Annotated in this window: 53 protein-coding genes, 4 tRNA genes and 1 pseudogene (2 of these 58 cut by a window edge); 34 read left to right on the top strand and 24 right to left on the bottom strand. The window is 60.8% G+C overall.

The genetic code is table 11. The features are described from left to right. The 7 genes in view from OZ428_RS11215 to OZ428_RS11185 are tightly spaced (at most 19 nt apart) and all read left to right on the top strand, a layout consistent with a single transcriptional unit that may run on beyond the window. On the top strand, positions 1-492 hold the 3' portion of the coding sequence (locus OZ428_RS11215) for a thiamine pyrophosphate-binding protein (protein ID WP_269133386.1). It extends 45 nt beyond the left edge of the window; only the last 492 of its 537 coding nucleotides appear in the window; its start codon lies beyond the left edge, outside the window; the stop codon is at positions 490-492. Then, positions 489-818, top strand: a complete 330-nt coding sequence (locus tag OZ428_RS11210) for a hypothetical protein (protein ID WP_033900312.1) — start codon at positions 489-491, stop codon at positions 816-818. The genes OZ428_RS11215 and OZ428_RS11210 overlap by 4 nt, the downstream gene beginning before the upstream one ends. Then, positions 815-1,375, top strand: a complete 561-nt coding sequence (locus OZ428_RS11205) for a DUF6162 family protein (protein ID WP_016980242.1) — start codon at positions 815-817, stop codon at positions 1,373-1,375. The genes OZ428_RS11210 and OZ428_RS11205 overlap by 4 nt, the downstream gene beginning before the upstream one ends. A 19-nt stretch (positions 1,376-1,394) precedes the next feature. Further along, positions 1,395-2,315 (top strand): metal ABC transporter substrate-binding protein, encoded by a 921-nt coding sequence (locus tag OZ428_RS11200; RefSeq protein WP_061435970.1) that lies wholly within the window; start codon positions 1,395-1,397, stop codon positions 2,313-2,315. Then, positions 2,312-3,058, top strand: a complete 747-nt coding sequence (locus OZ428_RS11195) for a metal ABC transporter ATP-binding protein (RefSeq protein ID WP_269133385.1) — start codon at positions 2,312-2,314, stop codon at positions 3,056-3,058. Before OZ428_RS11200 ends, OZ428_RS11195 begins: the two co-directional genes overlap by 4 nt. After that, positions 3,055-3,954 carry a metal ABC transporter permease gene (locus OZ428_RS11190; protein ID WP_033900316.1) on the top strand — a complete coding sequence of 300 codons (900 nt, stop codon included), beginning with the start codon at positions 3,055-3,057 and terminating at the stop codon, positions 3,952-3,954. The genes OZ428_RS11195 and OZ428_RS11190 overlap by 4 nt, the downstream gene beginning before the upstream one ends. Continuing rightward, positions 3,954-4,868 carry a metal ABC transporter solute-binding protein, Zn/Mn family gene (locus OZ428_RS11185; RefSeq protein ID WP_269133384.1) on the top strand — a complete coding sequence of 305 codons (915 nt, stop codon included), beginning with the start codon at positions 3,954-3,956 and terminating at the stop codon, positions 4,866-4,868. The genes OZ428_RS11190 and OZ428_RS11185 overlap by 1 nt, the downstream gene beginning before the upstream one ends. Here OZ428_RS11185 and OZ428_RS11180 read toward each other — a convergent pair. Then, positions 4,849-5,574 carry a UTRA domain-containing protein gene (locus tag OZ428_RS11180; protein WP_033900319.1) on the bottom strand — a complete coding sequence of 242 codons (726 nt, stop codon included), beginning with the start codon at positions 5,572-5,574 and terminating at the stop codon, positions 4,849-4,851. The two genes, OZ428_RS11185 and OZ428_RS11180, sit on opposite strands and share 20 nt — an antisense overlap. Positions 5,575-5,925: 351 nt before the next feature. Between OZ428_RS11180 and OZ428_RS11175 the strand changes: the two genes are divergently transcribed. The 7 genes from OZ428_RS11175 to OZ428_RS11145 all read left to right on the top strand — a co-directional run bounded on the left by OZ428_RS11175 (position 5,926) and on the right by OZ428_RS11145 (position 12,470). Next, the gene (locus OZ428_RS11175) at positions 5,926-7,002 is read left to right on the top strand and encodes an ABC transporter substrate-binding protein (protein WP_269133383.1); all 1,077 of its coding nucleotides are present in this window, start codon (positions 5,926-5,928) and stop codon (positions 7,000-7,002) included. Between the two features lie 92 nt (positions 7,003-7,094). Then, positions 7,095-7,901, top strand: coding sequence for an alkaline phosphatase family protein (locus tag OZ428_RS11170; RefSeq protein ID WP_269133382.1), 807 nt, complete (start codon positions 7,095-7,097; stop codon positions 7,899-7,901). Beyond that, positions 7,898-8,734: an ABC transporter permease gene (locus OZ428_RS11165; RefSeq protein ID WP_016980250.1), complete on the top strand. Its 837-nt coding sequence runs from the start codon at positions 7,898-7,900 to the stop codon at positions 8,732-8,734. The genes OZ428_RS11170 and OZ428_RS11165 overlap by 4 nt, the downstream gene beginning before the upstream one ends. Then, positions 8,721-9,521 (top strand): ABC transporter permease, encoded by an 801-nt coding sequence (locus OZ428_RS11160; protein ID WP_010211611.1) that lies wholly within the window; start codon positions 8,721-8,723, stop codon positions 9,519-9,521. The genes OZ428_RS11165 and OZ428_RS11160 overlap by 14 nt, the downstream gene beginning before the upstream one ends. Then, the gene (locus tag OZ428_RS11155; protein ID WP_033897698.1) at positions 9,518-10,507 is read left to right on the top strand and encodes an ABC transporter ATP-binding protein; all 990 of its coding nucleotides are present in this window, start codon (positions 9,518-9,520) and stop codon (positions 10,505-10,507) included. Before OZ428_RS11160 ends, OZ428_RS11155 begins: the two co-directional genes overlap by 4 nt. Positions 10,508-10,536: 29 nt before the next feature. Further along, the gene (locus OZ428_RS11150) at positions 10,537-11,190 is read left to right on the top strand and encodes an HAD family hydrolase (RefSeq protein WP_269133381.1); all 654 of its coding nucleotides are present in this window, start codon (positions 10,537-10,539) and stop codon (positions 11,188-11,190) included. A gap of 329 nt (positions 11,191-11,519) precedes the next feature. Further along, positions 11,520-12,470: a transposase gene (locus OZ428_RS11145; RefSeq protein WP_269131116.1), complete on the top strand. Its 951-nt coding sequence runs from the start codon at positions 11,520-11,522 to the stop codon at positions 12,468-12,470. A 149-nt stretch (positions 12,471-12,619) separates the two neighbouring features. Here the strand turns inward: OZ428_RS11145 and OZ428_RS11140 are convergent, their stop codons facing one another. After that, positions 12,620-13,582 carry a zinc-binding dehydrogenase gene (locus OZ428_RS11140; RefSeq protein ID WP_269133380.1) on the bottom strand — a complete coding sequence of 321 codons (963 nt, stop codon included), beginning with the start codon at positions 13,580-13,582 and terminating at the stop codon, positions 12,620-12,622. Positions 13,583-13,720: 138 nt separating this feature from the next. Between OZ428_RS11140 and OZ428_RS11135 the strand changes: the two genes are divergently transcribed. Further along, complete coding sequence (locus OZ428_RS11135; protein ID WP_191982998.1) at positions 13,721-15,802, top strand: carboxy terminal-processing peptidase; 2,082 nt, start codon at positions 13,721-13,723, stop codon at positions 15,800-15,802. 118 nt (positions 15,803-15,920) lie between these two features. Next, complete coding sequence (locus tag OZ428_RS11130) at positions 15,921-17,690, top strand: bifunctional diguanylate cyclase/phosphodiesterase (protein ID WP_028615784.1); 1,770 nt, start codon at positions 15,921-15,923, stop codon at positions 17,688-17,690. Here OZ428_RS11130 and OZ428_RS11125 read toward each other — a convergent pair. The 4 genes from OZ428_RS11125 to OZ428_RS11110 form a co-directional block, all read right to left on the bottom strand. Further along, positions 17,687-18,058 (bottom strand): hypothetical protein, encoded by a 372-nt coding sequence (locus tag OZ428_RS11125; RefSeq protein ID WP_005786715.1) that lies wholly within the window; start codon positions 18,056-18,058, stop codon positions 17,687-17,689. The two genes, OZ428_RS11130 and OZ428_RS11125, sit on opposite strands and share 4 nt — an antisense overlap. Beyond that, a complete protein-coding gene (locus OZ428_RS11120) occupies positions 18,055-18,396 on the bottom strand; it encodes a helix-turn-helix domain-containing protein (RefSeq protein WP_061449434.1) in 342 nt (113 codons plus the stop codon). The genes OZ428_RS11125 and OZ428_RS11120 overlap by 4 nt, the downstream gene beginning before the upstream one ends. 93 nt (positions 18,397-18,489) lie before the next feature. Then, on the bottom strand, positions 18,490-18,948 hold the full coding sequence (locus OZ428_RS11115) for a YkvA family protein (protein WP_033897693.1): 459 nt from the start codon (positions 18,946-18,948) through the stop codon (positions 18,490-18,492). Positions 18,949-19,261: 313 nt separating this feature from the next. Then, positions 19,262-19,993: an FKBP-type peptidyl-prolyl cis-trans isomerase gene (locus OZ428_RS11110; RefSeq protein ID WP_033897692.1), complete on the bottom strand. Its 732-nt coding sequence runs from the start codon at positions 19,991-19,993 to the stop codon at positions 19,262-19,264. Positions 19,994-20,251: 258 nt separating this feature from the next. Here OZ428_RS11110 and OZ428_RS11105 point away from each other — a divergent pair, with 258 nt between their 5' ends. From OZ428_RS11105 to OZ428_RS11095, 3 genes are all read left to right on the top strand, one after another. Then, on the top strand, positions 20,252-22,060 hold the full coding sequence (locus OZ428_RS11105; RefSeq protein WP_269133379.1) for a di-heme-cytochrome C peroxidase: 1,809 nt from the start codon (positions 20,252-20,254) through the stop codon (positions 22,058-22,060). Further along, on the top strand, positions 22,057-23,223 hold the full coding sequence (locus tag OZ428_RS11100; protein ID WP_269133378.1) for a catalase family protein: 1,167 nt from the start codon (positions 22,057-22,059) through the stop codon (positions 23,221-23,223). The genes OZ428_RS11105 and OZ428_RS11100 overlap by 4 nt, the downstream gene beginning before the upstream one ends. Positions 23,224-23,333: 110 nt before the next feature. Next, entirely contained in the window at positions 23,334-23,456 is a 123-nt protein-coding gene (locus OZ428_RS11095) for a hypothetical protein (RefSeq protein WP_256348291.1), read from the top strand. 3 nt (positions 23,457-23,459) lie between these two features. Here the strand turns inward: OZ428_RS11095 and OZ428_RS11090 are convergent, their stop codons facing one another. The 5 genes from OZ428_RS11090 to OZ428_RS11070 all read right to left on the bottom strand — a co-directional run bounded on the left by OZ428_RS11090 (position 23,460) and on the right by OZ428_RS11070 (position 28,574). Then, complete coding sequence (locus tag OZ428_RS11090) at positions 23,460-24,395, bottom strand: LysR substrate-binding domain-containing protein (RefSeq protein WP_038844831.1); 936 nt, start codon at positions 24,393-24,395, stop codon at positions 23,460-23,462. An 83-nt stretch (positions 24,396-24,478) separates the two neighbouring features. Next, positions 24,479-26,485, bottom strand: a complete 2,007-nt coding sequence (locus OZ428_RS11085; RefSeq protein ID WP_269133377.1) for a CocE/NonD family hydrolase — start codon at positions 26,483-26,485, stop codon at positions 24,479-24,481. 27 nt (positions 26,486-26,512) lie between these two features. Then, complete coding sequence (locus tag OZ428_RS11080; RefSeq protein WP_269133376.1) at positions 26,513-28,096, bottom strand: BCCT family transporter; 1,584 nt, start codon at positions 28,094-28,096, stop codon at positions 26,513-26,515. Between the two features lie 306 nt (positions 28,097-28,402). Further along, positions 28,403-28,479, bottom strand: a tRNA-Asp gene (locus OZ428_RS11075). A gap of 19 nt (positions 28,480-28,498) precedes the next feature. Next, positions 28,499-28,574: transfer RNA gene (locus OZ428_RS11070), tRNA-Val, on the bottom strand. 200 nt (positions 28,575-28,774) lie between these two features. On the opposite strand from OZ428_RS11070, the gene OZ428_RS11065 reads away from it, so the two are divergent. From OZ428_RS11065 to OZ428_RS11055, 3 genes are all read left to right on the top strand, one after another. Next, entirely contained in the window at positions 28,775-29,293 is a 519-nt protein-coding gene (locus tag OZ428_RS11065; RefSeq protein ID WP_061435950.1) for a sigma-70 family RNA polymerase sigma factor, read from the top strand. Positions 29,294-29,299: 6 nt separating this feature from the next. Next, positions 29,300-30,271: a FecR family protein gene (locus OZ428_RS11060; protein WP_269133375.1), complete on the top strand. Its 972-nt coding sequence runs from the start codon at positions 29,300-29,302 to the stop codon at positions 30,269-30,271. Positions 30,272-30,349: 78 nt separating this feature from the next. Continuing rightward, complete coding sequence (locus OZ428_RS11055; RefSeq protein WP_269133374.1) at positions 30,350-32,782, top strand: TonB-dependent siderophore receptor; 2,433 nt, start codon at positions 30,350-30,352, stop codon at positions 32,780-32,782. Between the two features lie 141 nt (positions 32,783-32,923). Here the strand turns inward: OZ428_RS11055 and OZ428_RS11050 are convergent. After that, positions 32,924-33,000 (bottom strand) — tRNA-Asp (locus OZ428_RS11050). Positions 33,001-33,019: 19 nt separating this feature from the next. Beyond that, positions 33,020-33,095 (bottom strand) — tRNA-Val (locus tag OZ428_RS11045). Between the two features lie 159 nt (positions 33,096-33,254). Between OZ428_RS11045 and rdgC the strand changes: the two genes are divergently transcribed. From rdgC to sugE, 3 genes are all read left to right on the top strand, one after another. Next, the gene (gene rdgC / locus OZ428_RS11040; protein WP_010211632.1) at positions 33,255-34,175 is read left to right on the top strand and encodes a recombination-associated protein RdgC; all 921 of its coding nucleotides are present in this window, start codon (positions 33,255-33,257) and stop codon (positions 34,173-34,175) included. A 159-nt stretch (positions 34,176-34,334) separates the two neighbouring features. Further along, entirely contained in the window at positions 34,335-35,300 is a 966-nt protein-coding gene (locus tag OZ428_RS11035; RefSeq protein ID WP_269133373.1) for a bile acid:sodium symporter family protein, read from the top strand. 105 nt (positions 35,301-35,405) lie between these two features. After that, on the top strand, positions 35,406-35,720 hold the full coding sequence (gene sugE / locus OZ428_RS11030; RefSeq protein WP_010211634.1) for a quaternary ammonium compound efflux SMR transporter SugE: 315 nt from the start codon (positions 35,406-35,408) through the stop codon (positions 35,718-35,720). Between the two features lie 52 nt (positions 35,721-35,772). On the opposite strand, the gene OZ428_RS11025 is transcribed toward sugE, so the two are convergent. From OZ428_RS11025 to OZ428_RS11010, 4 genes are all read right to left on the bottom strand, one after another. Then, the gene (locus OZ428_RS11025; RefSeq protein WP_177052514.1) at positions 35,773-37,647 is read right to left on the bottom strand and encodes an MFS transporter; all 1,875 of its coding nucleotides are present in this window, start codon (positions 37,645-37,647) and stop codon (positions 35,773-35,775) included. A gap of 67 nt (positions 37,648-37,714) precedes the next feature. After that, a complete protein-coding gene (locus OZ428_RS11020; protein WP_269133372.1) occupies positions 37,715-38,863 on the bottom strand; it encodes a TDT family transporter in 1,149 nt (382 codons plus the stop codon). Between the two features lie 107 nt (positions 38,864-38,970). Then, positions 38,971-39,282 carry a cupin domain-containing protein gene (locus OZ428_RS11015; RefSeq protein ID WP_269133371.1) on the bottom strand — a complete coding sequence of 104 codons (312 nt, stop codon included), beginning with the start codon at positions 39,280-39,282 and terminating at the stop codon, positions 38,971-38,973. 45 nt (positions 39,283-39,327) lie between these two features. Further along, positions 39,328-40,521 (bottom strand): MFS transporter, encoded by a 1,194-nt coding sequence (locus OZ428_RS11010; RefSeq protein WP_269133370.1) that lies wholly within the window; start codon positions 40,519-40,521, stop codon positions 39,328-39,330. 91 nt (positions 40,522-40,612) lie between these two features. Between OZ428_RS11010 and OZ428_RS11005 the strand changes: the two genes are divergently transcribed. Beyond that, positions 40,613-41,161 (top strand): TetR/AcrR family transcriptional regulator, encoded by a 549-nt coding sequence (locus tag OZ428_RS11005; RefSeq protein WP_269133369.1) that lies wholly within the window; start codon positions 40,613-40,615, stop codon positions 41,159-41,161. Between the two features lie 45 nt (positions 41,162-41,206). On the opposite strand, the gene OZ428_RS11000 is transcribed toward OZ428_RS11005, so the two are convergent. The 4 genes from OZ428_RS11000 to OZ428_RS10985 all read right to left on the bottom strand — a co-directional run bounded on the left by OZ428_RS11000 (position 41,207) and on the right by OZ428_RS10985 (position 44,384). Further along, positions 41,207-41,986: an ABC transporter permease gene (locus OZ428_RS11000; RefSeq protein ID WP_010211648.1), complete on the bottom strand. Its 780-nt coding sequence runs from the start codon at positions 41,984-41,986 to the stop codon at positions 41,207-41,209. After that, the gene (locus tag OZ428_RS10995; protein WP_010211649.1) at positions 41,983-42,915 is read right to left on the bottom strand and encodes an ABC transporter ATP-binding protein; all 933 of its coding nucleotides are present in this window, start codon (positions 42,913-42,915) and stop codon (positions 41,983-41,985) included. The genes OZ428_RS11000 and OZ428_RS10995 overlap by 4 nt, the downstream gene beginning before the upstream one ends. 134 nt (positions 42,916-43,049) lie before the next feature. Beyond that, on the bottom strand, positions 43,050-43,667 hold the full coding sequence (locus tag OZ428_RS10990) for a glutathione S-transferase family protein (protein WP_269133368.1): 618 nt from the start codon (positions 43,665-43,667) through the stop codon (positions 43,050-43,052). A 57-nt stretch (positions 43,668-43,724) separates the two neighbouring features. Continuing rightward, positions 43,725-44,384: a transglutaminase-like domain-containing protein gene (locus tag OZ428_RS10985; RefSeq protein ID WP_269133367.1), complete on the bottom strand. Its 660-nt coding sequence runs from the start codon at positions 44,382-44,384 to the stop codon at positions 43,725-43,727. Between the two features lie 158 nt (positions 44,385-44,542). On the opposite strand from OZ428_RS10985, the gene OZ428_RS10980 reads away from it, so the two are divergent. After that, positions 44,543-46,990, top strand: coding sequence for an acyl-CoA dehydrogenase (locus OZ428_RS10980; RefSeq protein ID WP_269133366.1), 2,448 nt, complete (start codon positions 44,543-44,545; stop codon positions 46,988-46,990). Between the two features lie 75 nt (positions 46,991-47,065). Continuing rightward, positions 47,066-47,473: a PA2817 family protein gene (locus OZ428_RS10975; protein WP_016979513.1), complete on the top strand. Its 408-nt coding sequence runs from the start codon at positions 47,066-47,068 to the stop codon at positions 47,471-47,473. Here OZ428_RS10975 and OZ428_RS10970 read toward each other — a convergent pair whose 3' ends face one another. Then, complete coding sequence (locus OZ428_RS10970) at positions 47,474-48,418, bottom strand: LysR family transcriptional regulator (protein WP_269133365.1); 945 nt, start codon at positions 48,416-48,418, stop codon at positions 47,474-47,476. 89 nt (positions 48,419-48,507) lie between these two features. Here OZ428_RS10970 and OZ428_RS10965 point away from each other — a divergent pair, with 89 nt between their 5' ends. Next, positions 48,508-49,134 (top strand): alanyl-tRNA editing protein, encoded by a 627-nt coding sequence (locus OZ428_RS10965; RefSeq protein ID WP_269133364.1) that lies wholly within the window; start codon positions 48,508-48,510, stop codon positions 49,132-49,134. On the opposite strand, the gene OZ428_RS10960 is transcribed toward OZ428_RS10965, so the two are convergent. Both OZ428_RS10960 and OZ428_RS10955 read right to left on the bottom strand, forming a co-directional pair. Continuing rightward, positions 49,131-50,705 carry an alkaline phosphatase D family protein gene (locus OZ428_RS10960; protein ID WP_269133363.1) on the bottom strand — a complete coding sequence of 525 codons (1,575 nt, stop codon included), beginning with the start codon at positions 50,703-50,705 and terminating at the stop codon, positions 49,131-49,133. The two genes, OZ428_RS10965 and OZ428_RS10960, sit on opposite strands and share 4 nt — an antisense overlap. Continuing rightward, positions 50,702-50,860 (bottom strand): hypothetical protein, encoded by a 159-nt coding sequence (locus OZ428_RS10955; RefSeq protein WP_269133362.1) that lies wholly within the window; start codon positions 50,858-50,860, stop codon positions 50,702-50,704. Before OZ428_RS10955 ends, OZ428_RS10960 begins: the two co-directional genes overlap by 4 nt. A gap of 190 nt (positions 50,861-51,050) precedes the next feature. Between OZ428_RS10955 and OZ428_RS10950 the strand changes: the two genes are divergently transcribed. From OZ428_RS10950 to OZ428_RS10930, 5 genes and pseudogenes are all read left to right on the top strand, one after another. Further along, positions 51,051-51,458: an ExbD/TolR family protein gene (locus tag OZ428_RS10950; RefSeq protein ID WP_061435935.1), complete on the top strand. Its 408-nt coding sequence runs from the start codon at positions 51,051-51,053 to the stop codon at positions 51,456-51,458. A gap of 2 nt (positions 51,459-51,460) precedes the next feature. Next, positions 51,461-52,187, top strand: a pseudogene (locus OZ428_RS10945) (energy transducer TonB family protein). Between the two features lie 24 nt (positions 52,188-52,211). After that, positions 52,212-54,494 carry a TonB-dependent receptor gene (locus OZ428_RS10940; RefSeq protein WP_033897668.1) on the top strand — a complete coding sequence of 761 codons (2,283 nt, stop codon included), beginning with the start codon at positions 52,212-52,214 and terminating at the stop codon, positions 54,492-54,494. A gap of 17 nt (positions 54,495-54,511) precedes the next feature. Further along, positions 54,512-55,159 (top strand): MotA/TolQ/ExbB proton channel family protein, encoded by a 648-nt coding sequence (locus OZ428_RS10935; protein ID WP_028615752.1) that lies wholly within the window; start codon positions 54,512-54,514, stop codon positions 55,157-55,159. Positions 55,160-55,389: 230 nt separating this feature from the next. Continuing rightward, positions 55,390-56,012, top strand: partial view of a phospholipase D-like domain-containing protein gene (locus OZ428_RS10930; RefSeq protein ID WP_269133361.1) — the 5' portion only. The gene runs 595 nt beyond the window's last position; 623 of the gene's 1,218 nt are visible here — the first part of the coding sequence; the start codon lies at positions 55,390-55,392; the stop codon falls past the right edge of the window.

The raw sequence follows: 56,012 nt of genomic DNA, 5'->3' as shown, positions 1-56,012 counted from the left end.
TGGCTGAAATGGCGCTTCCACATCAATGTGCTGCTGTTGCTGATCCCCCTGGGCTTCATGCCCAAGTATTTCGCCGACGCGGCGCTGTTTCGCGGCGACACCGGCATCGGCGAGCGGGTGGCCGGTGAAGTGCAGGTCGGCCCCTGGAGCCTGACCCTCGCGGAGTTCCGCAATGAAGGCCCGCGTCCCGACCCGGCCGGCCCGATGAAGTTTTTCAACGCTGCCCTGTGTGACACCTGCGCCGACCAGGTCAAGGCCACCTACCTGCGCATCGGCAAACCGCGCAGCCTGCGCGCCGCCGGGGTGATCTTCTTTGGCACGCCGTACCGCATGGGCGCCGGCCTGCCGATCCCGGAACGCACACCCGCCGACGCCGAACTGTGGGTCACCATGGAAGGCTGGGACGGCACGATGCACCAGGGATCCATCCCGTTGAGCCAGGCCTCGCCTGCCACTATTGCCTGGCTGAACAAGCAAGGAGTTAAACCATGACTTTGATGCGCATGACCCGCGCCTGTGGCGTCCTGTTGATGTGCGCCGGTTTCAGTACCGTCGCCCTGGCCCACAACCCGATGTGCGAGTGCAAGGAAATCCCCGGCGAGCAGATCCAGTGCAAGGGCGGCTTCTCCGACGGCAGCGGCGCGCCCGGCGTGACCCTCGATGTGATCGGCTACGACGAAACCATCCTGATGCCCGGCAAGCTGGGTGAGGACTCGACCCTGACCTTCAAGAAGCCGTCGGCCGAGTTCTACGTGTTATTTGATGCAGGCCCAGGCCATGTGGTGGAAATCGACCAAGCGGATATCCAGCCGCAATGACGACCACACAGGTTGTACGCCCCGCCGGTGCCGGTCACGAAACCCTCTACGTGCTGCTGTTGTGCCTGATCATCCTCGCGGTGGCCGGCTCAGTGATCGCATTGCACGGTGAATCCCAGGAAGTAGCGGCCGTGCCCAGCCATCAATTGGACGCGCGCCGCGACCTGAGCGCCGCCGAGCAAGGTATCTATGCCGACCTGCGCGTTACCCTGGATGAGATCCAGCTGTTGCAGCAGGAGCAAAGCGCGCTGCCCAGCCCGGCGCAGCTGGCCGAAGAAGGCTTTGCGCCCTTTGCCCAGGACGCCAGTTCGGTCAGCCGTGGCGATCACCGCTGGCAATTGCTGGAGCCTTCGGCCTACCTGGGCTTGAGCCAGGCACCGGCCACCGCCGGCTCACTGCTGATGCGTGTGCACGGTGCCGAACCGGATATCTGGCTCAATCGCCAGGCCAACCTCGCCGCCCCTTCCGACCTTACTGACCAGGCGCTGATCGCGGCCGGCTGGCAGCAAGTGGTCGCGCAATTCGATGCCGGCGTCACCCGCCAGCACCGTCACTGAACGAGAAGACCGATTGCCCATGTCTATTTCATCTCCCCTGTTGCGCCTGTTGCTGGTTGGCCTGCTCAGCCTGATGCTGGCTCCCCTGGCTAATGCTGAGGCGGCCAAGCGCCTGCGTATCGGCATCACCCTGCACCCTTATTACAGCTACGTAGCGAATATCGTCGGCGACAAGGCCGAAGTGGTGCCGCTGATTCCGGCCGGTTTCAACCCGCATGCCTACGAGCCGCGCGCCGAAGACATCAAGCGCATCGGCACCCTGGACGTGATCGTGCTCAACGGCGTCGGCCACGATGATTTCGCCGACCGCATGATCGCCACCAGCGAACGCCCGGACATCCCGGTGATCGAGGCCAACGCCAACGTACCGCTGCTGGCGGCCACCGGTAACGCCGCGCGCGGTGCGGGCAAGGTGGTCAACCCGCATACGTTCCTGTCGATCAGTGCGTCGATTGCCCAGGTCAACAATATCGCCCGCGAACTGGGCAAGCTCGACCCGGACAACGCCAAGACCTACACCCAGAACGCCCGTGCCTACGGCAAGCGTCTGCGCCAGATGCGCGCCGATGCGCTCGCCAAGCTGACCAGCGCGCCTAACCCGGACCTGCGCGTAGCCACCGTGCACGCGGCCTATGACTACCTGCTGCGCGAATTCGGCCTGGAAGTCACCGCCGTGGTCGAACCGGCCCACGGCATCGAGCCAAGCCCGAGCCAGTTGAAGAAGACCATCGATGAACTGCGCGCCCTGGATGTGAAGGTGATCTTCTCGGAGATGGATTTCCCGTCCACCTACGTCGACACCATCCAGCGTGAGTCCGGGGTCAAGCTGTACCCGCTGTCGCATATTTCCTACGGCGAATACAGCGCCGAGAAGTACGAAGTGGAGATGACCGGCAACCTCAATACGGTGGTGCGGGCGATTCAGGAGTCCGGATCATGACGGCGGCGGAACAGCTGAATGCCGTCAGCGTCGGCCCGACGCTTGAGTTCGATCAGGTTGCGCTAACGCTGGGACGCACGGTGATCCTGGATGACGTGAGCTTCCAGGTACAGCCGGGCAGTATCCATGCACTGGTCGGCCCCAACGGCGGCGGCAAAAGCTCGTTGATCAAAACGCTGCTCGGGCAAACCCCTCATCAGGGACGCTTGAGCCTGCACTGGCCAGCCGCGCCCGGCACCATCGGTTATGTGCCGCAGGCCCTGGAATTTGATCGGGGCTTGCCGATGACCGTGGATGATTTCATGGCCGCCATGTGCCAGCGGCGCCCGGCGTTTCTGGGCCTGTCCAAGCATTACGCCGGTGCGATTGGCGAAGCGCTGGAGCGCGTCGGCATGCAGGACAAACGCAAGCGACGCATGGGCGCGCTGTCCGGCGGGGAACGCCAGCGCGTGTTACTGGCCCAGGGACTGATCCCGGCGCCACAGCTGTTGGTGCTGGATGAACCGATGTCGGCGCTGGATGAAGCCGGTATCCAGGTGTTCGAACGCCTGCTCAATGACTGGCGCCTGGCCGGGATCACCGTGTTGTGGATCGAGCATGACCTGGAGGCCGTGGGCCGCCTGGCCGACCGCGTCACCGGCCTGAACCGCCGCGTGCTGTTCGACGCCACGCCTAAAGAGGCGTTGACCCCGGATCGCCTGCTGACCCTGTTCTCCACCCACCCTCGGAGCCCGGCGCAATGAGTTATGAAGCTTTTCGCTTGATGGTCCAGGGCTGGGCCTCTTCCGGTTATCTGCCGGAAGCGCTGGCCTACGGTTTTGTGGTCAACGCCCTGCTCGCCGGTCTGCTGATCGGCCCGGTACTGGGCGGTTTGGGCACGCTGGTGGTGGTCAAGCGCTTCGCGTTTTTCTCCGAAGCGGTCGGCCACGCCGCGCTGACCGGCGTGGCGGTGGGCATTCTACTCGGTGAACCCTACACCGGCCCGTATGGCGCGTTGTTCGGCTACTGCCTGCTGTTCGGCATCCTGCTCAATTACCTGCGCAACCGCACCGGCCTGGCGCCGGACACCTTGATCGGCGTGTTCCTGTCGGTGTCCCTGGCGCTGGGTGCGAGCCTGTTGCTGATTTTGGCGGGCAAGATCAACGTGCATATCCTTGAGAACGTGCTGTTCGGCTCGGTGTTGACGGTCAACGGCAACGACCTGCTGGTGCTGGCGGTGGTCGGCTCGCTGGTGATGGCCCTGGCGCTGCCGCTGTACAACCGCATCATGTTGGCCAGCTTCAATCCACAATTGGCAGCGGTGCGCGGCGTGGCGGTGAAGACCTTGGATTATCTGTTCGTGATCCTGGTGACGCTGATCACCGTCGCGGCGGTCAAGGTCATCGGCGCGATCCTGGTGGGGGCGCTGTTGGTCATTCCGGCCGCAGCGGCACGCCTGTTGAGCCAGTCGCTCAAGGGCTTCTTCTGGATCTCGGTCGCGATTGCCACCGTCAGCACCCTGTGCGGGATCTTGCTGCCGATCATCTTCGACCTGCCTGTGCCGTCCGGTGCCGCCATCATTCTGGTCGCCGGTATCGCCTTCGCCCTGGCCGCCATCGCGCGCGGCACAGTGCCCAGCCTTAAAGGGAATCTTGGATAATGCGCTCCGTTCTTTCTCCCCTGGCCCTGGCCATCGCTTGTTTATTCACCACGCCATTGATGGCGGCTGAAGCGGCCAAACCGGCGGCCCACGCGGCAAAACCGGTCAAAGTGCTGGCCTCGCTGCCGATCACCTATGGCCTGGCTGAAGTACTGCTCAAAGGCACCGACGTGCAGCTCGAACGCGCCGCCCCGGCCAACCTGCCGGGTTCGCGGCAAGTGTCCTACTTCACCGGCCGAGGCGCGCCAGCTCTGAGCAAATTGGCACTGGACGCCGACGCTGCCATCGGCCTGCGCTCGCTGTGGGCCGATGACCCGCTCTACCCGGTGGCGCGGCGCAGCAACATCCGCATCGTTGAAGTCGACGCTGCACGTCCGGTGGACGGCGGTCTGCCGGGCATCGCGGTGCAGCCGGGCGTCACCGATGGCCTGAACAGCCAGCCGTGGCAGTCGAGCAACAACATGGGACGCATGGCCGATGTGCTGGCCGCCGACCTGGGCCGCCTGGCGCCCACTGCCAAACCGAAGATCGACGCCAACCTCGCCCTCCTCAAGCAGCGCCTGCTCAAGCTCACCGCCGACAGCGAGGCGCGACTGGCCAAGGTGGATAACCTGAGCGTGGTCAGCCTGAGTGATCACTTCGCGTATCTGGTCAGCAGTTTGAACCTGGAAGTGCTCAGCACCGATGCGCGACCCGACGCGGAGTGGACGCCTGAGGCCTTGCAGAAACTGAGTGCCGAGCTGAAGGACAACGAGGTGGCAGTGGTGCTGCATCATCGGCAGCCGAGTGACGCGGTGAAGGCGGCTATCACGGCCGGTGATTCAAAACTGTTGGTGTTGAATGTGGACGGTGCCGAGCCGGTGACAGAGCTGGAAACCAATGTGGATCAGGTGATCAAGGCGCTGACCCCATAACATCCACACCCACATGAATGGCATCATGCCGCCAGAACTCCAGGTCGCAGTCGATCAACCGCTGGTGCTGATCATAATTGACCCGGGCGATCCGCAAGCCCGGGCTGCCCACCGACACGCGCAACGCGGCGGCGGCTTCCACCGGCAGTGAGGTCGGCACGATTTCAAAGCGCACGCGCCCGTAGTGCAGGTCGTACTTGCGCGCGTACAACTCAGTCATCGACTGATTCAAATCACACGCCAGGATCCCCGGAAAATACTGCGGGTTCAGGTAGTGCTCCACATACAGTACCAAGCGCCCATCAATCCGCCGTCCCCGGCAAATCTGGATCACACTGGACAGCGCCGGCAACTGCAACCACGCACACACCGCCGCCGAGGCCGGTTGCAGGCGTGCAGAGATGACTTCCGTAGAAGCAACCCGCCCCTGGTCGCTGACCATGGCGTGAAAGTGGCTGCGTTGCATCAGGTTGTACGCCAGCCGTGGCGGTGAGACAAACCAACCACGCCGCTCCTCGCGATAGATCTGGCCCTGCGCCTCAAGTTGTAACAAGGCTTCCCGCACCGTAATCCGGGTGGTACCAAACAACTCGCTGAGCTTGCGCTCGGCAGGCAGTTTGCTGGCAGGCGGCAACAAACCGTGGTCGATCTGCTCTTGCAGCGCCAGGCCAATGGATGTCACCGCCTTGATTGCCTCATCACGCATCAACGTTACCTATCTGGACTAGACCAGCACCGATCCGGTGCACAAACCGCTGCGTAAACCGGCCAACACTCATGCTTGCCAGCCTAGGCATTACAGATGACCGACAGATGACAGTCCGTATCCATCGCCCTTAGCACACCCTGCAATACATCGGCCAAGTCCAATCAATGCGGGCACTTGGGCATGGTCTACGCTAACTCTGCGACAAGCGACATCAGCGATTTAAAAACGACATCGACATGAAACTGTCATCCATCGAGCCTAGATTGGCTCAGGTATTGCTGACCTAGACCAACACCACCGCAAACGTCGATAAAAACGCAGCGTTGAAAACGCCCAAAGGAGCTTCGGATGAAACAGCTTTTCCTGGCATCACTGTTAGGCTCGACCATTGCCATGTGCACCGCCGCCATGGCCGCTGATACCGATCTAAAAACCCTGGAAGCTGCCGCAAAGGCAGAAGGCGCCGTCAACAGCGTCGGCATGCCCGATGACTGGGCCAACTGGAAAGGCACCTGGGAAGACCTGGCCAAGACCTACGGCCTCAAGCACATCGACACCGACATGAGCTCGGCCCAGGAAATCGCCAAGTTCAAGGCTGAGAAAGACAACGCCAGCGCCGACATCGGTGACGTGGGCGCAGCGTTCGGTCCGATTGCGGTGAAGCAGGAAGTGACACAGCCGTACAAACCGTCCACCTGGGCCCAGGTGCCGGATTGGGCGAAAGACAAAGACGGTCACTGGGCCCTCGCCTATACCGGCACCATTGCCTTTATCGTTAACAAAAAGCTGCTGCACGGATCCGAGGTGCCGACCAGCTGGGCTGAGCTGCAAAACGGCAAGTACAAGGTCTCCATCGGTGACGTGAGCACCGCAGCGCAAGCGGCCAACGGTGTACTGGCAGCCGCCATCGCCAATAAAGGCGACGAAAAGAACATCGCCCCCGGCCTGCAATTTTTCACCAAGATCGCCCAGCAAGGCCGTCTGTCGCTGTCCAACCCGACCATCGCCACCATGGAAAAAGGCGAAGTCGAAGTGGGCGTGGTCTGGGACTTCAACGGCCTGAGCTACAAGGCCAAGATGGCCAACCCGGATGACTACGTGGTGCTGATCCCATCGGACGGCTCGGTGAAATCCGGCTACACCACCATCATCAACAAATACGCCAAGCACCCGAACGCTGCCAAGCTGACCCGCGAATACATCTTCAGCGACGCCGGCCAACTCAACCTGGCGAAAGGCAATGCGCGTCCGATCCGCGCTGAAACCGACCTGAAACTGCCAGCCGATATCGCCAAGAACCTGATCCCGGGCGAGCAGTACACCAAGGCCAACCCGCAGCCGATCAAGGATGCGGATGCTTGGGAAGCGACTTCCAAAAAGCTACCTCAGCTGTGGAACGAGCAGGTCATCGTAGAGATGAAGTAATCAAAGCAAACCTCTGTAGGAGCCGGCTTGCCGGCTCCTACCGATCTGATACCACCTGATCCAAGCCCATCTGTTGCGGAGCCCCAGCCCCCATGAAGCACACTGTCATCCTTGTCGTGCTCGACGGCCTGAACTTCGAGGTTGCGAGGCACGCCATGGGGCACTTGCAGGCCTATGTCGGCGCAGGACGCGCAGCCCTCTACAAACTGGAATGTGAACTGCCCGCCCTATCCCGCCCGCTGTATGAATGCATCCTCACCGGCGTGCCTCCGATCCAGAGCGGCATCGTGCACAACAACGTCTCGCGCCTGTCCAACCAGCGCAGCATTTTCCATTACGCCACCGACGCCGGCTTGACCACGGCAGCGGCGGCTTACCATTGGGTCAGCGAGTTGTACAACCGCACGCCCTTCCTCGCCGCTCGCGACCGTCATACCGACGACAAGTCACTGGCTATCCAGCACGGGCATTTTTACTGGAATGACCACTACCCGGATTCCCACCTGTTTGCCGACGCCGAGAGCCTGCGCCTCAAACACGCGCCGAACTTCCTGGTGGTGCACCCGATGAACATCGACGACGCCGGCCACAAGCACGGCCTCGACACCCCGCAATACCGCAACAGCGCACGCTCGGCCGACATTATCCTGGCCGATTACCTGCAAGCCTGGCTCGACGCCGGATACCAAGTGCTGGTGACCGCCGACCACGGCATGAACAACGACCGTTCCCACAACGGCCTCTTGCCGGAAGAGCGCGAAGTGCCGCTGTTTGTCCTCGGCAATGCCTTCAGCCTGAACCCCAACGCCATGCCGAAACAGACCGACCTGTGCGGCACCGTCTGCGAGTTGCTCGGCGTGCCCCACGACAAACCTGTCTGCCGGGAGCTGTTGAAATGATCCGTGGCAAATGGCTGGCACTGTTGTGCCTGGTGCCCTTCGCACTGTTCTTTATCGTGTTCGAAATCGCCCCGCTGGTCTGGGTGCTGATCAACAGCCTGCAGACCGAAGAAGCCGGTTGGGGTGTGGAAAACTTCGTACGTATCTTCAGCTCGAAGTTCTACCTGCAAGCCATCCAGTTCAGTTTGGAAATCAGCTTCTACTCAAGCATTTTCGGCATCATCATCGCCACGCTGGGCAGCTACTCGTTACGTCGGGTGGATTCGCCGCTGCGTAACTTCGTCACCGCTTTCGCCAACATGACCAGCAACTTTGCCGGCGTGCCCTTGGCCTTCGCGTTCATCATTCTGCTGGGTTTCAACGGCAGCATCACGATCATGCTCAAGCAGGCGGGGATCATTCAGGACTTCAACCTGTATTCGAAGACCGGCTTGATCATCCTCTATACCTACTTCCAGATTCCCCTGGGCGTGTTGCTGCTGTACCCGGCCTTCGATGCGTTGCGCGAAGACTGGCGTGAGTCGGCTGCACTGCTCGGCGCGAATGGCTGGCAGTTCTGGCGGCATATCGGCCTGCCCGTGCTCACCCCGGCCCTGCTTGGTACGTTCGTGATCCTGCTGGCCAACGCCCTGGGCGCCTATGCCACGGTGTACGCCTTGACCACCGGTAACTTCAACGTGCTGCCGATCCGTATCGCCGGGCTGGTTTCCGGTGATGTGTCCCTCGACCCGAACATGGCCAGCGCCCTGGCCGTGGTGCTGGTGGCGCTGATGACCGTGGTCACCGTGGTCCATCAACTGCTGCTCAAGAGGAGCTACCATGTCTCGCGCTGAAGCCGGCCCGGCCTCCCTCTACCATCGGGTGGTGGTGTGGCTGTTGTTTGCAATCCTGGTGCTGCCGTTGGTGGGCACCTTCGTCTACTCCATTGCCAGCAGTTGGTCAGCGACCATCCTGCCTGCCGGCTTCACGGTGAAGTGGTACGTGCAGCTGTGGAGCGACCCGCGCTTTTTGATGGCCTTCGGGCAGTCGTTGCTGGTGTGTGTCGGCGCGCTGATCCTGTCGGTGGTGCTGATTTTGCCGCTGCTGTTCGTGGTGCATTACCACTTCCCCAAGCTCGATGCATTGATGAACATCCTGATCCTGCTGCCCTTCGCGGTGCCACCGGTGGTGTCGTCGGTGGGTTTGCTGCAGTTGTATGGCTCCGGGCCGATGGCGATGGTCGGCACGCCGTGGATTTTGATCGGTTGCTACTTCACCGTCGCGCTGCCGTTCATGTACCGGGCAATCACCAACAACCTGCAAGCCATCAACCTGCGCGACCTGATGGACGCCTCGCAACTGCTCGGCGCCAGCACCTGGCAGGCGGCGATCCTGGTGGTGCTGCCGAACCTGCGCAAAGGCTTGATGGTGGCGTTGCTGCTGTCGTTCTCGTTCCTGTTCGGTGAGTTCGTATTCGCCAACATCCTGGTGGGCACCCGCTACGAGACCCTGCAGGTGTACCTGAACAACATGCGCAACAGCAGCGGCCATTTCACCAGTGCCGTCGTGATCTCCTATTTCTTCTTTGTGCTGGTGCTGACCTGGGCCGCCAACATCTTGAACAAGGACAAAAGCCAATGAGCTTCGTCAGCGTCCAACACCTGCAAAAAGGCTACGCCGGCACCCCGGTGTTTAGTGACATCAACTGCGAGATCGCCAAGGGCGAGTTCGTCACCCTGCTCGGCCCGTCCGGTTGCGGCAAATCCACACTGCTGCGGTGCATTGCCGGCCTGACCTCGGTGGACAGTGGGAAAATCCTGCTGGATGGGCAGGACATCGTCCCATTGAGCCCGCAGAAACGTCACATCGGCATGGTGTTCCAGAGCTATGCACTGTTCCCCAACATGACCGTGGAGCAGAACGTCGCGTTCGGCCTGCGCATGCAAAAGGTCAATGCTGACGACAGCCACAAGCGCGTGCAGGAAGTGCTGCAACTGGTAGAGCTCAAGGACCTCGCCGGTCGTTACCCGCACCAGATGTCCGGCGGCCAGTGCCAGCGCGTGGCCCTCGCCCGCTCCCTGGTCACCCGTCCACGTTTGTTGTTGCTGGATGAGCCGCTGTCGGCGCTGGATGCACGGATTCGCAAGCACCTGCGCGAGCAGATCCGCCAGATCCAGCGCGAACTGGGGCTGACCACGATCTTCGTGACCCATGACCAGGAAGAAGCCCTGACGATGTCCGACCGGATCTTCCTGATGAACCAGGGCAAGATCGTGCAGAGCGGCGATGCCGAGACCCTCTACACCGCGCCGGTCGACGTGTTCGCCGCTGGCTTTATCGGCAACTACAATCTGTTGGACGCCGACAAGGCCAGCCAATTGCTGCAACGCCCGATCAATAGCCGCATTGCCATTCGCCCGGAGGCCATCGAACTGAGCCGCGATGGCGACCTGGACGCCCTGGTGCGCAGCCACAGCCTGTTGGGCAACGTGATTCGCTACCGCATCGAAGCGCGCGGCGTGGAGTTGGTGGTGGATGTGCTCAACCGTTCGGCTGACGATCTGTACCCCGAGGGGCAACGCCTGGCACTTTCCATCGACCCCAGCGCCCTGTGTGAAGTAGCCTGATGCAACGATTGATTGAGAGAGCGTGACCGATGGCATTGGTAATTTTTGATCTGGACGACACCCTCATCCACGGTGACTGCGCCACCCTGTGGAGCGAGCAGATGGGTCGCCTGGGCTGGGTCGACCCTGAGTCGTTCATGCGCAAGAACCACGAACTGATGGACGCCTACAGCCAGGGCAAGCTGAAAATGGAAGACTTCATGGACTTCAGCCTGGAGCCGATGATCGGCCGCACGCCGGAGGAAATCGAGCATCTGGTGGAGCCCTGGGTCGAGGACGTGATCGAGCCGCTGATCTACAGCGAAGCCACCAAGACCATCGCCCGTCATCGGGCCAATGGCGACCGGATCCTGGTGATCTCGGCGTCGGGCACGCACTTGGTCACGCCGATTGCGGCGCGGATCGGGATTGATGAAGTGCTGGGGATCAACCTTGAAGTCAGCCATGGTGTGTACAGCGGGCGTACCGTGGGGGTACTGACCTATCGCGAAGGCAAGATCACGCGGCTGGTGGAATGGCTGGAGCAGGAAGGCGAGTCGCTGGAGGGCGCGTATTTCTATTCGGATTCGCGTAATGACTTGCCGTTGTTGCTGAAGGTGGATCATCCGCAGGTGGTGAATCCGGATCCCGTGTTGCGCGAGCATGCCGAAAAGGCTGGCTGGCCGATCCATCACTGGATCTGACACGCCTTTTTTTGAACTGGAAACCCAATCACCTGTGGGAGCTGGCTTGCCTGCGATGGCGGTGTTTCAGATGAAATATTCTTCACTGATACACCGCCATCGCAGGTAAGCCAGCTTGTGTCTTCAAGATCTCTTAAACTCAGAAGGGTGAGAGCAGTGGATGGCAGACTGAAAGCCAGCGGTGCTTAAAGCACGAGTGGGAGCCAAGTCGCCATCCACCTCTCACTCTGACCAGAAGCCCGAACAGTTGGATGAGCGGCAAAACTCGAAATCACAAGCTAGGGATAGGTCAGAGTGCTCTCACTTCTTGAGTGTAAGAGGGTTTGGCGATGATTTCCTACTATGTTGGTCTCGATGTTTCGAAAGCGACTGTGGATGTGGGGTTTCTTCCTGCGAATTACACGCAGTTTCAGGTCAGTAATGACCTTGAGGGCTTCACTCGGCTGATCACATGCCTGAACGAGCTTGAGGTGGGAAGGGTCTTGCTTGAAGCCACCGGCGGCTATGAAAGGGCATTGCTCAGAGCCTTGCGGTTGGAGGGTTTGAATGTCTTTCGCGTCAATCCAAAACGCGCTCGCGACTATGCGAGAGCAATGGGCAAGATAGCTAAAACCGATAAGATCGATGCTCAGATGCTGGCGAAATTTGCGAGAGATTTCGAGGACTTGCCGCATGTTGAACCGAATAAGGATCGGGATGAGCTGGGCGAATTGCTCAAGCTGCGAGGCAGCTTGGTCAAGAGCCGGGACAGCGACAAGCGCCGGATGAAGCAAACCACATGCGCTAAAGCCATATCCACTTACACCGATCACATCGCTTACCTGGAGGGCCAGATCAAGTCATTGGGTAAGGAGATTGAGGATGCCTCGACCGTGCTGGATCAGGAGAAAGCCAGACGACTGAGGTCGGTGAAAGGGATCGGAGCCATCACCTGCGGAACGCTCTTGGCATTTCTTCCTGAGCTTGGAACCGTGTCGGGACGCAAGATTGCGGCTTTGGCAGGGTTAGCGCCCTACAACAACGATAGCGGCAAGAAGAGCGGCCCTAGATCAATCGAGGGCGGGCGCTATACGGTGCGTGGCGCAACCTATATGTCGACCTGGTCAATGGTTCAGCACGATCCGCAAGTCAAAGCCGAATATGAGGCTCTGCGAGCGCGAGGCAAGCTTGCGAAGGTCGCTGTTGTGGCATGCATGCGAAAGCTCTTGATTCGTCTAAACGCAATGCTGCGAGATGGCACGGGTTGGAGAGAGCAGAAATCTCAGGTCCCCGCAGCCTGATAACAAATGAGGGGCACTTTACTGAAGCGCGGGCTTCGCCAGTAATACCGCTACGCGGTATTACTGGCGAAGCCATGTCCGAAAGGATTATTTTTAAAATAAATCCTCAAAGACAGTTGCTCCCACATTGATTGTATTTCAAGCTGAGATCAGCTCAGCTTCTCATCAATCACCAACACCAACTTCCCGGAAATCTGGTTACTCGCCAACTCGGCAAACGCCGCCTCGGCATCCTCTATCGCAAAGGTCTTGGCCAGTTGCGGGCTAAGGCGCCCTTCAACAAACAACGGCCAAACATGCTGGCTCAAGTCGCTGAACAGGTCGGCCTTGAACTGATCACTGCGGCTGCGCAAAGTCGAGCCCAATAGCTGAATACGCTTGCCCAGCACCTGCGCCAGGTCCAACTTGGCCTCGCGACCGCCCATCAAACCGATCAACACCCAACGGCCATCCAGGGCGAGCAGCTTGAGATCCAGCGCCGCATAGTCGCCACCCACCGGGTCGAGGATCACATCAAACGGCCCGAAATCCCGCAGCCCTTCGAGGCCATCGGTGCGTACCACGCCGCCCTGGGCGCCTAGCGCCTCGCAATAGGCCAGGCGCTCCGCCGAGCCGACGCTGACCCAGCACGGGCTGCCGAACGCCTTGCACAACTGGATCGCTGCCGAGCCCACGCCACTGGCGCCAGCATGCAGCAGCACTTTCTCACCGGGTTTGAGGCCGGCCAGTTGGAACAGGTTGAGCCACGCGGTGCTGTACACCTCAGGCAACGCCGCCGCTTCGATCAGCGACAATCCTTCCGGCACCGGCAGAACGTGACGCGCATCCACCACCACTTCCTCGGCCATGCCACCCCCGGCCAACAGCGCGCAGACACGGTCACCGACTTGCCAGGATGAGCCCGCCCCCACTTCGCTGATCACCCCGGAACACTCCAGGCCCAGCACCTGGCTGGCGCCTGGCGGCGGTGGATAAAGCCCCGCGCGCTGTAATAAATCGGCGCGATTGAGGCCCGCTGCCGCCACACGAATGCGAACTTGCCCTACATCGCACGTAGGAACGGGTTCTTCCAACCACGCCACATGACCGTCAACGCCTTGCAATGCTTTCACACTGCCTCCATAGTGAGTCTGGACTGAGCCCGTAGCTGTATCGCCGGGCTTTTTGCATTATGCGACCGGACCATATGGAACCGGCTCCCTCAAAGACGGCCTAATATGCGTTATCAATTGCCCCCGCGTCGAATCAGCATGAAGCATTTGTTCCCCAGCACCGCCCTCGCTCTTTTCATTGGTCTCGGCTTTGCGTCGATGTCGACCAATACGTTCGCAGCCAACAGCTGGGACAACCTTCAGCCGGATCGCGATGAGGTGATTGCCAGCCTTAACGTCGTCGAGTTGCTCAAGCGCCATCACTACAGCAAGCCGCCGCTGGACGACGCGCGCTCGGTGATCATCTATGACAGCTACCTCAAGCTGCTGGATCCGTCGCGCAGCTACTTCCTGGCCAGCGACATCGCCGAGTTCGACAAGTGGAAAACCCAGTTCGACGACTTCCTCAAGAGCGGCGACCTGCAACCCGGCTTCACCATCTACAAGCGCTACCTGGACCGCGTCAAAGCGCGTCTGGACTTCGCCTTGGGTGAGCTGGACAAAGGCGTCGACAAGCTCGACTTCACCCAGAAGGAAACCCTTCTGGTGGACCGCAAGGACGCGCCTTGGCTGACTAGCACCGCCGCCCTCGACGACCTGTGGCGCAAACGCGTCAAGGACGAGGTGCTGCGCCTGAAGATCGCCGGCAAAGAGCCTAAGGCCATCCAGGAGCTGCTGACCAAGCGCTACAAGAATCAGCTCGCGCGTCTGGACCAGACCCGCGCCGAAGATATCTTCCAGGCCTACATCAATACCTTCGCGATGTCCTACGATCCGCACACCAATTATCTGTCGCCAGATAACGCGGAAAACTTCGATATCAACATGAGTCTGTCGCTGGAAGGCATCGGTGCCGTCCTGCAAAGCGACAACGACCAGGTCAAGATCGTGCGTCTGGTGCCAGCAGGCCCGGCAGATAAAACCAAGCAAGTGGCTCCGGCCGACAAGATCATCGGTGTTGCCCAGGGTGACAAAGAGATGGTCGACGTGGTCGGCTGGCGCCTGGACGAAGTGGTCAAGCTGATCCGTGGGCCGAAAGGCAGCGTGGTGCGCCTGGAAGTGATTCCGCACACCAATGCGCCGAACGACCAGACCAGCAAAATCGTGTCCATCACCCGTGAAGCGGTGAAGCTCGAAGACCAGGCCGTGCAGAAGAAAGTCCTCAACCTCAAGCAGGATGGCAAGGACTACAAGCTGGGCGTCATCGAAATCCCGGCCTTCTACCTGGACTTCAAGGCCTTCCGCGCGGGCGATCCGGACTACAAGTCCACCACCCGTGACGTCAAGAAAATCCTGACAGAACTGCAGAAGGAAAAAGTCGACGGCGTGGTCATCGACCTGCGCAACAACGGCGGCGGTTCCCTGCAGGAAGCCACTGAGCTGACCAGCCTGTTTATCGACAAGGGTCCGACCGTGTTGGTGCGCAACGCTGACGGCCGTGTGGATGTGCTGGAAGACGAGAACCCAGGTGCCTTCTACAAAGGCCCGATGGCGTTGCTGGTCAACCGCCTCTCGGCTTCGGCTTCGGAGATTTTCGCCGGCGCCATGCAGGACTATCACCGCGCCCTGATCATCGGCGGCCAGACCTTCGGCAAAGGCACCGTGCAGACCATCCAGCCGCTTAACCATGGCGAGCTGAAACTGACGCTGGCCAAGTTCTACCGGGTTTCCGGGCAGAGCACCCAGCACCAGGGCGTACTGCCGGACATCGATTTCCCGTCGATCATCGACACCAAGGAAATCGGCGAAAGCGCCCTGCCGGAAGCCATGCCGTGGGACACCATCCGCCCAGCCATCAAGCCCGCTTCGGATCCGTTCAAGCCATTTCTGGCGCAGTTGAAGGCTGACCACGATACCCGCTCCGCCAAGGATGCCGAGTTCGTGTTTATCCGCGACAAGCTGGCCCTGGCGAAGAAGCTGATGGAAGAAAAAACCGTCAGCCTCAATGAAGTGGATCGCCGCGCGCAGCACTCCGACATCGAAAACAAGCAGCTTGTCCTGGAAAACATCCGCCGCAAGGCCAAGGGTGAAGATCCACTCAAGGAGCTGAAGAAAGAAGACGAAGACGCGCTGCCGGCCGAAGCCGACAAGACCAAGCCGGAAGACGACGCCTACCTGGCCGAGACGGGCCGGATCCTGCTGGACTACCTGAAGGTCAGCAAACAGGTGGCCAAGCAGTAAATGATGGCGATTTAATGTGATCGCTCCGCGGAGTGTCATCATATAGACATCATTCTGTCGTGAAATGAAGGACCGCAGGTTTCCAGCCTGCGGTCCTTTTTTTTCGATCGAGATCGCCATGACCATGACCGAACAGCTGAATGCATTGGGCGTTATCCTGGCTCAAGGCAGTTTGCACAGCCTGTTCCAACCGATCATCAGCCTGTCTGAACGGCGCATTCTCGGCTATGAAGCCCTCAGTCGTGGGCCTTCCAACAGCCCGCTGCACTCCCCCATCGCCCTGTTCTCGGTGGCCAGCCAGGCCGGGCGACTCAGTGAGTTGGAGATCGCCTGCCGCGAAAGCGCGTGCCGACGCTTCAGTGAACAGAAGCTACCGGGCAAGCTGTTCCTCAATGTCTCGCCACAATCGTTGATGGAAACTGCACATCAACCAGGGCGCACCCTGCAATTGCTGCGTGACTTCGGTATTCCACCGAGCCAAGTGGTAATCGAGCTCACCGAGCAAACCCCCACCAACGATATCGATTTACTGCAAACCGCCCTGCACCACTACCGCAACATGGGGTTCTCGATTGCCCTGGACGACCTGGGCGCCGGTTATTCCAGCCTGCGCCTATGGTCGGAGCTGCGCCCGGACTATGTGAAGATCGACCGCCACTTCATCGACGGCATCCATCAGGATGCGCTCAAGCGGGAATTTGTCGGCTCCATCCTGCAAATTGCCAAGGCGTCTCGGGCCCAAGTGATTGCCGAAGGGATCGAGTTGCCTGAAGAGTTGGCGGTACTGACGGAGATGGGCGTGGACCTGGTCCAAGGCTACCTGCTCTGCCGTCCCCAGGAGCAACCGCCGCAGGAAGCGCGCCTGATGCTGCCCAAGCCCGACAGCGCCAACGTGGCACTGAACGACGAAGGCAGCGACCTCAGCGCCTTGCTCAGCGAACAGCCGGCGGTGGATCAGGACACCGCCACCGCCCAGGTGCTGGAAGCGTTCCGGCGCCAGGCCAACCTCAATTCCCTGGCGGTGCTGGATGGGCGCGGGCACCCAATCGGTATCGTCCACCGGCATTCACTCTCGGATGCACTGCTGAAACCCTTCGCCACCGACCTGTTTGCGCGCAAGCCCATCAGCCGCTTGATGAGCACCGACTTTCTGGCGGTGGAGCTGAGTCAGTCCCTGCAGCAAGTCAGCCGTTTGCTTACCAGTCGCGCGCGGCAACGCATCGAAGAAGACTTCATCATCACGCTCAATGGCGATTACCTGGGCCTGGGTCGGGTGATCGATGTGCTCAAGCTGATCACCGAGCTGAAGATCCAACAAGCGCGCTACGCCAACCCGCTGACCCTGCTGCCGGGCAACGTGCCGATCCAGCAGTGCCTGACGCGATTGCTGCAGCAACAGCGCGAATCGGTGATCTGCTACGTGGATATCGACAGCTTCAAGCCATTCAACGATATCTACGGCTATGGGCGTGGGGATGAGGTGTTGTTGTGCCTGGCGCAGTGCCTGAACGACCGTGTCGACCCCAGCCGCGACTTTGTCGGGCATATCGGCGGTGATGACTTTTTGCTGGTACTGGGCCCGCAGGATTGGCGCAAACGCCTTAATCAGCTGCTGGATGACTTCCACACCCAATGCCGACGTTTCTACCGCGCCGAACACCTTGAAGCGGGCTGCTTCGTGGCGCTCAACCGCCAGGGCGTGCGCCAGGAGTTTGCGCTGCTGTCACTGTCTATCGGCGTGGTGCATTTGTATCCACAGGCCTGCGGACAACTCGATGCCAGCCAGTTGGCGGAGCTGGCCTCGCAGGCCAAGCACCATGCCAAGGATATGGCCGGCTATAGCATCCATGTGATCGACAGCATGGACGCGCTGCCCCAGGCGCTTTAGGCCTCGGCAGACTCCGGGTACTCGTATTCGAACACCCGCACCACTTCCGATGCGTGCCAAGAGGCAGCGGCCACGCCATCGGACGGCCCGCTGAAACGGCCCAGGCGCTCGACACATTCAAAGAAACCGGTACGCGGCAGGCGACTGGCGCCCTGGCTTATCACCAGCGAGCTACGCAGCGGCTGCTCGGCCTTGGCGTCCAACGCCGCCAGGTGCTCCAGAGCGGCAGCCAGGGTCTGCATGGCCGGCGTGGGGAATTGCAAGCGCTCCAGCAGCGCGCGGTAGGTCAGCAAATGGCGCTGGCGGCGCGCCTGGTCCAGTTCGTTGAGTAACCCATCCCAGTGTTGACGGCTGATACGTAGGCTCAAGATTCATCCCTCCAACCTGCAACGCCCAATTCCCAGGCCAGGCTGCGGCGGATTGCGGCATCCGGCTGGCGTTCACCACTTTCAATCAATCCAAGATATGAGGGGCTGATCCCCACGGTGCGGGCCAGGGTTTCGATCGCCAGGCCTTTGCCCTCACGCAAGCCGCGCAGGTCTGCGAGCGGGCGCAGGTCCTGTACAGGGGCGGCTTGGGCAGGCGATGAAAGAGGAGGAAGCGTCGGTTGTTGCTGACCGGCAGCTTTTAGCAGCGCCTGGTACTGATCCCATGGCAACACCGCGTACTCGGGTTCGCCATTGCGTGAAATTATCTGAATATCCATGACTGCCCCGTAGGATAACTGCACTTACTTAGTAAGCTCTTTCCTTAGGAGTGTAATCCTAACAGCCCTAAAGGTCGCAGGGGGATAGTCACGTCATGCGTTTTTTTGCGGGTTTTCCTTGGCCAGCAGCGCGGGCGTCGCAGGCAGACGCTCAACCACGGCAAGCTTTTCCGGACGCTGGGCGTCGCGCCAGGCGCGAAAAGCGCTCAGTTCGCCGTCCAGGGTCTTCATGACCCATGCCAGCACGGCAATGTCGTCGAGCATGCCGAACATAGGGATGAAGTCCGGGATCGCATCGATCGGGCTCAGGAAGTACATCAAGCCCGCTACCACCGAGATCAGCGCCTTGGGGCTGATGGCCCGGTACTCGCCGCGCCAGTAAGCCAGGCACAGGGCCTGGAGCAATTTGAAGTCATCCTTGAGCTTGCCCAGGCGATTACCCTGGCTGGAGCCCTTGGCGGCGACCGCGAACAGCAGCGTCGGCAAGCGCCCACGGCCCAGGAGGCGTGCGGCCATGGGCAGGAAACGGGTGAAATTGAAGGGTGGTTTCATCGGTCACTCCAGTTCCAGGCGACATAAAAGGTTATCCACACAAATTGTGGATAACCTTGTGAACAGAGCCTATTTTCTGCGCTGAAAGCCACGTAGTTCAAGGCTTGCAGTCAGATCGGGCGTTTTTTGCGCACTGAAAAAAAACCCAAGATTTCATTGACTTGGCGTTGATGTGCGGCTACCCGTACTCGAGTCTTATATCAGACTGTTGCAGGTTGCAGGCGTTCGATCGGATGTGTGCGGGTGCGGGCTCTGCAACCCCCAGAAACAACAACGCCCCGTCGAGACGGGGCGTTGTGTGTTCAGGCGCCTGTTACTTCTTGGCAGCCGGTGCAGCAGGAGCGTCAGCCTTGGCTGGGTCCTTGATGGCCAGCAGCTCCAGGTCGAATACCAGCACGGAGTTGGCTGGGATCGCTGGGCTTGGGCTTTGTGCGCCGTAGGCCAGGTCCGAAGGAATGTACAGCTCGACCTTCTCGCCCACGTGCATCAGTTGCAGGCCTTCGACCCAACCTGGGATCACGCCGCTGACCGGCAGGTCAATCGGGCTACCGCGATCCACGGAGCTGTCAAAGGTGGTGCCGTTGGTGAGTTTGCCGGTGTAGTGCACAGTCACCACGTCAGTCGGCTTAGGCTGGGCGCCGTCGGCTTTCTTGGTGATCTTGTACTGCAGACCGGAAGCGGTGGTGACGACGCCGTCTTTCTTGGCGTTGTCTTCGAGGAATTTCTTGCCGGCGGCTGCCGACTCTTCGCTCATCTTGGTCATGCGTTCTTCAGCACGCTTCTGCAGTGCGGCAAACGCTTCAACCAGCTCGTCGTCTTTGAGCTTCTGCTCTTTTTTGCCGACGGCATCTTCGATGCCTTGGGCTACTGCTTTGGAATCCAGGTCATCCATGCCTTCTTGGGCAAGGCTCTTGCCCATGTTCAGGCCGATGCCGTAGGAAGCTTTTTGCGCCGGGGTTTTCAGCTCTACGCTGGTCTGCGAATCACAACCCGCAAGTACCAGGCTAACCAGGGCCACCGCCGCCGCCAACCGATGCTGTTTCATGCTATTTCCTTGTTCATGCGCCAATAGGGCATTCGAATAAAGTCGCGAGCTTATCAGGCGGCCACGACCAATGGCTACCGGCATGTGAGCAGGAAACTTCTGATAAGTTCACGTGTTTAAAAGCATTTTCATTCATGATGGAGGCCCGCGAAGGATCGCGGGACCGCCCACTACCGGGCTCATGGCCACTTGCCGCACCTGTGGCGTAGTGGCATAACATCGCGACAACTCGACAAGACCGAGACAAGGATAGCCATCTTGCGCATTTTTTCCCGTGTTTTACTCCTGATATTCACCCTGCTGGGCATCGCCCTGGCCGTGGTGCTCTATTACACCGTCAACCCCAAGCTGCCGGACTACGTGCCCGTGGAGCAGGTGCACTACCAGGACCAATGGAGTGCCGCCGACCGCCAGACCTATTACTTCACGCCCCAGGGCACCCAGGTAAAAGGCCTGCACTACGATTGGTTCACCGCTCTGGAGTTGCCGTTTTCCGAACAGCGTTTCGCAACGCCCGAGTATCTGGCACGTTTCGGCTTCCTGGTGGACCCCAAGCAAGTGCCCACTGCGCAAAACCCCGGCAACCTGCCGGTGGGTTTCGCCCGGCATAAAAACGCCGGCAGCAACGCCCAATACCTGGATATCACCTGCGCCGCCTGCCACACCGGCGAATTGCATTACAAAAACCAGGCCCTGCGTATCGACGGCGGTTCCGCCCAGCACGTGCTGCCCTCCAGCGTGCCAACCTTGCGCGGCGGCAGTTTCGGTCAGGCCCTGGTCGCCAGCCTGGCGGCCACCTATTACAACCCGTGGAAGTTCGAACGTTTTGCCCGCCAGGTGCTGGGGGATCGCTATGACGCCGAGCACAAGCAACTGCGTAAGGACTTCAAGCAATCACTGAACCAGTTCCTCAAAGTGGCCTGGAACGATACTCACCGTGGCCTCTACCCCACTGAAGAAGGTCCTGGCCGTACGGACGCGTTTGGCCGTATCGCCAACGCCAGCTTTGGCGATGCCATTTCCTCGGACAACTATCGCGTCGCCAATGCGCCGGTGGACTACCCGCAGTTGTGGGACATCTGGACCTTCGACTGGGTGCAGTGGAACGGTTCGGCCCAGCAGCCCATGGCGCGCAATATCGGCGAGGCCCTAGGGGTCGGCGCGACCCTGGCGTTTTTCGACGACGCCGGCCAGCCACTCCAAGGCGACGCGCGCTACCCGTCCAGCGTGCGGGTACGCGACCTCAACCTGATCGAAGAAACCCTGCAACGCCTCAAGCCACCGACCTGGCCCGAGGATCTGTTCGGCAGCATCGACAAGCCGCTCGCCGCCCAAGGCCGCGCACTCTTCGCCGAAAACTGCGCCGGCTGCCATGTACCCAGCGTCAGCCAGGAAGGCGGACGCCCGGTGCAACAGCTGAAAATGCTGCCCGTGGACTACATCGGCACCGACCCCGGCACTGCCAGCAACATCGCCGACCAGCGCTACGACCTCAGCGCGTTGCAATGGGACCTGGCGGAATTGGCCAAGCTCAACGTCGAACTGCACCCCACGCCGACCGAGCCGCTGGACCTGAAAAAGCTGTCCGTGGCCAAGGGCCTTGCCTACGTCACCGCGTTCGTCGAAGAACATGCCTACCGCGCCGCTGGCGTGACCCCGGCCGAACGCCCGCGCCTGGACGGCTACGGCCTGCCCATCGGCGTGCGTGAGCTGCGCGCCTACAAGGCACGGCCATTGGCGGGCGTGTGGGCGACGCCGCCGTTCCTGCATAACGGTTCGGTGCCGACGATCTACCAGTTGCTCTCGCCCCAGGACGAGCGCAGCACCACCTTCTATAAAGGCACGTTCAACTACGACCCGCGCCACCTCGGCTTCGAGACCGGTGCGTTCAAGAATGCCTTTTTGTTCGATACCAAAATCACCGGCAACCACAACAGCGGTCACGAATTCCGTGCCGGCAGTCGTGGCAACGGCGTAATCGGCCGTGGCCTGCTGCCGCAGGAACGCTGGGCGCTGCTGGAATACCTCAAAGTGCTGGGCGGCCCGCTGGAGCAACAACTGCCATGATGATTCGATCCCCCTACGACCGACCTTCCCTGCTCGCCCGCCTGTGGCTGCGCATCGGCGCGTTTCTGGGCAAGACCCTGCTGTGGCTGGTGGGCCTCGGCCTGCTCGGCTGGCTGGGCGCCAGTGCCTGGTACGCCTGGCAACACAGCGGCCCTGTGTCGCCGAATGAGCAGATTCCGTCCGGTGAGGCGGCGATGACCCAAGGCATCATCCAGACGGCGGTGCGCATCGTCGACCAGCACCGCGAAGGCACCCGCTACCTGCGCGATGCCCATGCCAAGGCCCATGGGTGCGTGAAGGCCGAGGTCAGCGTGGTACCTGATCTTGATCCAGCATTGCGCCAAGGCGTGTTCGCCGAACCGGGCAAGACCTGGCAGGCGATGATGCGGCTGTCCAACGGCAACGCCTACCCGCAGTTCGACAGCATCCGTGATGCGCGGGGCATGGCCCTCAAGCTGCTGGACGTGCCGGGCAAGCAACTGCTGGCCGACCAACAGGCGCGCACGGAACAGGACTTCGTGATGTTCAGCCACCCGAACTTCTTTGTCAGCGATGTGGCGGAGTACGCGCAGAACATCGGCGCGCAAGCGGATGGCAAGAAGGTCCTGGCGTTCTTCCCCAAAGCCGACCCACGGACCTGGCAGGTGCGCCACCTGTTTATCGCCCTGGCGACCCTGGCGCCCGCCCCGGCCAGCCCGACGCAGGCCACGTACTTTTCGGTGTCGCCCTACAAGTTCGGCGCGGCCAACGCCAAGTTCCGCGTCGCGCCCGACCCGCAGAGCTGCCCGGAATATCAACTGCCCAAGCAGAACCAGGACCTGCCGAACTTCCTGCGCAGCGCCTTGAGCCAGCAGTTGTCCACTGACCGCGTGCCTGCGTGTTTCGTGCTGCAGATCCAGCGGCAGAACCCGCAGAAATTCATGCCGATCGAAGACACCAGCATCGAATGGAAGGAGAGCGATGCGCCCTATGAAACCGTGGCCAAGGTGCGTATACCGGCGCAGGATTTCGACACACCCGAGCAGAACCTGGCGTGCGACAACCAGTCGTTCAACCCCTGGTTTGGTGTAGCGGAACACCGCCCAATCGGCGGCATCAACCGCTTGCGCAAGGCGGTGTACGAAGCGGTCAGCGATTACCGCCACAGCCGCAACGCTCCGTAAAGAATGCGTAACAATGGACCCGACGGCGTAAGGATTGCGTCGGGTCTATTGAGCCGTTTTCACCCCGCCTCTACCGTGAGTACCTACCCCATCACCCGTAGGAAATCACCGTGGAAAGCTCAACCCTCGGCATGATCGTACTGACCCTGATCGCCGTGTTCGGCACCGCGTCTTTTTGCTTCGAACACCTGGCGACACGCCAGACCAAAAAGAAAAAAACCGGCCAGCACTGACCCTCAGCCAGCCTGTTCTGCCTCTGCCGTCCGAGCCTGCAACCATTGACGAAAACTGCGCACCGCCGCCGGCGGGTTGCGGTGGTGCGGCTGCATCAGGTGCAGGCGGCCGCGACTGTGCATGCTGTGGGGCAAGGCCATTTGCAGGCGCCCGGAATCGAGATCGCTGTCCAGCAAGCGCTTCCAGCCGAGGGCGACACCGTGCCCCATCACCGCCGACTGCATCAACAGTTGATAGCTGTTGGTGCGCAAGGCGTGACGCGGCGAGTAGTAATCGGCGCCCGCATCGGCGAACCAGTCGGCCCAGGTGAGCCAGTCGTGATGGTGGTCCTCCACAATCAGCAAAGTGTGAGCGTGCAACAAGTGATGCAGGTCGCGAATCGGGCCGTGACGCTCAAGGTAATCGGGGCTGCACACGGTGATGACCTGTTCGCTGTCAAACACCGGCGACAGCTCAAGGCCGTGGGGCGCCGCCAGTTCATCCAAGTGATAGAACAAACCCAGGTCGTATTCGCTGACATCCAGGTGGCTGGGACTTTCGCTGCACAGGATACGGATATCCAGGTCCGGGTGGTCGCGCTGGAACTGCGGCAACAGACCGGCCAGCCAGATAGAGCTGATGGTGGGCGTGCTGGCCAGCGTCAACTGGCGATCGGCACCGCGCCTGCGCAACTCGGCGGACTCGCGGTCAAGCTCGCGCAACAGGCGTTGGACGGTACGGAAATAGCGTACCCCGGCGGGGGTCAGACTCAGGCCCTGGGCCAACCGATAAAACAGTGGGCGGGCCAGGTCTTCTTCGAGGCGCTTGACCTGGCGGCTGACTGCACTTTGGGTCAAGTTCAGTTCATGGGCCGCCTGGGTAAAGCTCAAATGGCGGGCCGCCGCTTCGAAGGTCTGCAAGCAGTTGAGGGGAGGAAGATCGACGTTTCGGCGCGACATGAGCAAGTCCATTGGCAATGACGGGCCCAGGTTACCCCAGGCCCGCAGAGATCACGTTGGCGTGCATCCTGCCAGTTGCCTGCTCAGAGCGCGACCCTGGCCACGCGTTTACTCCATTGCCGACGGTGTTCCAACTGGCCGTTTTCCCAGGCGGTCTGCTCCGCTTCGATGTAGAACCACTCGGCATCGGCGTGCACGCTCAAGTGGCTTTCCACCTCTACGGCCCACTGATCACGGCCGACACGGTAGTGCCATTCGATATCGGCGCGCGTCGACAGCGGGTCCCAAGGCAAAGTGCGGTATTGCTCGGTGCAGCGCTGGTCCACCGACAAGCCGTGGTCGGTAAAACGCACCGAACCCAGGTCATCTTCGATTTTCACGCAGACTTCACCACTGCCCACGTCTTCGATCAACGTACGTTTCGGCGCAGCAGCACGTAGGACTTCCATCGCCACCGGCGTCGCCGACTGCGGTGCTTCGAACGGGCAGTCCACCGCCTCGCCGCTGAATATCGGTAGCTGCAGGCTTTGCAGGCTCGGCAACAACGTCAGGGTGGTCAGCTCGCGGCTCGGCCACAGCAACGGGAAACTCGCGGTGCTGAGGGCCAGGCGCAAACGGTAGCCGGCGTGCAGGCGCATGCCGATGTGGTCGAGGTTTAGCTGCACATCCATCGGTTCACCAGGGACTACAGGTGTTACCTGGGAAAAGTCCTCACGCAGGGTGAGATTAAGTACACCGTAGCTGATCTGCGTGACTTGCCCGTCCGGCGCTATCGCATTCAGCCGGGCGACCAATTGGCCACAGGCGGTGTCACTGGCCAGGCGCAACTTAAGACGTGCATCGCCGAGCAGCGCCAGCGACTCGGTCAGCGGCTGGGAGTCGAAGCACAACGAGTGGGCGTCATCACGGCGTTGATCCGTCGGCCCGTCGGGGCCAAACCAGATGGCGCAGTATTCGCCCTGATGCAGGCCGGTGGTCAGTGGCGAGCAGAGACTGCGCGGCGCCGCCAAAGGCTCTGATCCTGCACTCAGCCCCTGTTCACCGAGACTGAAATCGGTCCATTGCACCTGCGGATCCGGCCAACCTGCCGTTTGCACCCAGATACCCGGCCGCTCGGCATAACTGCCCTTCGGCGGCAGAATATCCTGTAGGTAGAAGGTGCAGGCTGCGTCATCCATTACCCCGTTATCGATACCCTTAAGCCAGTGATCCCACCAGCGTTTAGCCTCTTGCAGGAAGCCGATGGCTGGGTTTGGCACGGCAAAATGCGGGTACTTGTGGATCCACGGCCCGATCATGGCCTTCTTCGGGCCCGGCAGGTTTTGCATCAGGCGCGAAACGGTGTTGCGATAGGCATCGCCCCAGCCGCCCACCGCATACACGGCGGCCTGGATCTTCGAATAGTCCTCGCACACCGAGCCGTGGCGCCAGTAATCATCGCGGGTCTGGTGTTGCAGCCAGGTTTCTGCCAGCAACGGCATGGCGTCCAGGCGTTGGTGCCAGAGGCTTTTCCAGTCGTCGACCAACAGCGGGTCAGGCACCGCCGCGCTGAAGTTGAGCATGGTGGCGGCCCAGCCGAAGTTCTCCATCAACAGGTTGCCGCCCTTGTAATGGATGTCGTCGGCAAAGCGGTCATCGGTGGAGCACAGGGTAATGATCGCTTTCAACGCTTCGGGCTGGCGCGCCGCGACTTGCAGGCCGTTGAAGCCGCCCCAGGAAATGCCCATCATGCCGACATTGCCGTCGCACCAGGGTTGCTGGCACAGCCAGTCGATCACTTCGAGGGCATCTTCCTGTTCCTGCAACAGGTATTCATCGGCCATCAAGCCCTGGGATTCACCGTTGCCTCGCATGTCCACCCGTACACACACGTAGCCCTGCCCCGCCATCCACGGGTGGGTCAGCGCATCGCGTACGGCGGTGCCATCGCGTTTGCGGTACGGCAGGTATTCGAGGATTGCCGGGAAGGTCTGCAAACCGGCGACTTCCGGCAACCAGATGCGCGCGGCCAGTTGAGTGCCGTCCTTCAAGGGGATCAGGCAGTGCTCGATTTCGCGCACGGTGTAAGCAAATTCAGTGACGATGTCCATCAGTAACTCCTACAGCGGTTCAATCGATCAGCGGGCGAAATCCGGCACCGGGCTGGCGCCGCGCAGTTCCGTCTCGGGGGTCCGCTGAAGGCGTTTCACGTCCAGCAATGCGGGGTTTTTCAACCAGAAGATCAGCGAGGTACTGGCCAGCAACACCAGGATCATGCCCGGCAGGCCGCCGAGGTTGGAGAGCATCTTCACGCCGTCAATGCCGACGAATGAGACCATCACCCACGACACCGAGCCGATGATCACGCCCCAGACGATCTTCAACAGCGGATTGCCGTCCAGGTCGGAATCGGCGGTCACGCCTTTGCTGCACAGGTTAGCGATCACATCGGTGCTGGAGTCGGCGGCGGTGACAAAGGAGATGAACGCCACGAACAGCAGGAACGCAATCATCAGGCCGCTCGCCGGCAGTTGCTGGAACATCTGGTACAGCACGTGTTCCACGCCCTGCTCGTTCAGCACACGGTTGAGGCTGCCGTCGCCCAGCGCATCGAAGTACAGGCTGGTGCCGGAGAAGATGCAGATCCACACCGCCGTGAACAACGCCGGGTAGAGCATGTTGATATGGATGAATTCACGCACCGTGTAGCCACGGCCGATCTTGCCGAGGAACAACGCGCTGACCGGCGCCCAGGCAAACCACACCGACCAGTAGAACACCGTCCAGCTGTGCGGCCAGGTGTCGCCACTGGCGGCGCCGGTGAACAGGCTGCGGCTGAAGAAGGTGTCGAGGTACACGCCAAGCGACTCGACGCCGAGGCTGAACATGTACAGGGTCGGCCCGCACAACAGCACGAACAGCCCCAGGGCCAGCATGATCCAGGTGTTGAACGAAGACAGCATCACAATGCCTTTCTGCAGGCCGCTGGCGGCCGAGGCGACAAAGGTGATGACGATGATTGCAATGATGATGGCCAGTCGGAACGGCGTGGTTTCACCGCCGATGTACTGGGCCAGGCCACCGGCCAGGGTCAATGCGCCGGTACCCAGGGACGAGGCCATGCCGGCCACCAGGGCGAACATCGCCAGGGTGTCGATCAGCCCGGCATAGCGCCGGACCCGCGCTTCGCCCAGCAACGGTTCAAGCATGGCGCCGATGGAAAAGTTGCTGCGACGGTTGTAAAACACCAACGCAAACACCAGGGAGGGCACCAGGTAGATGGCGTAGGGCGTGATGGTCCAGTGCAGGAACATCGTCGACATGGCAAAACTCTTCGCCGCCGAACTGCCCGCCCCGATCGGCAGGCTGGTGGGCGGGCCGTACAGGTGATAAAGCGGTTCGGCGGTGGTCCAGAACAGCACGCCCACCGCCAGCGTGGTGCACAGCGCCACCATGAACCAGCGCCATTTGCTCAGCAACGGCTGGGCATCTTCGCCGCCGATACGCACCTTGCCCAGCGCGGAAAAGTAGACGATCGCAGTCAGCACCACCATGGCAAACGAGCCGGCACTGAACAGCCATGAGAAGTTTTTCAGGATCAGGTTGTTGAGCTGTTTGCTGACCGCAAGGAATGCATTCAGGTCAACGTAGCTGGCGATCACTGCCGCCAGCAGGATCAGGAACGTTGGCCAGAACACCAACGGACGCAGTGGATATTTCATAGAGAGCCATTCCCCTTGCAGACTATTTTTATGTTGGAGAGCGAGCACCCCGCAGCATCCTGCTGCCGGTAACCCGCCTGGAAGTCTTCGCGTGGCTATAGATAAACGTTTAAGCGACCGAGGGCGCAATCAACCAATGTGCATGGGGGTATTCCCCCACGTCATGGCGCACCCGTACAGTTCAGGACGAATAGGCAGTGCACACTGGCAGGGCATAAGAAGAGGAAATCGCAGACGAAAAAAAGCCCGCTCAATGAGCGGGCTTCTTGGGGTGACCTGGCGTTCAGTGTTCCAGGTGACCGAATATGGCGCAGCGGACGGGACTCGAACCCGCGACCCCCGGCGTGACAGGCCGGTATTCTAACCGACTGAACTACCGCTGCGCGTAACACGTAAAACGAATGGTGGGTGATGACGGGATCGAACCGCCGACATTCTGCTTGTAAGGCAGACGCTCTCCCAGCTGAGCTAATCACCCTTCGTTTCGGTGTGGGCGGCATCATACACCAAAAATTCGCAATGTCTTGATTTAAATGCAATTTATTTGAAATATTTTCTCAGGCACGACAAAACCCAGCAAAAACGGGCCTCTACGCCTTCAAACGCGAGTCTATTGCGTTTACCCGGCCCTTGGCTGCACAATTAAAAACCATTCTCAATAACACTTGAGCCACGCCTATGTCTGTGGGTGAACCGCCCTTCCAACGGGAAATTACCCAGCTCTACAGCGAGCATCATGGCTGGCTGCTCACCTGGCTAAGACGCAAGCTAGGCTGCCGACAGAATGCCGCCGACCTGGCGCAGGACACGTTTGCACGCATCTTGAACGCACGTGAGTCCGTCGCTGGCATTCGCGAACCCCGCGCGTATTTGAGCACCACCGCCCGGCGGCTGCTCATCGACCAGGCGCGGCGCAGGCAGATTGAACAGGCTTACCTGCAAGAATTGGCATTGACGGTGGACGCGCTCGAAGGGTTCCAATCCCCGGAGCAAATCCACACCACCCTCGAAGCCCTCGAACAGATCGCCTTTATCCTGGAAGGCATGCACACGTACTCGCGCCAGGCGTTCGTGCTGTATTACCTCGAAGACCTGACCCAGCAACAGATTGCCCGGCAGCTCAAGTTGTCGGAACGCACCGTGCGCAAGTACCTGATCCAGGCGCTTATGCATTGCAGCCACAGCATGGACACCTGATCGAGCATGTCGGACGTCGAAGAACAAGCCGCCGAATGGCTGCTGCGCCTGCACGACGGCGAATGGGACGAGGCCCAGCTACAGGCGTTCGAGCACTGGAAACAACAAGGCCCGCATCACGCTGCAGCCGCCGCACGCATGGAAACCGTGGTTTCGCGCATGCAGGCCCTGCGCGATAAAAAAGCCCCTGCCCGCGCCGCATTGAATGCGGCCTTTGCGCAGCCGAAACCGCGTCGCAGCAAGCACGCCGTGCGCGCACTGGTATTGGCGTGCAGCCTGGTGATTCCGGCAGCGGCATTGTGGGTCAGCCCCTATCCGCGGCAGTGGATGGCCGATGTGCGTAATGGCCCGAGCCAATGGCAAACCCTGCAACTGGCGGACGGGTCGACACTGACCCTCAATGGCATCAGCACGGCGAACCTGCATTTCGATGGCCAGCAGCGTCGTATCGAACTGTTACAAGGCGAAATCCTGGTGGAAGTCGCCCACGACAGCACCCGGCCATTTGTCGTGCAGACGCCGCAAGGCACGTTGCGTGCGCTGGGCACGCGGTTCGTGGTCAAGCGCGAAGGTGATGTCACGGTGCTGAGCATGCTCCAGTCGCGCGTGGCGGCACAAAGCGCGAACGGCCAGCAGACGCTGGAAGTCGATGCAGGTTCGCGGGCCCTGATGCATACGAACGAAGTCCGCTTGGCGGGCACTGTCGACCCGAACAGCATCAGCGAAGCCTGGCGCCGCCATCAATTGGTCGTGGAGAACCAGCCCTTGCCCCAGGTGCTGGATGAAATCGCCCGGCATCGCAGCGGCCGTGTGCAGTTCGATCGCGCCGCACTGCAAAGCCTGCGCGTGTCTGCCGTAATCCCGTTGGATAACAGCGACCGCGCCTTGCAATTACTCGCGCAAACGTTGCCGATACGGGTGCAGTCCTTCACGCCCTGGCTGATCGTGGTTGGCCCCGCGCCAGCATCCAATAAATAATTATTCGCATTTGCTTCCGGTTTTTTCGAGGTTGCCCGTCAAGGAAGGTAATTCGACACATAAAGGACTGCCTTCACCATGCACACCCCTTCCTACCCACGCGGACGCTTTCGGCTACTGAAAGGTGCGCCATTGTCCTTGGCCCTAATCACTACCGGCACCTTGAACATCGGTCTGGCCCAGGCGGACGCCGTCAGCGTCGCCGCCCAGTCCTATGACATCCCCGCTGGGCCGCTGGGCAGTTCGCTCAACCGCTTCGCCCAGCAGGCCGGTGTGGCCATCGTGTTCCAGTCCCGCGAACTGGAAGGCCTCAAAGGCCCTGGGCTGAAAGGCAACTTCGGGATTCAGGACGGGTTCGACCGGCTGCTGGAAGGCAGCGGCTACCGCGCGGTAAAAGGCGATCAGGGATATGCACTGCAACCCGCGCCCATCGCCGGCAACGGCACCATGGAGCTGAGCCCGACCGCCGTCACCGCCAACCAGTTGGGCAACGTCACCGAAGGCACCGGTTCCTACACACCCGGCACTATCGCGACCTCCACGCGCCTGGTGCTGACGCCCAAGGAAACCCCGCAGTCCGTGAGCGTTGTCACCCGTCAGCACATGGATGACTTTGGCCTGAACAACGTCGACGACGTGATGCGCCACACCCCGGGCATCACCGTTTCGGCCTTCGACACCGAGCGTACCAACTACTACGCCCGGGGCTTTTCGATCAATAACTTCCAGTACGACGGCATCCCCTCGACCGCACGCAACGTCGCTTACTCGGCGGGCAACACCCTGAGCGACATGGCGATCTACGACCGTGTCGAAGTGCTCAAGGGCGCCACCGGCCTGCTCACGGGCGCAGGCTCATTGGGCGCGACGATCAACCTGGTGCGCAAGAAACCCACCGCAGACTTTCAGGGCCACGCAACCCTCGGCGCCGGCTCGTGGGACAATTACCGCAGCGAGCTGGATGTCAGCGGCCCCATGACCGAAAGCGGCAACGTGCGTGGCCGCGCCGTGGCGGCCTATCAGGACAAGCATTCGTTCATGGACCACTACTCGCGCAAGAGCCCGACGTACTACGGCATCATGGAGTTCGACCTGTCACCCGATACCCTGCTGACCGTCGGCGGCGATTACCAGGACACCTTGCCGAAGGGCTCGTCGTGGTCGGGCAGTTTCCCGCTGATCAACTCCAAGGGCGACCGCAACAGCGTCAAGCGCTCGTTCAACAACGCCGCGGACTGGAGCAGTTGGGAGCAATACACTCGAACCGTCTTTGCCATGCTCGAACACGACCTGGGCAATGGCTGGGTCACCAAGCTGCAACTGGATCACAAGATCAACGGCTATCACGCGCTCATGGGCTCGATCCAGGGCGACCAACCGCAGCCGGATGGCACCGCGCAACTCACCTCGGGTAAATACACCGGGGAAACCGTCAGCGACTCGGCCGACTTGTACGTCAGCGGCCCCTTCAACCTCGGCGGGCGCGAACATGAGCTGGTGCTGGGTGGCTCCATCAGCGCGTCGGAGTGGAAAGGCAAAGGCTACTGGAACCTCTCCCCCAATATCGTCGACTTCAATAACTGGCACGGCCACGCCACGATACCGGACTGGGGCAAGGCACAATCGCTTACCGATGACACGGTGCGCCAGACCGGTGCCTACGTGACCACGCGACTGAACCTCGCCGATGACCTCAAGCTGCTGCTGGGTGGGCGCGTAGTCAACTATCAGGTCACGGGCTACAACCCCAACTACCGCGAGTCGGGGCGCTTCGTCCCGTACATCGGAGCCGTGTACAACCTCAACGACACCTATGCCGTCTACGCCAGTTACACCGACATCTTCATGCCACAGGAAAACTACAACCGCGACCGCGACAACAAGCTGCTGGAACCGGATGAAGGCCAGAACTGGGAACTGGGCGTGAAAGCCGACTTCCTCGACGGCCGGGTGAACGCCAGTGCCGCGTACTTTGAAATCCGCGAGTCCAATCGCGCACTCTCCGACGACGAATACAACAACCAGACACCGATCCCGAACAACTACGCCTATAAAAGTAGCAAGGCAGTGACCAAGGGTTATGAACTGGAGATGTCCGGCGAGATTGCCCCCGGCTGGCAACTGCAGGCCGGCTACACCCACAAGGTGGTACGCGACGACAAGGACGTGAAGATCTCAACCTTCGAACCCGAAGACCAGGTCAAACTGTTCACTACCTACAAACTCAAGGGCAACCTCGACAAACTGACCGTCGGCGGTGGTGTGCGCTGGCAAAGCGTGGGTTGGCAGGACATCTACAACTCACCGAAGGGTGGGTATGAAGAGTTTTCCCAGGATGCTTATTGGCTGGTGGACTTGATGACCAAGTATCAGCTCAGCAAAAACCTGTCGGCGACGCTGAACGTCAACAATATCTTCGACAAGCACTACTACACCAACATCGGCTTCTATAACTCCGCCGCCTACGGTGAGCCGCGCAACTTCATGGTCACTACACGCTGGGATTTCTGATCGCCCAATAAAAAACGCCGCCAATCATCGGAAATGATCGGCGGCGTTTTTGGGTTTTGCAAACCCCGGACAGCAAAAAGCCCGCTCATTGAGCGGGCTTCCTGTGGTGACCTGGCGTTCAGTGTTCCAGGTTACCGAATATGGCGCAGCGGACGGGACTCGAACCCGCGACCCCCGGCGTGACAGGCCGGTATTCTAACCGACTGAACTACCGCTGCGCGTAACACGTAAAACGAATGGTGGGTGATGACGGGATCGAACCGCCGACATTCTGCTTGTAAGGCAGACGCTCTCCCAGCTGAGCTAATCACCCTTCGTTTCGGTGTGGCGCGCATTCTACGGAGCGACCTTGAGTCTGGCAAGCACTTTCTTAAATCTTTTTTTTGATAGCTTCCAATGGCTTAGGCAGGGTTGGCCTGGGACGTTATCAAGAGAATAATGCCCCCCTTTGTATAAAGGAGAGACTCACCCCATGTGGTTCAAGAACCTGCTTATCTATCGCCTGACCCAAGATCTGCCTGTTGATGCCGAGGCGTTGGAAGCGGCCATGGCCACCAAACTGGCGCGCCCTTGCGCAAGCCAGGAATTGACCACTTATGGTTTCGTCGCGCCTTTTGGTAAAGGTGAAGACGCTCCTCTGGTTCACGTCAGCGGTGATTTCCTGCTGATCGCCGCGCGCAAGGAAGAACGCATCCTGCCGGGCAGCGTAGTGCGTGATGCACTAAAAGAGAAAGTCGAAGAAATCGAGGCCGAGCAAATGCGCAAGGTCTATAAGAAGGAACGCGACCAGATCAAGGATGAAATCATCCAGGCCTTCCTGCCACGCGCCTTTATCCGTCGCTCGTCGACCTTCGCCGCCATCGCGCCGAAACAGGGCCTGATCCTGGTCAACTCGGCCAGCCCGAAACGCGCCGAAGACCTGCTGTCGACCCTGCGGGAAGTGATCGGCACCCTACCGGTTCGCCCACTCACAGTGAAAACCGCGCCCACCGCAATCATGACCGACTGGGTCACCACCCAGAAGCCGGCCGATGACTTCTTCGTCCTCGACGAATGCGAGCTGCGCGACACCCACGAAGACGGCGGCATCGTGCGCTGCAAGCGCCAGGACCTGACCGGCGAAGAGATCCAACTGCACCTGACCACCGGCAAAGTCGTGACCCAACTGTCCCTGGCCTGGCAGGACAAACTGTCCTTCATGCTCGACGACAAAATGACCGTCAAGCGCCTGAAGTTCGAAGACCTGCTGCAAGACCAGGCGGAACAGGACGGCGGCGACGAGGCCCTGGGCCAACTGGATGCGAGCTTCACATTGATGATGCTGACGTTCGGCGATTTCATCCCGGCGCTGGTTGAAGCGTTGGGCGGTGAAGAGACACCACAGGGCATTTAACGCCTTGTGAAGATCAAACTGTGGGAGCGGGCTTGCTCGCGAATACGGTGTGCCAGTCACTGAATATGTTGACTGATCCACCGCATTCGCGAGCAAGCCCGCTCCCACATTTGGATCCGGTTTCCACTCCGACTACCTCTCTAATAAAAGGACATCCCCATGCGCGCACTCGCCGCCTTGAGCCGCTTCGTCGGCAATACCTTCGCCTACTGGGTATTGCTCTTCGCCGTCGTCGCCTTCCTCGAACCCAACTGGTTCATCGGTCTGAAAAGCGCCATTGTCCCGTTGCTGGGCCTGGTGATGTTCGGCATGGGGCTGACCCTCAAACTCGATGACTTCGCCGAAGTCGCCCGCCATCCGTGGCGGGTGGCCCTGGGCGTGGTCGCGCACTTCGTGATCATGCCGGGCGTGGCGTGGTTGCTGTGCCAGGCGTTCCACCTGCCGCCGGAAATCGCCGTCGGTGTGATCCTGGTCGGTTGCTGCCCGAGCGGCACCTCGTCCAACGTGATGACCTGGCTGGCCCGTGGCGACCTGGCGCTGTCGGTGGCCATCGCCGCCGTCACCACCCTCCTCGCCCCGCTGCTCACCCCGGCGTTGATCTGGCTGCTGGCGTCGGCCTGGCTGCCGGTGTCGTTCATGGAATTGTTCTGGTCGATCCTGCAAGTGGTGCTGCTGCCGATCGTGCTCGGCGTAATGGCGCAACGTGTACTCGGTGATCGGGTGCGCCATGCGGTGGATGTGTTGCCGCTGGTGTCGGTGGTGAGCATCGTGATCATCGTCGCGGCGGTGGTGGCGGCGAGCCAGGCGAAGATTGCCGAGTCGGGCCTGTTGATCATGGCGGTGGTGATGCTGCACAACAGCTTTGGTTACCTGCTGGGTTACTTCACCGGCCGCGTGTTCAAGCTGCCATTGGCACAGCGCAAGTCGCTGGCGCTGGAAGTGGGCATGCAGAACTCCGGGCTGGGCGCCGCCTTGGCCAGCGCGCACTTTTCGCCATTGGCGGCAGTACCGAGTGCGCTGTTCAGCGTCTGGCACAATATTTCCGGGGCGTTGCTGTCGACCTACTTCCGCCGCATGAGCGAAAAGGAAGATCGTCGCGTGCTGGAAAATACCCCGCAAACTTGATCAGCCGAGTACTTTTCGGCACTCTACCGAGCTGCGCGGGGACGACCCCGCGTCGCTTCAAGCGGCTAATCCGGGGACGACCCCACCTAACGTTAGGAGGTCATCATGTCCTGGATCATTCTGTTTTTCGCGGGTCTGTTTGAAGTCGGCTGGGCCGTCGGCCTGAAGTACACCGATGGTTTCAGCAAGCCGTTGCCCACGGCTTTGACGATTGCCGCCATGGCCGTCAGCCTCGGCCTGCTGGGGCTGGCGATGAAGGAACTGCCGCTGGGCACGGCCTATGCCATCTGGACCGGCGTGGGCGCCGTGGGCACCGTGATTGCCGGGATCATCCTGTTTGGGGAGTCCATGGCGTTGTTCCGGCTGGCCAGCGTGGCGCTGATCATTTGTGGGCTGATTGGCCTGAAAATCTCCACATAACCCTTGCGGGCGATGGCGGCCTGAAAATCGCCATCGCCGGCAAGCCGGGTGCCTACAGAACAGTGCCGCGTAGCTGGGTGACTTTTTCCTGTAGCTGCGCGGGAGTGGCAGCGTCTGCCGCCACCGGCTCACCCGCCACCAACACCACCCGCGACCAGATGCGATGGAAGAAGCCCTTCTTCGGATCGCGACTGAAGAAACTCCCCCACAACCCCTGCAACGCCATCGGAATCACCGGCACCGCCGTCTCTTCCAGAATCCGCGTCACGCCCCCGCGAAACTCATTCATCTCGCCATCGGCGGTCAGTTTGCCCTCAGGGAAGATGCACACCAACTCACCGTCCTTCAGGTACTGCGCAATCCGCGTGAAGGCCTTTTCGTAGATCTGGATATCTTCGTGACGCCCGGCAATCGGAATCGCCCCGGCGGTGCGGAAGATAAAGTTCAGCACCGGCAAACGGTAGATCTTGTAGTACGTGACAAAGCGAATCGGCCGACGCACCGCGCCGCCAATCAACAGCGCATCGACAAACGACACGTGGTTGCACACCAGCAACGCCGCGCCTTCATCCGGGATCGCCTCCAGGTTGCGGTGCTCCACGCGGTACATGGAATGGCTGAGCAGCCAGATCATGAAACGCATGGTGAACTCGGGAACGATCTTGAAGATGTAGGTGTTGACCGCGATGTTGAGCAGCGACACCACCAGGAACAACTCGGGAATCGACAGCTTGGCGACACTGAGCAACAAGATCGACACGATGGCCGAGACCACCATGAACAGTGCATTGAGGATGTTGTTGGCCGCAATCACCCGCGCCCGCTCATTCTCGGCGGTACGCGACTGAATCAGCGCGTACAGCGGCACGATATAAAAGCCGCCAAACACGCCCAGGCCAAGGATATCGAACAGCACCCACCAGGCCTGGCCATAGCTGAGCACGGCGAGCCAGTCGTTGGCCTGCACGTTCTGCGGGAAGCCGCCGGAGTGCCACCACAGCAGCAGGCCAAACACGGTCAGGCCGAATGAACCGAACGGCACCAGGCCGATTTCCACCTTACGACCGGAGAGTTTTTCGCAGAGCATCGAGCCGAGCGCGATACCCACCGAGAACACGGTGAGGATCAGCGTCACCACGGTCTCGTCGCCGTACAACCATTCTTTGGCGTAGGCCGGGATCTGCGTCAGGTAGATCGCACCGACAAACCAGAACCACGAGTTACCAACGATGGAACGCGAAACGGCGGGCGTCTGCCCAAGGCCCAAACGCAAGGTGGCCCAGGATTCGCTGAAAATGTTCCAGTTCAGGCGCAACCCAGGGGTCGACGCCGCCGCCCGTGGAATGCTGCGGCTGGCGAGGTAACCCAGCACCGCCACACCGACGATCGCCACCGACACCACCGGCGCGTAATGGGTGGACGACATCATGATCCCGGCGCCAATGGTCCCGGCCAGGATCGCCAGGAACGTGCCCATCTCCACCAGGCCATTACCGCCCACCAACTCATCTTCGTGCAAAGCCTGAGGCATGATCGAGTACTTCACCGGCCCGAACAGCGCCGAGTGGGTGCCCATGGCAAACAGCGCCAGCAGCATCAATTCCAGGTGATTGGTGAGGAAGCCCGTCGCCCCCACGGCCATGATCACGATCTCGCCGATCTTGATCGCGCGGATCAACGCGTCCTTGTTGAATTTCTCGCCAAACTGCCCGGCCAGCGCCGAAAACAGGAAGAACGGCAGGATAAACAGCAACGCGCACAGGTTGACCCAGATCGAGCGGTCACCGTCGATGGTGAGCTTGTAGAGAATGGCGAGGATCAGCGATTGCTTGAAGATGTTGTCGTTGAACGCGCCCAGCAACTGGGTGATGAAAAACGGCAGGAAACGCCGTGTGCGCAGCAAAGTGAATTGCGAGGGGTGGCTCATCGTCCGTGTTCCTGCGTGGCCTATTTTTTTGTAAAAGCATTCAGGCCACGACTTTACCTAATCCGGCTTACTTATTCCCTAGTCCCGCAATGCAAGGCGAAACAAAAAGCTCACCTTTATAAGCCCCCTGCACCGTGCGCTTGGCCACGATCAGCCACATCAGCGCCAATGCCACCACCAGCACACTGCCGAATACGCTGAAGAAACCCAGGTGCAACAGGCTCGCCAGCTTCAATGTGGCCAGGGCGTACACACCCAATGGGAAGGTAAAGCCCCACCACCCCAGGTTGAACGGAATACCGGCGCGCAGGTAACGCAGGGTGATCAAGACCGCGATCAGCATCCACCACAGACCGAAGCCCCACAGAGTAATGCCCGCCACCAGCCCCAGGCCGTTGGCCATTTCGCCGACATCCGGTAAACCATTGGCCGCGAAAATCGCCGGCGCATCGCCGCCCAGCAACAGCATGCCCAGCGCCCCGGTGCCAATGGGGCCCAACGCCAGCCAGCTCGACGCGGCCATATTGGCATGAGGCAGTTTATGCAGGGCCATGCGCAGCATCAGGATAGTCAGGATGCTGAACGCCACCGGCAGGGAAAACGCCCACAGCACGTAGCTGGTCACCAGCATCACCAGTTGCGAATGGGCATCTGCCAGGTGTGGTGCGAGCAGGCCACCGCTGGCGGCGGCGACTTCGGCAGCCACCACCGGCAACAGCCAGACGGCGGTCATCTGGTCGATGCTGTGTTCCTGGCGGGTGAACATCATGAACGGGATCAGCACACCGCAGGCCAGGGCCATGGCCACATCCAGCCACCACAGCGCTTCAGCCAGAGGGATCACGTCGCTGCCCCAACGCGGCAGGCCGAACAACAGCAGGCCATTGAGAATGGTCGCCAGCCCCATGGGAATTGTTCCGAAGAACATCGACACCGTGGAGTGTCCGAAAATTCGCCGCGCTTCATGGAAAAACATCACCCAGCGCGCCGCGTATAACCCGCTGAACAGCACAAACAGGCCGATGGTGAACAACCACAGCGCTTCGGCAATCGCGTGCAAGCCAGGCAAATTGAACGGCAGTTGCGCCAACGCCAACGCAAGCACGCCGGTGCCCATGGTGGCGGCAAACCAGTTCGGGGTGAACTGGCGGATCACTTCCCGTGGACGGGTCAAGTGACTGAAGGGTTTGTAGCTGATGGTATTCGAGCAGGTCATGATGGCAATCCTCTTCCTCGTTTGAGGTTGAGACCATGGTAGAACCAGATCGAATATCTATATAACGGGTAATATCTCTAACTGTTATCTGTTTTACCAATATAGCGTCAAACACTGCCTTCGCTTTCGATCACCAGGATACGCGCCGGGCCCTGAGGGTGAGCCACATGCTCGGTGCCGACGCTGGCGTAGAAGATGTCACCGGCGCCCAGTTCCGCCACCTGTTCGAAGCCATTGTCGCGATAGTGCATCTGCACCCGGCCATCCAGCACCACAAACACTTCTTCACCGTCATTGATGTGCCAGCGGTACGGCTGGTCGGTCCAGTGCAGGCGCGTGGTGATGCCGTTCATGTTGGCAATATCCAGCGCCTCCCAAGCACGGGTGCCGGTGAAGTCCTTGCTGCGGATGATCTTCATGCTTGCCTCTCGGTCAGGCGAATACGAGGCACCGATTATTACCCATCAACCGCCTGTCGTCGCCCTGGTCCGTGCCGAATCCTGCATCAGCAGGCCGATCAGCGCCCCCAGGGCCAACAGGATCAGCACCGCGCCGTAGCCATCCGTGGTCACGATCAGGCCATACACGTGGCTCAAGTTACCCGCCAGCAGCGCCGGCAAGCAGAACGCCAGGTAGCTCAGCACGTAGAAAGCCGACATCAATCCAGCCCGTTCGTGAGGCAACGCCAGGCCCACAATGCTGCGGACACTGCCCATGAATCCGCCGCCAAAGCCGAAGCCGGCGATCACACTGGCGGCAAAGAACAGCACCAGGCTGGCGCTCTGCACGGCGACCAGCAGCAAGGCCACGCCCACCGCCAACAGCACGGCCGACAGGCGCATGACCTTGTCCGCCGGGCGATCCCGCAGGCTGTAGATCATCACCGCACCGCTCAAGGTGACCACGGCCACCAACCCGCCGCCGATCAGGTGCGAGGTCGAGCCGGTCGCCGCCCGCACCAGCGAAGGTGCCAGCGAGGAAAAGAACCCGCCGAGTGCCCACACCGCCACATTCAACGGCATCGCCAGCCACAGGGCCCGGCGTGCCTGTTCAGGCACGTGCAGGGTCGGTGCCAGGGATTTCAACGCACCCGGAATCCGGCTGACCGTTTCCGGCAAACGCCATACATACAGCGCCTGCGCCACCATCAAGGCGAGCATCGCCAGATAAATCAGCTGGGTTGGCCGGGGCGCGTATTCCACCAGCAAACCGCTGCCCAGGCCGCCACTGGCCATGCCCAACAAAGGCGCCAGGCTGTTGAGCATGGGGCCGCGCAGGCGATCGGTATCGAGCAGCGTCGCGCTCAACACCGCCGTGGCCATGCCGGTCGCAAAGCCTTGCAACGCGCGGGCGGCGATCAGGTAAGCGGTGCTGTCGGCGTTGATAAACAGCAGCATCGCCAGAATGTTCAGCAGCAATGCGGTGAAGATCACCGGCTTGCGTCCCAGGTGATCCGACAGCGAACCGACGGTCAGCAACGCCGCCAGCAGGCTCACGGCGTAGACGCCGAATATCACCGTAAGCATTGCCGCCGAAAAGTGCAGGTTGTCTTGATACACCTGATACAGCGGCGTCGGCGCGCTGGACGCGGCGAGGAAGGTCAACACCGTGATCACCAGGAAGGCCAGATTGGCACGGTGTGAAGGAGTACTGGACATGGGCACGCTCCGCTAAAGCTAATATTTTGCTTTTGCCGAGTGTGCTACTGGAAAGCGCTTAAAGCAAATTCTTTGTGTTAAGGTTTTGTGCATGGCGATCAAAGAAGGCCTTCGCCCGGGAGGCCGCAGTGCCCGGGTCCAAGAATCAGTGCATAGCGCCGCGCGTGAACTGCTGGAAGCCCATGAGCGCTCCAGCGTGACCGTGCCGATGATTGCTGCACGCGCGGGCGTTACGCCCTCCACCATCTACCGACGCTGGGGCGACCTCGCGGCGCTGCTCGCCGATGTGGCGTTGGAGCGCCTGCGCCCGGACAGCGAGCCGGCCAACACCGGTAGCCTGCGCGGTGACCTGCGCGCCTGGGGCGAACAATACCTGGATGAAATGAGCTCCGACCTGGGCCGCAACATGATGCGCGACGTGCAGTGCAGTCATCCCAGGGACTACTGCAGCCACATTCTGATGGGCCAGTTGCAGGTCATCCTCGACCGCTATCAGGGCAGCGTCGACGTGTTGCCAAACCTGGATCGCCTGCTGAACCTGATCGCGGCCCCCACGGTGTATCGCAGCCTGTTTTCCAGCGCACCGTTGCCGGTTGAAGAGCTGCATGAACTGATCGATCTGGCCCTGCTCGGCACCTAAAAAAAACGGCCTCAATTGAGGCCGTTTTTTATTGCGGGTCGTCGCTTACGTACGCATCCCGCGCCCACTCACCAGCAGCTTCGCGCAGCCGATGTACAGCACCACCGTCGCCACCAGCATGAAGGTGATTGCCACGCTGATCTTGATGTCCGACACCCCCAGAATGCCGTAGCGGAAGGCGTTGACCATGTGCAGCACCGGGTTGGCCAGCGACACGGTCTGCCAGAACGGCGGCAGCAAGCTGATGGAGTAGAACACCCCGCCCAGGTAGGTCAACGGCGTGAGCACGAAGGTCGGAATGATCGAAATATCATCGAAGTTGCGTGCAAACACGGCGTTGATGAAGCCCAGCAGCGAGAAGATCGTCGCCGTCAGAACCACCACCAGAATGGTGACCCCGAGGTGATGCACCTGCAGGTGGGTGAAGAACAGCGAGAGCAGGGTCACGATCACGCCCACCATCAAGCCACGCAGCACACCACCCAGGGTGTAGCCGATCAGGATGGTATGCGGCGACACCGGCGACACCATCAGTTCTTCGATGGAGCGCTGGAACTTGCTGCCGAAAAAACTGGAGACCACGTTGCCATAGGAGTTGGTGATCACCGACATCATGATCAGCCCCGGCACGATGTACTCCATGTAGGTGAAGCCACCCATGTCGCCAATCTGGCGGCCAATCAGGTTACCGAAGATCACGAAGTACAGGACCATGGTGATCGCCGGCGGCAGCAGGGTCTGCGGCCAGATCCGGGTAAAGCGCTTCACTTCGCGATAGACGATGGTTTGCAGCGCGACGAGGTTGGGTTGCAGTTCGGAACTCATACCGCCACCTTCGCCAGATTTTTCTCCACCAGGGACACGAACAACTCCTCAAGGCGATTGGTTTTGTTGCGCAGGCTCAGCACTTCGATGTTCTGGGTCGCCAACTGCGTGAACAACGCGGTGATGCCCATGGCCTTGTCCACCTGCACTTCCAGGGTATGGCTGTCCACCAGGCGACTCGGGTAACCGAGCAGCTGCGGCGGCGCCGACAGGTTGTTTTTCAGGTCGAGCAAGAAGGTTTCCACATGCAACTGGCCCAGCAGGTTACGCATGCTGGTGTTCTCGACAATGGTGCCGTGGTCGATGATGCCGATGTTGCGGCACAGCTGCTCAGCCTCTTCCAGGTAGTGGGTGGTGAGGATGATGGTGATGCCCTTCTCGTTCAGCTCGGTGAGAAAGGTCCACATCGAGCGACGCAGTTCGATGTCCACACCGGCAGTGGGCTCGTCGAGGATCAGCAAGCGCGGTTCATGCACCAATGCGCGGGCGATCATCAGGCGGCGTTTCATGCCACCGGACAGCGAACGCGAAGGCACATCGCGCTTGTCCCACAGGCCCAGTTGGGTCAGGTACTGCTCGGCGCGTTCCTTGGCGACTTTCGCCGGGATGCCGTAATAACCGGCCTGGGTCACGACGATGTCGAAGGTCTTTTCGAACTGGTTGAAGTTGAATTCCTGGGGCACCACGCCGATGGAACGCTTGAGCGCCGCCGGGGATTTGTCCAGGTCATGGCCAAAGATATTCACCGTGCCGCTGGTCTTGTTGACAAGGGTCGAGAGGATACCGATGGTGGTGGATTTGCCGGCGCCGTTGGGGCCGAGCAAGGCGAAGAAGTCACCTTCGGCAACGTCCAGATCGATACCACTCAGGGCCTGGAAACCGTTGCCGTAGGTTTTGGTTAGCTGCCGGATGGACAGAGCGGAACTCATATCGGATTACGCACCAAAGAAGGGAATAGAAAGAGTAGATGAGGGCGCAGCCCAGGTAGTTCAACGGCGGCGCATGACAAGCATGGTGCTTGCCCGCGCCGCACAAGTACAGTCACCCGTATTAATAGTGGGTATTAAGTCAACGCAGTCATGACCGCTTTGCGGTAGGCCGGACGTTGTTGCAGGCGCGCATACCAGGCCTCTAGATTGGGCATCGCAGGCCGTTCGATGGGCATTTCGAACCAGGCGTAGATAAAGCTGCCCAGGGGGATATCGCCCATGCCGATCTCGTCGCCCGACAGATACGGCTGTGTAGCCAGCGCTTCATCAACGGTCTTGAGCACATCAATACAGGCCTGGCGACCGGCGTGGATGTTGTCCCAGTTCTGTTTTTCCGCCGGGGTGCGCAGCACGCCCCAGAACACAATCTTGAACGGTTCGGCGAAAGTCGACGTGGTCCAGTCCATCCACTTTTCCGCGTTGGCGCGGGCTTTCACCTCTGTCGGATACCAACTGGACGCCTGCTTGGCACAGAGGTAGCGCACGATGGTATTGGACTCCCACAACACGAAGTCGCCGTCTTCGATCATCGGCACCCGGCCGTTGGGGTTCAATGCCCGATATTGCGGCGTGTCGACCACACCAAAAGCCCCGCCCGCATCAATTGCTTCATAGTCCAGGCCGAGTTCCTCGGCGCACCACAGTGCCTTCCTGACGTTTGATGAATTTTTACGACCCCAGATTTTCAGCATGACCGCGCCTTTCTTGTGGATGAACATGGCTGGATGAAGGCAGCAGCATACGCCGGTTCACGCGCGGCTCAAATCGCTCTGCATGTCGCCGAGTAACGGCGGCAGGTCTTCGGCAAACAGATGCGGGTAACACTGCTGGATATGGGCGAAGAAAAAGGCCTCGGGCACGTCAGGAAACTGCCCATGGTCGACCACGTATTCCATCGAACGCTGGCCTTGGCGATTGAACGCGTGGAAAACGCTGTCGTGGACGCCATCGAACTCCAGCGGCGGCACATCGAATACATCGCACAGTTGCTGGTTGAACGCAGGCGTGGCCTTGACCCAGCGATCATTCAGGTAAAGCTCGGTATAGCCGTGCATGGCGAACACATCACTCTTGAGCAGCGCGATCAGGCGCGGCGTCGACAGATGATTGCGCACATCCGCCAAGCCGATACGCGCCGGGATCCCGCAATGGCGGGCGCAGGCGGCAAGTAACGTGGCCTTGGGCACGCAATAGCTTTCGCCGGCGGCCAGGGCGAAGCTGGCACTCAATGTGTCTGGATCGCGGCTGAAGGTGTAGGGGTTATAGCGAATCGCCTCACGCACGGCGTAGTAGAGGCTGACTGCCTGGTCACTAAAATCCCTACGGGTTCCACGGTGTTTTTCGGCGAACTCCACCACCGCAGGGTGGTCACTATCGATGAAGCGGCTGGGACTCAGGTAGGTATCCATGAGCTTTATCTCCGAAGGAAGCCTGGAGTCTAACCACAGGCCTGCCGGGGAGATAACGACGAATCGGCCAAATCTCGTTACACCCTGATCACCCCGCTTGTTCGGATGCCGACTAAGCTCCCTGGTGGTTTCGCCCCTGGTTTCACGGAGGATTGAATATGCTGTTGTTGTGGATACTGGTTCTGGTGGTCGGCATTGCCTACCTCGCACACCGCCGCGTCGCGCCCCTGCCCGCCCTGGGCGTGGTTGCCGTCTACCTGCTGGCGATGGGCGCCTGGAGCCACGCACCGGGTTGGCTGCTGCTGATCTTCTGGGTGTTGATCGCCGTGGTGGCCGCGCCCCTGCTGCTGCCCGACCTGCGCCGCCAATACTTCACCAAGCCACTGTTCAGCTGGTTCCAGAAAGTCCTGCCGCCGATGTCCGAGACCGAGCGCGACGCCATCGACGCCGGCACCGTGTGGTGGGACGGCGAACTCTTCAGCGGTCGCCCGGACTGGGACAAGTTGCTGGCCTACCCCAAGGCCCAGCTGACCGAAGAAGAACAGGCGTTTATCGACGGCCCGACCGAAGAACTCTGCGCCATGGTCAGCGACTGGGAAATCGGCCAGGCCATGGACCTGCCGCCCGCGGCCTGGGAGCACATCAAGACCCATGGCTTCTTCGCCCTGATCATCCCTAAGGAATATGGCGGCAAGGGCTTCTCTGCCTACGCGCATTCCCAGGTTGCGATGAAACTCGCCACCCGCAGCGGTGACCTGGCCTCCACCGTAATGGTGCCCAATTCCCTCGGCCCCGCCGAGCTGCTGCTGCACTACGGCACCGAAGAACAACGCAACCACTACCTGCCGCGCCTGGCCCGTGGCGATGACATCCCCTGCTTCGCATTGACGGGCCCATTGGCCGGCTCCGATGCAGGCGCCATGCCCGACACCGGCGTGATCTGCAAAGGTGAATGGGAAGGCAAGGAAACCCTCGGCCTGCGACTGAACTGGGAAAAACGCTACATCACCCTCGGCCCGGTCGCGACCCTGCTCGGCTTGGCCTTCAAGGCCCATGACCCGGACCACCTGCTGGGTGAAGAAGAAGACCTGGGCATCAGCCTGGCGCTGATCCCCACCGATACCCCCGGCGTAGAAATCGGCCGTCGCCACCTGCCTCTGGGCGCCGCTTTCATGAACGGCCCCAACTCCGGCAAGGATGTATTCATCCCGCTTGAGTTCCTGATCGGCGGCCAGGAAATGCTCGGCAAGGGCTGGATGATGTTGATGAACTGCCTCTCCGTGGGCCGTTCGATCTCCTTGCCTGCGGTGGGCACTGGCGCGGCCAAGTTCACCAGCCTGGTGACCGGCCAATACGCCCAGGTGCGCGAACAATTCAATGTGCCCCTCTCGGCCTTCGAGGGCATCCAGGAAGCCTTGGCGCGTATCGGCGGCAACGCCTGGCTGATGGACAGCGCACGCATGCTCACCGCCAACGCCGTGGACCTGGGGGAAAAACCCTCGGTACTGTCGGCCATTCTCAAGTACCACCTCACCGAGCGTGGCCGCGAGTGCATCAGCCACGCCATGGACGTGCACGGCGGCAAGGGCATCATCATGGGCCCGAACAACTACCTGGGTCGCAACTGGCAAGGTGCGCCGATCTTCATCACGGTCGAAGGCGCGAACATCCTGTCGCGCAACCTGATGATCTTCGGCCAGGGCGCGATCCGCTGCCATCCGTTCGTACTCAAGGAAATGGCCCTGGCCGGTCGCGAAGACCATGACCAGGCGCTGAAGGAGTTCGACGGGCTGCTGATGCAACACATCGGTTTCGCCGTGAGCAACGCCGCCAGCACCCTGGTGCTGAACCTCGGCGTCGGTCATTTCGAGAGGGCCCCAGGCAACCGCTTGAGCCAGGGTTATTTCCGCGCACTCAACCGCCAGGCCGCCGCGTTCGCGCTGCTGGCTGACCTGAGCATGATGTTGCTGGGTGGCGAGTTGAAGCGTCGCGAACGCCTGTCGGCACGCCTGGGTGATGTATTGAGCCATATGTACCTGGCGTCGGCTGCCCTCAAGCGTTATCACGACCTGGATTCGCCGGACCATCTGGAACCCCTGTTCGCCTGGGCCATGGAAGAAAGCCTGGGCGAATCGGAGCGTGCGCTGGATGAACTGCTGAGCAACTTCCCGAACAAGGTACTGGGCTGCCTGCTGCGGGTGATCGTGTTCCCGTTCGGCCGTCGCCATACCGGGCCGTCGGATGCGCTGGATGCCGAAGTGGCTGCGGTGATCGGCCGTGCCAAGGGTGACCCGACCCTGGAAGAGTTGCTGGCCGGCTGCTATCGCCCGCAATCGGCGGAAGATCCGGTGGGCGCCTTGCAACATGCCTACGACCTGCTCGGCGCCAGCCATCCGTTGCAGAAAAAACTGCACACCGCGCTCAAAAGCGGCCAGGTCAAACCGACCGCCGGGGAGCATGCCATCGACGCGGCGTTGCACGCAGGCGTCTTGCAACCGGCCGAGGCGCAGACCCTGCGTGACGCCGAAGCGGCGCGGCGCAAGGTGATCGACGTGGATGATTTCAGCAAGGAAGAGCTGACCCAGGCCGAGGGTAAAGTCCGCTGAGTCGAGCGGTCATATAAAAACGGGCGCGAGAGGCATATACTCTCGCGCCCGTTTTTGCTTTAGAGGACTTATCTCGTGTCCAACGTCGTTGCCGATCATCTCGTCTTGCTCGACCACCTGCGCAGCATCTTGGTTGCCGTCGGCGAAGCCGAACAGGTGCCCGAGGAAAGCCATTCACTGTTCCTGGAGCGCTTCGACGAATTGCGCGCCCTGCTGCCGATCGACCCGATCGAAAGCCAGTACCTGGGCCAGGACCTGATGAGCCAGGTCATCCTGCGCTACCCGCAAATCGCCCACCTGGTGCCGCGCGACCTGCTGTGGTTCTTTGGCGGTGACTGCCTGCACTTCATGCCCGACGAAGAACTGGACCTGTACCAGGCCCTGGAAGAACGTCGCTTCGAAGCCGAACAGAACGACGAACCGTTCGACTGGAACCAGGAAAAGCAACTGCTGGCCATGCCGGTTGACCAGAGCAAGCACTGATCAGCGACCAGGAATGGGCCGACGCAATGTCGGCTCCTTCGCCATGCACGCCACCAGATAATCAATAAACACCCGCAACTTCGGCGGCAAGTAGCGCGTGGGCGAATGCAGCAACCACGCCTCGCCGTGGTAGGACGCAATAAAGTCCCACGCCGGCAACACCTGCACCAACCGCCCCTCCTCCACTGCATGGCGCGCCGTGAAATACGGCAAGCTGCCAATGCCCACATGCTGCAACACCGCATCCAGCCGAACCCCGGTGTGGTTCGCCGCATAACGCCCACGCACGGCTACCGTCACCGCCTTGCCGGCCTGGCGGAATTTCCAGCGCGAATCGCCCGGCGTTTCCCCCAAGTAAATGCAACTGTGCGCCAGCAGATCATGGGGGTGCTCCGGCGTCCCGTGTTCAGCCAAGTACTGCGGCGTCGCGCACAACAGATGCTCGATGGGCAATAACTGCCGCCCCACCAACCCCGGCGGAGGGCTGTCGGTGATACGGATACTCAGGTCGACGTTGTCATCAATCATGTCCACCTGGCGGTCCTCCAGGATCAACTGCACATCCACCTTGGGGTAACGCCGCAGGAACTCGGGCATATGCGGGTGCACCACAAACCGCCCCACCGCCTTGGGCACGCTGACCCGCACCAAACCTTCGGCTTCATGGGTGAACTGGCCGCTGATCTCCATCACCGAGCGCGCCGCGCTGACCATCTCCTGGCAGCGCTTGAAGACCTCTTCCCCGCCTTCGCTCAAGCGCAATTTGCGCGTGGTGCGTTGCAACAAGCGCGTCGCCAGGGCCTTCTCCAGGCGCGAGATACTGCGGCTCACCGAGGAAGGCGAGGCCCCCAGTTGACGGGCGGCTTCGGAGAAACTGCCGGTTTCCACCACTTTGACGAAAATCGCCATTTCGCCCAGCAGCGGCAAAGGAAGATTGATGCTCATGGTGCACAGGTCCATTGATAATTGAGCGGATTATCACCCATCTGCGCACTATTTATACTGCGCGCAGAACCCTGATGCGGATGTAGACGATGACCGAGCGCCTGTTTTTTACCCACGACCACCTGACTGCCGAGCTGGAGGTGTTGAGTTGCACCCCCCACGAGGAGCAGTTTGCAGTCATCCTGCAGTCGACGATTTTTCACCCCCAGGGCGGTGGGCAACCTTTCGATACCGGCTGGCTGGGTGAAAGCACTGTGCTGCGCGTCACCCAGGAAGCCGATCGCGTGGTGCACTACGTCGACCGGCCACTGGAGCCAGGTCTGATTACCGCGCGGGTCGATGCGCAGCGTCGTACTCTACACACCCGACTGCATTCCGCCGGGCACTTGATTGGCAACGCAGGCGAAACCCTGGGTTGGATGCCGATCAAGGCCCATCACTGGCCGAGCGAAGGCAAGATCACCTTCATCCGTGGCGCAGCGGCGCAAGCCATGGACGCCGAGGCGATCCAGCAACAGGTCAATCAATGGATCGCCGCAGACTACCCGCGCCACATGAACCTGGAAGACGGCACCCGCGAAGTCGGCTTTGGCGAATTGCCCGCGTATGCCTGCGGCGGTACCCATGTGCAGGCACTGAGCGAGCTGGGCCAGGTGACTATCCTGGCCTTGTCAGAGAAAAAGGGCGCGCTGTCCGTGCGCTACGAACTCGATTAAACCTCACTCGCCCCCGCCCGCCCCGGCTCCACCACAAACGACTTGAGAGTCGACACCGTGGCCATCGGGTCGCGGGGGTCGGTAATCACGCGCAGGTTCGTGAGCATTCTGTCCTCCCCCACCTCCACCGACACATACCCCCGCTGGCGACTGTCGAAAAACTTCACATGGGGATTGAGCGGCAACAACTTGCTGAACGCGTCAAAGGGCGGCCCATCGGAGGTCACCGAGGTACCAACGAATTCCGTGGCAACCACCCGCGAATCCGGGTTGTTGCCATCAGCATGCAAATCCGTCACCCAGAACGAGTGGATATCACCGCCCCAGAACACCGGGTTGCTGACCCGATTGCGCTCGATGGACGCCAGCATGCGTGAACGGTTGGCCGAATAACCATCCCATCCATCGGTCCAACGTCCTGGCTTGTGATTGGTCAAGTCACGCTGGGTCAACGGCGCTACCAGCAGGTCCTGGGCGATGACGTTCCACTGCGCTTTCGACTGGGCAAACCCCTGGTCCAGCCAAGCCTCTTGCTGCCAACCGAGCATGGTGCGCCCAGGGTCGCGCAAATCGTGACAGAGGTTATCGGCGATATGTCCCTGGTGGCTGCCATTCGCCGGAATGCACGGTTGTTCGGAACGGTATTGCCGACCGTCCAGCACGTGGAAACGGGCCAGTCGGCCGTAGTCCAGGCGCCGGTAAATACGCATGTCCGGCCCCTTCGGCAAGCTGCTGGCACGCAGCGGCATATGCTCGTAGTAAGCCTGGTAGGCGGCCGCACGCTGCTGCAGGAATTGCCCGATCGGAATCTTCGGGTCCTGGGACCAGCGGTTGGCGTAGTCGTTCTGCACTTCGTGATCGTCCCAGGTCGCCACGCTCGGTGCAGCGGCGTGCAGGGCCTGTAGATCCGGGTCGGTTTTGTACAGGGCATAGCGGTTGCGATAGTCGCTCAGGCTCACCGCATTGCCGCTGCCGTGGGGGCGGATGATCTTGCCCGAATCCGCCGCGTAGGAACTGTCGTAGATGTAGTCGCCGAGAAAGAACACCAGGTCGGGCTGTTCCTCTGCCAGGTGGCGATAGGCACTGAAATAGCCGCGCTCCCAGTGGGAGCACGAGACAAACCCCAGGCGCGCCGACACCATGGCATGCACCGCAGGCGCCGTGCGCGACTGCCCCACCGGGCTTTGCGCGCCCAGCCCTTCGAACTGATACCAATACGGCCGGCCCGCCTCCAACCCAGCGACTTCCACATGCACCGAATGGCCCCAGCGCTCGCTGGCCATGACTTCGCCCTGGCGCACCACGCGGGTCATCGCGGCATCGCTGGCGACCCGCCAACGCACGGGCACGGAACGGCTCAAGCCGCCCCGGCCATCCACGGCATTGAACAACGGCGCCAGGCGCGTCCAGATCACAAACCCATCGGGCAACGGGTCCCCGGAAGCCACGCCGAGCGTGAACGGATAATCCACGCCGGCACTGCGCGCAAACGGACTGAGGATCGCAAACGTGGTGGCGACGGCCAGCCCGGCAAGCACCCGACGTCGGCCATGATCAACCTCGCCACTCACAGCCGAAACTCCCAATCCTCACGCACGGTCGCGAGCACCTTCAGCACTGCGATTTTCGGGCCGTTGGCGAGGGTGCACAGCGTCTCAGCCTGGTGGTTTTCCAGTGCGCGCATTAACAGTCGCGGCGTGGATATCTGTGGCAGTTCACGGCTCATTTCCAGGGGCCCTCGATGTAAAGTTTTTGAGAATGCCCCTGGCGCATGTCAATTCTGTTACGTCACAAAAATGTCTTGAGAATCGTCTGAAAGACTTGTCCTAGAGCCCTCAAAACGTCAATTAAAGTTAACCAATCGGTCATTTTTGGTTGTTAGCGTGTCGCCCCTAATTCAATAACGGGGTAGCGGAATGAGAACCTGGGACGAACCGAAAAAACGCAAGGCGCACATCGAACTGATCCCGATGATCGACGTGATGATGTTCCTCCTGGTGTTTTTCGTACTCGTGAGCCTGAACGTGATTCCGGCCCTCGGCATGAAGACGCAACTGCCCAGCGCCAGCAGTTCGCAGCAGCTCAAACCACAGAACAAATTCATCCTGACACTGGGCCTGGAAGGCCAACTGCAACTGGATGGCAAGGACCTCACGGTCGACGCGTTGGTGCCGGCGCTGAAAGCAGCGCAAAAGCCTGACACCAAGTCGACCATCATCGTCAACAGCGACAAAGGCGTAGAAGTTTCGCGCCTGGTGGAGGTGATGGACACCCTGCGTCTGGGTGGCTTTACCTCCGTGTCCATTGCCACGCGTAAGTCCTGATCATGTACGTATTGTTTCGTGCGCGTCAGCTGCTGGGCAGTGTCCCGGCCCTGATCGCCCTGGTGCTGATTGCACTGGGTATCCAGTCCCAGACCTTGAAGGTCGAGCCGGTGTACGACGAGTCGGCGGTCGAGTTGGCGTTGGTCGAGCCGGAGCCAGAAGTGATCCCCGAGCCGGTGGTGGAACAAGAGCCGCCACCGCCGGTGATTGAGGATGAAGAGGCCGAACCCGCCCCGCCACCGCCGCCGCCAAAACCGCTGCCAAAACCCAAGCCTGAGCCCAAGCCAAAACCTGTGCCCAAGCCCGTGGTCGCCAAGCCAACGCCCACCCCGCCCCCCACCGGTCGCCGCCAAACCGGCACCGGCGCCCGTGGCCCAGGCCGCGCCGACACCCGCGCCGCCAGCACCGCCAAAGGTCGACGGCCAAGCGCTGGAAGGCGGTTACCTCAAGGGTTTGCGCAACGAGCTGGATACCTACAAGCAGTACCCCACCGGACGCCAGGCCTCCCTCGAACGCCCCACCGGCGAAGTGGTGGTCTGGTTGCTGGTCGATCGCCAGGGTCGGGTTCTCGACTCCGGTTTGCAGACCCAGGCCTCGAGCATGTTGCTCAACCGGGCCGCCACCAACAGCTTGCGTCGTATCAAGCAAGTCAAGCCGTTCCCCGAGCAAGCCTTCGGGGGCCGCAATGAGCAGCGCTTCACCGCCACCTTCAACTACAGCGTGCAATAAGCACCCGACACTAGGACGACAGAGATGAGGTTCACACGGATTCATCTGGCACTCGTTGCCGCAAGCATGGGCCATGGAATGGTCATGGCCGACACCAGCAACAGCGACGTCGGGACTATTGGGGTTCAGGGCAAGGCCACGGCAGGTGGCGGCTACATGGTGCAGGAAGAAAGCATCAAGGGCCGCTCCACCGTGACCAAGGAAGCGCTGGATAAACAGACCGCCACCGGCAACGCCGTGGACAAGCTCAAGTACACGCCGGGCTTGAACATTTCCAGCGAAGACAACACCGGCCTGTCCGGCTTTCGCTTCACTATGCGCGGGCTCAACTCCGACCAGGTGGGGATGTCGGTGGACGGCATGCCGATCAACGACTCCGGCAACTACGCGCTGTACTCCAACCTGCTGGGCGACCCGGAAAACATCGAGCAGATCTTCGTCACCCAGGGCTCTTCGGAGGCCGACGGCCCGCACATCGGCTCCAGCGGCGGCAACATCGGCATCGTGACCATTCGCCCGACCAAGGAAACCGGGGCGTTCGTCAAACAGGTGATGGGCAGCAACGCCACGCGCAAGACCTTTGCTCGCCTCAACACCGGCGAGATCAATGGCCTGAGCAACTGGTTGTCGGCCTCCCACACCGAAGGCCAGATGTGGCGCGGTTCGGGCGCCGTGCGCGCGGACAAGGTCGAATGGAACAGCTTCTTCGACGCCGGCGATGGCAACACCGCCAACCTGATCCTCAAGTACCACGAGCAGGACAACAACAGCTACAGCCAGCTGACCAAGGCCCAGTACCAGCAGAACGGTCGCAAGTACGACCCCTACCCGGCCACACCGACCGTGGGCAGCAACGGCAAGTACAACAGCTACTACGCCCTGGCGCAGAACCCGTTCCAGACCTTCACCGCCGTGCTCAACACCCAGTTCAAACTGGCAGACAACCTCGCGCTGTCGGTGATCCCGTATTACTACTGGGGTAACGGCAGCGGTGTCGGTTCGTCCAGCTATGCGCTGAACCGCGGCTCCAACCAAGGCGGCGTGTTCGACCTGGGCAACCTGCCAACCGGCGCCCAATACAACGCCGACGGCACCCCGAACAACGGCGTTTACTACCGCCCTTCGCGCACCCAGACCTGGCGTCCGGGCATCACCACCAAACTGAACTGGGACCTGGGCGATCACAGCCTGCAAGTCGGCTACTGGTACGAGCGCGCCCGTCAAAGCCAGACCCAGCCGTTTATTCCGCTCAAGGCCAGTGGCAAGCCCGTCGACACTTGGCCGGACTCCAACGACGCGGTGGTCGATGCCAACGGCAACACCGTCCAGGGTCGCGACCGCTTCACCATCACCCCGGCGCAGAAGGTCTGGGCTCAGGACACCTGGTACATCAACTCGGACTGGACCCTGATCGCCGGCCTGGCCTACATGAACGTCAAGCGTGACGGCACCAACCACGGCAGCCTCACCGAGCAGCCGGAAAAACGTAACCAGACCTACAACAAGCTGCTGCCCAACGCCGGCCTGAAATACCAGCTGGATGAACGCGATCAGTTGTTCTACAGCCTGTCGCGCAACATGCGCATCCCGCAGAACTATGTGCTGTACGACAAGGGCGTGGGTTCCATCGACTCCAAGCCGGAAACCAGCTGGAACCACGAGTTGGGCTGGCGCTACACCGATGAAGACATGACCGTGGCCGCCACCTTGTTCTACATGCAATTCAAGGATCGCCAAGTGTCGTCGCGGGATATCAACGGCGACTTCGCCGACATCAACGCCGGCTCCGTCAACAACAGCGGCCTGGAGCTGGAGTGGAGCGGCCTGCTGCCCAATCACTTCAACTACTACACCTCCTACACCTACACCAAGGCCGAGCAGCAAGACGACCTGACCGTGTACAACGCCGGCAAAGCCATCCTGTTGCCGACCAGCGGCAAGCAGTTCGCCAACGTGCCGAAAAACATGCTGGCCGCCAACATCGGCTACGACGACGGCCGCTTCTACGGCACCTTCGGCGGCAAGTACACCAGCAAGCTCTACGGCGACCTGACCAATGACGAAGCCATCTCCGGCCGCACCGTGTTCAACGCCGGCGCGGGTATCTACCTGCCGGTGGACAAGAAGGTGGTCAAGGACGCGACCCTGCGCCTGAACGTCGACAACCTGTTCGACAAGAAATACCTGGACGGCGTGTACACCACCAAGACCAACGCGGCCAGCTACAGCGGTTTCCGCGACGGCGACCCGGCCTACATCGTCGGCCTGGAACGTACCGTGACGGTCTCCCTGGAAGCCAACTTCTAATTGCGAGGTAAATGAACATGGACATGAACCTGCTCCACGACATCACCTTTTATGTGATGTATGCCGCGATGGCCATCGCGATCTTTATCACCATCGAGCGCGGGATTTACTTCGCGTATGTACGCCGCCAAGCCCGCGCGCTGACCGAGGTGCTGGGCGCCAATGTGCACAGCGAACGCGACCTGCCGGAAAGCCTGACCCGCCGTGACAGCCTGCCGCTGAGCATGGTATTGCCAGTGCTTGCACAGAAAGCCTCACAAGGTTCGCGCAAGGACCTGGATGACGTGATCGAAACCCAGTACCTGACCACCCGTGCACCCCTGGCCCGCAGCCTGTGGATTATCGAAACCATCACCACCGCCGCGCCGCTGTTGGGTTTGCTGGGCACCATCCTCGGCATCATCGACACCTTCAAGGCGCTGGCCACGGCGGGCGTGTCCGACCCAGGGCAGATTTCCGGTGGTATCGGTACGGCCTTGTTCGCCACCGGCCTGGGGATCGCCATCGCGCTGTTCTGCGTGGTGTTCCACAACTTCTTCCAGGACAGCCTGGAGCGCATCAACGACCAGCTGAAAATCCTGCTGATCCGCGCCGCCACCGGCGCCCGCGTGCAGAGTGAAGTACCGCACCTGGTGCCGACGCCGCTGCACAGCCGCACGGCGTAAACGCAACAGCGGGAGAAGCCGATCCGTTAAGGGCAAACGCTGTACCTGTGGCGAGGGAGCTTGCTCCCGTTGGGCCGCGAAGCGGCCCCAGCTCTATGTTTGAACAGACTGGGACTGCTGCGCAGTCCAACGGGAGCAAGCTCCCTCGCCACAGGTTACTTTTTACCCTCAGCTGTTTAACTGGCTGGCACTACGCAATGCGCCCGCTTTCTTTTGTGATGGGAATTCCTATGTCCATTTCCTTGAAATTGCGCATCGCAGGCCTGGCAGGCTTGCTCATGAGTCCGCTGGCCCAGGCGGACTTTTCGATTCCGGGGTTTGAATTGGTGCACACCGTGCCGGTGGACACCGCCCTCGGCACCGACGACTTGCGCCAGCCCGGCCCAGTGTGGAGCGAGCTGTTTGACGGTGCAAAAAGCAGCATCGACATTGGCCAGTTCTACGCCGCCGATCACCCAGGCTCGGTGATGGACCGCGTGATCGAACGCCTGGAAGCCGCCGGTAAACGCGGTGTGAAGATTCGTTTTCTGCTGGAAGAAAAAGGCATCCGGTTGTCCGAAGCGTCCACCCTGGAACGCCTGCGGAAAATCCCCAACCTGACCTTTCGCGTGCTGCCCTACGCGCGGGTAAGCGGCGGAATCATCCACGCCAAATACCTGGTGGTGGATGGCAAGCAGGCGTTTGTCGGCAGCCAGAATTTTGATTGGCGTTCGCTGGAACATATCCACGAAACCGGGCTGCGTATCACCGACCCGACCGTGGTGAGCCAGGTGCAGGCGATCTTCGAGCAAGACTGGAAAGCCCAGCAGGCCGTGGCCAACAACCAACCCGTTCCGCTGCCTGCCTCCAGCAA

This window comes from Pseudomonas sp. GXZC (assembly GCF_026967615.1).
Classification (GTDB): Bacteria; Pseudomonadota; Gammaproteobacteria; order Pseudomonadales; family Pseudomonadaceae; genus Aquipseudomonas; species Aquipseudomonas azotoformans_A.
Note: the sequence above shows the minus strand (reverse complement) of the source record. Positions and strands in the feature narration are given on the sequence as shown.

Excerpts from the sequence above, each read along its gene's own strand:
- OZ428_RS10940 (WP_033897668.1), top strand. The coding sequence starts at position 52,212 with ATGAGGTTCACACGGATTCATCTGGCACTCGTTGCCGCAAGCATGGGC.
- OZ428_RS11150 (WP_269133381.1), top strand. The coding sequence starts at position 10,537 with ATGGCATTGGTAATTTTTGATCTGGACGACACCCTCATCCACGGTGAC.
- OZ428_RS11190 (WP_033900316.1), top strand. The coding sequence starts at position 3,055 with ATGAGTTATGAAGCTTTTCGCTTGATGGTCCAGGGCTGGGCCTCTTCC.
- OZ428_RS11205 (WP_016980242.1), top strand. The coding sequence starts at position 815 with ATGACGACCACACAGGTTGTACGCCCCGCCGGTGCCGGTCACGAAACC.
- OZ428_RS11130 (WP_028615784.1), top strand. The coding sequence starts at position 15,921 with ATGACCATGACCGAACAGCTGAATGCATTGGGCGTTATCCTGGCTCAA.
- OZ428_RS11080 (WP_269133376.1), bottom strand. The coding sequence starts at position 28,096 with ATGAAATATCCACTGCGTCCGTTGGTGTTCTGGCCAACGTTCCTGATC.
- OZ428_RS11175 (WP_269133383.1), top strand. The coding sequence starts at position 5,926 with ATGAAACAGCTTTTCCTGGCATCACTGTTAGGCTCGACCATTGCCATG.
- OZ428_RS11165 (WP_016980250.1), top strand. The coding sequence starts at position 7,898 with ATGATCCGTGGCAAATGGCTGGCACTGTTGTGCCTGGTGCCCTTCGCA.
- OZ428_RS11180 (WP_033900319.1), bottom strand. The coding sequence starts at position 5,574 with ATGCGTGATGAGGCAATCAAGGCGGTGACATCCATTGGCCTGGCGCTG.
- OZ428_RS10935 (WP_028615752.1), top strand. The coding sequence starts at position 54,512 with ATGGACATGAACCTGCTCCACGACATCACCTTTTATGTGATGTATGCC.
- OZ428_RS11090 (WP_038844831.1), bottom strand. The coding sequence starts at position 24,395 with ATGTCGCGCCGAAACGTCGATCTTCCTCCCCTCAACTGCTTGCAGACC.
- OZ428_RS11000 (WP_010211648.1), bottom strand. The coding sequence starts at position 41,986 with ATGAGTTCCGAACTGCAACCCAACCTCGTCGCGCTGCAAACCATCGTC.
- OZ428_RS10950 (WP_061435935.1), top strand. The coding sequence starts at position 51,051 with ATGAGAACCTGGGACGAACCGAAAAAACGCAAGGCGCACATCGAACTG.
- OZ428_RS11110 (WP_033897692.1), bottom strand. The coding sequence starts at position 19,993 with ATGAAACAGCATCGGTTGGCGGCGGCGGTGGCCCTGGTTAGCCTGGTA.
- OZ428_RS11210 (WP_033900312.1), top strand. The coding sequence starts at position 489 with ATGACTTTGATGCGCATGACCCGCGCCTGTGGCGTCCTGTTGATGTGC.
- OZ428_RS11200 (WP_061435970.1), top strand. The coding sequence starts at position 1,395 with ATGTCTATTTCATCTCCCCTGTTGCGCCTGTTGCTGGTTGGCCTGCTC.
- OZ428_RS11160 (WP_010211611.1), top strand. The coding sequence starts at position 8,721 with ATGTCTCGCGCTGAAGCCGGCCCGGCCTCCCTCTACCATCGGGTGGTG.
- OZ428_RS11170 (WP_269133382.1), top strand. The coding sequence starts at position 7,095 with ATGAAGCACACTGTCATCCTTGTCGTGCTCGACGGCCTGAACTTCGAG.
- OZ428_RS11195 (WP_269133385.1), top strand. The coding sequence starts at position 2,312 with ATGACGGCGGCGGAACAGCTGAATGCCGTCAGCGTCGGCCCGACGCTT.
- OZ428_RS11025 (WP_177052514.1), bottom strand. The coding sequence starts at position 37,647 with ATGAGCCACCCCTCGCAATTCACTTTGCTGCGCACACGGCGTTTCCTG.
- OZ428_RS10955 (WP_269133362.1), bottom strand. The coding sequence starts at position 50,860 with ATGAGCCGTGAACTGCCACAGATATCCACGCCGCGACTGTTAATGCGC.
- OZ428_RS11065 (WP_061435950.1), top strand. The coding sequence starts at position 28,775 with ATGTCTGTGGGTGAACCGCCCTTCCAACGGGAAATTACCCAGCTCTAC.
- OZ428_RS11155 (WP_033897698.1), top strand. The coding sequence starts at position 9,518 with ATGAGCTTCGTCAGCGTCCAACACCTGCAAAAAGGCTACGCCGGCACC.
- OZ428_RS11135 (WP_191982998.1), top strand. The coding sequence starts at position 13,721 with ATGAAGCATTTGTTCCCCAGCACCGCCCTCGCTCTTTTCATTGGTCTC.
- OZ428_RS11015 (WP_269133371.1), bottom strand. The coding sequence starts at position 39,282 with ATGAAGATCATCCGCAGCAAGGACTTCACCGGCACCCGTGCTTGGGAG.
- OZ428_RS11060 (WP_269133375.1), top strand. The coding sequence starts at position 29,300 with ATGTCGGACGTCGAAGAACAAGCCGCCGAATGGCTGCTGCGCCTGCAC.
- OZ428_RS10990 (WP_269133368.1), bottom strand. The coding sequence starts at position 43,667 with ATGCTGAAAATCTGGGGTCGTAAAAATTCATCAAACGTCAGGAAGGCA.
- OZ428_RS10980 (WP_269133366.1), top strand. The coding sequence starts at position 44,543 with ATGCTGTTGTTGTGGATACTGGTTCTGGTGGTCGGCATTGCCTACCTC.
- OZ428_RS10995 (WP_010211649.1), bottom strand. The coding sequence starts at position 42,915 with ATGAGTTCCGCTCTGTCCATCCGGCAGCTAACCAAAACCTACGGCAAC.
- OZ428_RS11100 (WP_269133378.1), top strand. The coding sequence starts at position 22,057 with ATGATGATTCGATCCCCCTACGACCGACCTTCCCTGCTCGCCCGCCTG.
- OZ428_RS11120 (WP_061449434.1), bottom strand. The coding sequence starts at position 18,396 with ATGGATATTCAGATAATTTCACGCAATGGCGAACCCGAGTACGCGGTG.
- OZ428_RS11115 (WP_033897693.1), bottom strand. The coding sequence starts at position 18,948 with ATGAAACCACCCTTCAATTTCACCCGTTTCCTGCCCATGGCCGCACGC.
- OZ428_RS11185 (WP_269133384.1), top strand. The coding sequence starts at position 3,954 with ATGCGCTCCGTTCTTTCTCCCCTGGCCCTGGCCATCGCTTGTTTATTC.
- OZ428_RS11035 (WP_269133373.1), top strand. The coding sequence starts at position 34,335 with ATGCGCGCACTCGCCGCCTTGAGCCGCTTCGTCGGCAATACCTTCGCC.
- OZ428_RS10965 (WP_269133364.1), top strand. The coding sequence starts at position 48,508 with ATGACCGAGCGCCTGTTTTTTACCCACGACCACCTGACTGCCGAGCTG.
- OZ428_RS11055 (WP_269133374.1), top strand. The coding sequence starts at position 30,350 with ATGCACACCCCTTCCTACCCACGCGGACGCTTTCGGCTACTGAAAGGT.
- OZ428_RS10985 (WP_269133367.1), bottom strand. The coding sequence starts at position 44,384 with ATGGATACCTACCTGAGTCCCAGCCGCTTCATCGATAGTGACCACCCT.
- sugE (WP_010211634.1), top strand. The coding sequence starts at position 35,406 with ATGTCCTGGATCATTCTGTTTTTCGCGGGTCTGTTTGAAGTCGGCTGG.
- OZ428_RS11010 (WP_269133370.1), bottom strand. The coding sequence starts at position 40,521 with ATGTCCAGTACTCCTTCACACCGTGCCAATCTGGCCTTCCTGGTGATC.
- rdgC (WP_010211632.1), top strand. The coding sequence starts at position 33,255 with ATGTGGTTCAAGAACCTGCTTATCTATCGCCTGACCCAAGATCTGCCT.
- OZ428_RS11085 (WP_269133377.1), bottom strand. The coding sequence starts at position 26,485 with ATGGACATCGTCACTGAATTTGCTTACACCGTGCGCGAAATCGAGCAC.
- OZ428_RS11020 (WP_269133372.1), bottom strand. The coding sequence starts at position 38,863 with ATGACCTGCTCGAATACCATCAGCTACAAACCCTTCAGTCACTTGACC.
- OZ428_RS10970 (WP_269133365.1), bottom strand. The coding sequence starts at position 48,418 with ATGAGCATCAATCTTCCTTTGCCGCTGCTGGGCGAAATGGCGATTTTC.
- OZ428_RS11005 (WP_269133369.1), top strand. The coding sequence starts at position 40,613 with ATGGCGATCAAAGAAGGCCTTCGCCCGGGAGGCCGCAGTGCCCGGGTC.
- OZ428_RS11145 (WP_269131116.1), top strand. The coding sequence starts at position 11,520 with ATGATTTCCTACTATGTTGGTCTCGATGTTTCGAAAGCGACTGTGGAT.